This is a genomic window from Staphylococcus sp. SUC_1.2, assembly GCF_026222585.1.
In genome coordinates this window covers 1-42917 of record NZ_JANJPM010000023.1, presented here as the reverse complement: position 1 = coordinate 42917, position 42917 = coordinate 1, and the positions used below count along the sequence as shown (strand labels likewise).

Below are 42917 nucleotides of genomic sequence, written 5' to 3'. Positions count from 1 at the left end.
TTTTTGATTTATGAAAATTATGAAGATAATCCTGATGAAGCACTACTACTTTGTTGTTCTTTTAATTTTTCTGGATTAAGTATAGTATCTTCTACAGATTTTTTAATATCGCTATCTTTATAATCTACGTTGTATTCTTTCAATAAGTCTTTATAAGCATTTGTCAATAGTTTTGGATTTTTTTGAACTTTTTGTTCAATAATTTTTGTTTTTAATTGAGATTTTTGTTTATTAAAGTCATCTTCTTTATCAGCTTTGATAATGTGATAGCCGTATTCTGTTTTAACAATGTCAGAAATTTGACCTTCTTTTAGTTTAAATAAAGCTTTATCAAATTTATCGACCATTTGTCCTTTAATAACATAACCTAATGACCCGCCTTTTTTAGCTGAAGCAGAATCCATTGATTCTTTTTTGGCAATGTCATCAAATTTATTTGGATTTTTTTCAACTTCTTTTTGAATTTTTTCAGCTTTTGCTTTTGCTTTTTTATCTGATAAACCTTCTTTATCACTATCAGATTTAACTTTAATTAAAATGTGTGATGCTTTCTTAGTATCATCTTTTATTTCTTTGTCAGACACTTTAACTTTATCATTAAGTAATTGTTTTTGGTAAGCAGATAGTCTTTTCTGTTCTTTGTAATCATCAAGGGTCATACCCTGTTGTTTTAGCATACTTTCAAATTGATCTTTACCACCATATTGTTTTTCTTCTTTTTTAATATCATCATCGATACGCTTAGTATCTACTTTGTCTTTATATTTATCAGCTAATATTTTATTTAACTCAATACTAAATGATGTGCTAGCAATTTGATCTTTACCAATTTTATCCATAACATCTTTAACGGTTACATTACCAGCTTTTGAAGAAATTAATGTATTATCTTTAGAATCTGTAGAATCAGAACTACATCCTCCAAGTAATAAAACACCTGCTGTAACAGGGACAATGAGTTTATTCATAATTTTCATAGTTGATAGCTCCTTTGTGTATGTTAACAAAGTTACTATAACATAATATAATTATTCCACCAATTAATAAAAGATGATTTACAACTAAAGTATTAGATGAAAAATAATTTAAAAAAAGTCTACAATATCATTCAATATCATAGACTTTTTAATATATTCAAAATAACCACTAGACTGTATTTTAATTTTGATTGAATACGTTTATAATTACCATCTTTATATCTTAGATATTTGAATGGAAGGGCACTTTTGTCAGTAAATTAATACCTGTTTGGTGTTCTTCAACAAATTGTCCTTCTTTTGAAAAAAGAATAATTTTTAAATATAAAAAATCCATAACTGATAAACCAAGATTTAAGGCAAGTAAGAACATAAAATAATGTCCATAACTTGGAAAATGATAAGTTAGGAAAATTAAAATGCTTGTAATTATTAAAAATGGCAAAATAAGATTAATGCAAAAATAAAACTTGCGGACAGGCGTATTCACATACGTATTAAAATAAGGAAGCCATTTTTTCTTATTTAAGTTGTGCCATCTAAACGCATGAATATAAGGTAAAAAGAAGAATAAATGTATTGTTTTGTGAATAGGGTACATAAGAATGATAAATAATATTAGAAGTAAAAAGTATTTATCTGATAAAGGCGTTTTTACAAAATAATACATAATCTCATAACTAACTAAAAACGCAATAATAGTTGTTACAATACTTAAAAACGCAATTCTTGGAACACCAAATCGCGCATGGATATCTATATGACGTTTACATAAAAACATAACTCCACCTCGAAAATAGGTCGTTTAATATACGATAGGTATTATCTAACTAACTTGAGTTATCGTCAAGACAATTTTTAATAGTTATTGTAATATAGAGCAATGTTTTTATATTAGATTGTATATTTATAAAAAAAGCCATAAAGAAATCTATTAATATAAATTTCTTCATAGCCAAATTGAGCTCAATGTTAGAGTTCTATTTGTTATTATTCTTATCTTCTGAGAATGTATTACTAATTTCTTCGCCACGATTTTGAAGATTTTCAATATGAGATTTTAATTTTTCAATATTAGGATTGATATCAGATTTAAAATCTCCGATTAAAGTCTTAAATTCGTTAGCAATGTCGCTACCTTGTTGTACACCGTCATTTTTCACTTGCTTACTATAATCAATAATATTATAGAAACTACGTTTAATTGTTTCGATTTCTCGTTCTAATTCTGAGCGAGCACCAGTAGGAACTTTTTGTCCAGAGGCATTAGCATTATATCTTTGTTGATCACGATTCATCCATGATACAGCAATACCAGAAGCAAGTCCCACACCGATACCAAATAATACACGTGTAACTTTCATTTTTTATTCTCCTCACTATTATGTCGATTATAGAATAAATCATATCATTTTATGAAGTAAGTAACGATTGACTTAAGCTACTTACTATAATTATTACATTGACATATTGATTTCATTTTATATTACCCATAAATGATATTCAATATGCAGAATTATTCAAATTGAGCTTTAATTTGTTCAGCAATATCTTTTTTCTGTTCATCGCTAATTTCATTTTCATGAGTGTCCCATTGATAACCAAAACCATCGATATCATTTTTATATCGAGGTAGGAAATGGAAATGCAAATGAAATACTGACTGATCAGCATATTCACCATTATTTTGAATAATGTTTAATCCATCAGGTTGAAATGCTTTTTTAATGGCATTTGCTACTTTTGGAATAGCAGCTCCAATGTGTTTCATTGTTTCTTCATCAGTTTCAAAAATATTAGGAGAAGCTTTCTTCGGAATTAAAAGTGTGTGTCCTTTAGTAACTTGAGAAATATCTAAAAATGCATAAACATAATCGTTCTCATAAACCTTATAGCTTGGAATTTCACCAGTAAGAATTTTACCAAAAACAGTTTCTGACATAATTAAATGCACTCCTTTAACCTATTTTTACTCATTATTATAACATTGTTATTTTAAAAATTCGCTAATGAGTTATAGCAAACCTTAGTAGTTATATAATGATTTTGGTACAATATAACTCATGGAGGTGCCTTATGACAGTTAAAGTTGAACATTTAACAGGAGGATATGGTAAACGTCCTGTTATTGAAAATATAAATTTTGAATTAAAAAAAGGTGAAATAGTAGGATTAATTGGTCTCAATGGCGCTGGAAAAAGTACGACCATTAAGCACATGCTTGGATTATTAACGCCAATGGAAGGAACACTTTCTATTTCAGATACCAATATTAATGATGATATCGAAATCTACCGTCGTAAACTATCATATATTCCTGAATCACCAGTCATTTATGAAGAATTAACATTAGAAGAACATATAGCCATGACTGCTATGGCTTATCAAATAAGTAAGGAAGAAGCAATGAAACGTGCGCGTCCTCTACTAAAAACATTTAGACTTGAAAATGAACTTAATGTTTTTCCTAGCCATTTTTCAAAAGGAATGAAACAAAAAGTAATGATTATATGCGCATTTATTGTCGATCCTGAACTTTATATTATTGATGAACCATTTCTTGGTTTGGATCCATTAGGTATACAATCCATGCTTGATTTGATGGTTGAAAAGAAAAATGAAGGGCGTACAGTACTAATGAGTACCCATATTCTTGCAACTGCTGAAAGATATTGTGATCGATTCATTATTTTAGATAAAGGAAAAGTGGTTGCTTTTGGAAATTTAGAGGAACTACGAGAACAAACGGGTCTTAAAGATCAAACTCTTGATGATATTTATATCCATGTTACGCAAGGTGGTCAAACGACATGAATAATGAAGCCATAGCATTATTTAAACAACGTTATGACGCAATAAAAAAAGAAAAACATTATTATAATAAATTTATTTTTAATGGTCACTTTACTGTATTCTTAGTTATTTTATTAGGAGCCTTCATATTAGGTTATGGTCAATGGTTACAACATATTCCTAAAAATATAGATTATGCACTCTTAGCAAGTATTGTAATTGCTTTAACTTCAATCTTTCCATTTCGAACATTTTTAAAAGATGCTGACAAGTTATTTTTGCTTCCTTTTGAGAAGAATATGGAAGATTATATAAAATTAGGCCTAAGATATAGTTATTTTAACCGTATAATATTACAAATAGTGTTATTAATTGTATTATTTCCATTGTTTTATAAGCTTAATCAACAATTAGTTGTATCTTATATCGTGATGAGTGTATTAGCGCTTATTCATCCTATTTTAGGACTACGCTTAAAATGGCAATGGTATCGTGCGAGATTGTCTCAATGGATATTAAATGTCTTAATATTTTCACTTAATTTTATAACGTATTATCTAATTTTAGGGAAACAATTATATTTTGCCATTTTATTAACAATAATTTTCTTTGGCATGGCGTACCTTATACCTAAATTTAAGAGTCTTACGTTATTTCCATGGGAACAGTTGATTTCAGTAGAAGAAAGACATCATACAAATTATTATAAATTTGTAAATATGTTTACAGATGTTAAGCATTTAAAAGAAAATGCAGCAAGACGCAAATATTTAGATTTTCTTTTACCCACACCCAAAGGACGTCGTTTTAATTCGCACAATATGTATCTTTATTTATTTGTGAGAAGTTTTGTAAGAGGAAAAGATGCATTAAGTATTATTCTTCGACTTGTTGTCATTGCACTTGTACTTATGATTTGGCTGTCTCATCCACTTGTTTCTATTATTATTGGTAGTTTATTTATGTATATTATTTTATTGCAAATGTCTCAGTTTTATACGCAGCAAGCGTATGGACTATGGCCTCAGGTTTGGCCTGTATCAGATAGTGAAGTGATCAAAGGATATGAAAAATTCTTATATCGCCTTATGATTATGATAGGTATTATTTTCGCAATCATTTTTATCATCTTTTATATAAAATACTTCTTTTTTGCAATTGTATTCTTTATTGTAGGATGGTTAACGATTAGAAGTACGATTAAAAAATTGCAATATCAGGAAACTTTATTAAGAGATTAAAAAAAGAGGGAACTTAAGATGTATTAAACACATACTTAAGCTTCCTCTTTTTATGTTAATCATTAATAGGATATAAATATCTTTCAAAATAACTTGAATGTTGACTGCTTGAGCCAAAATAATGTCTTAATGCTTCTTTAGAAAAATAATCATTAAACATATCAGATGATTTAAAATCTTCGTATGTTTGACGATTAGCGAAGCCAAAGTAAATTTTATAAGTAGTACCTTCTTCAGGTCGTAAGAAACGATAGCTTTTAAAACCAGCAAATTGACTGAAATCTAAATTCAAATTCGAAAGACGTTTTTCTAGTTGATTGACATGATCTTCTGAACTTGGAATGAAGATAGCTGAATAGAAATGTTGATGATTAAGCTCATTGATTTCATTAACAACTTCATAAGTAGTAGGGTGTTTAAGTATAGATTTATCTTCGGATTCTTCAATAATGACTGAAGAATCATTAGTTGAATAAATAAACAGATGATTTTCAGGATGATTTAAACGAATTTGATTTAAATAGTCATAAGTTCCATAAGTTGTATATATTTTCATAAGCCATACCTCCTTTATTTATGTATATTATACGATTAAATGATAAGACTAGCTATTATAAATAATTTAAATAAGAAAATAAATTGTGAATAATTTATTTAAATCAATTCACTTATAATTACAAATTTAAAATTAAAGAATAGATAGACGTGCTTTGTCATTTTTATGACATTTAATATTTAAGAAACGCGAAATCTTTTATGTTGTGATATTATGAATAAGAATGATTTTAATTTAGGAGGATAAAATGGTGCATAAAAAAAATAATACAATTTTACAAACAATTAAAGGGGAATCAACCTCACACACACCTGTGTGGTTTATGCGCCAAGCTGGCAGATCACAACCAGAATATCGCAAATTAAAAGAAAAGTATTCACTTTTTGATATTACACATCAACCAGAACTTTGTGCATATGTAACACATCTACCTGTTGATAATTACAATACTGATGCAGCTGTGTTATATAAAGATATTATGACACCACTTAAACCTATCGGAGTAGATGTTGAAATTCAATCTGGTATAGGTCCTGTAATCCACAATCCCATTAAATCTATGAAAGATGTGGAAAAATTAACTCAAATTGATCCTAAAAGAGATGTGCCTTATGTGTTAGAAACAATTAAAATTCTAACTGAAGAAAAGTTAAATGTACCTTTAATTGGATTTACGGGTGCTCCCTTTACATTAGCATCTTATATGATTGAAGGTGGACCTTCTAAAAACTACACATTTACTAAGGCAATGATGTATGGCGATGAAGAGACTTGGTTTGCTTTAATGAATCATCTTGTAGACGTTTCAATTAAATATGTAACAGCTCAAGTTGAAGCAGGTGCAGAATTGATTCAAATTTTTGATTCATGGGTAGGCGCACTTAATGTACAGGATTATCGATATTATATAAAACCATCTATGGATCGTTTAGTCCGTGGAATTAAAGAACATCATAATATTCCTGTTATATTATTTGGTGTAGGGGCTAGTCATCTCATTAATGAATGGAATGATTTGCCAATTGATGTTTTAGGTTTAGACTGGCGTACATCTATTTTGAAAGCGGATCAATTAGGTGTAAATAAAACATTACAAGGTAATTTAGATCCTTCATTACTACTAGCACCATGGGATGTATTAGAAAAAAGAGTTAAAGCAATACTTGATGAAGGAATGCAAAGAGGTAAACATATATTTAACTTAGGTCATGGCGTTTTCCCAGAAGTTCAACCAGATACACTTAAAAAAGTAACACAACTGGTTCATGACTATACGCAAAAATAAAATTAGAATCATAAAAATTTATTTTTAAAAGGGAAGGTTTTAAGAATGACTAAAACAGTAGGTTTATTAGTAATGGCATATGGTACGCCATATAAAGAAAGTGATATTGAACCATATTACACAGATATACGACATGGTAAAAGACCAACAGAAGAAGAACTTCAAGATTTAAAAAATCGTTATGAATTTATAGGTGGGCTTTCTCCACTTGCAGGCACGACAGATCGTCAAGCTAAAGCACTTACAGATGCACTTAATAAAACATATGATGATGTAGAATTTAAATTATATTTAGGATTGAAACATATTTCTCCTTATATTGAAGAAGCAGTTGAAAAAATGCATAATGATGGTATTACAGAGGCTGTTACAGTCGTATTAGCTCCCCATTATTCAAGTTTTTCAGTAGGTTCATATAATAAACGTGCTAAAGAAGAAGCGGATAAATATGGTATACAACTACATCATGTTGAACGTTATTATCAACAATCTAAATTTATTGAATACTGGACAAATAAAGTAAATGAAACATTAGCTGAAATTCCAGAAGAAGAACATGATGAAACAATTTTAATCGTGTCTGCGCACAGTTTACCTAAAGGATTAATAGAACGTAATAATGATCCTTATCCTAATGAAATTAAAGATACTATGGATCGTTTAGAAGCTTCTACAAATATTAAACATGTAGCGCAAGGTTGGCAGTCAGAGGGTAATACAGGTACGCCTTGGTTAGGACCTGATGTACAAGATTTAACAAGGGAATTATACAATGAACATCATTATAAAAACTTTATTTATACACCAGTTGGATTTGTTTGTGAACATCTTGAAGTACTTTACGATAATGATTATGAGTGTAAAGTTGTTTGCGATGACATTGGTGCTAATTACTATCGACCAGAAATGCCTAATACAAATCCGTTATTTATAGGTGCGATTGTCGACGAAATTAAAACAGTTTTTTAAAAAGGAAGGGACATGTTGTGAGTAAAAAAGTTGCAATTATAGGTGCTGGCATTACAGGTCTAGCCAGTGCATATTATTTTAAACATTACAATGAAGACATAGATGTAACTATTTTTGAAGCAACTTCAAGACCTGGAGGTAAAATTCAAACTTATCGACGCGATGGTTATACTATTGAACTTGGTCCAGAATCCTACTTAGGTCGAAAAACGATCATGACAGATTTAGCAAAAGATATAGGTCTTGAAGATGATTTAATTACGAATCAAACAGGACAATCCTACATTTTTGCTAAGAACCAATTGTATCCTATTCCAGGCGGATCAATTATGGGAATTCCAACAGATATTAAACCTTTCTTAAAAACACGTTTAATTTCCCCTTTAGGAAAATTAAGAGCAGGATTAGATTTAGTTATTCCGCCTATTAAAATAGAAAATGATATTTCGGTTGGTGAATTCTTCAGAAAACGTTTAGGAAACGAAATGCTGGAAAATTTGATTGAGCCCCTTATGGGAGGAATTTATGGAACAGATATTGATCAATTAAGTTTGATGAGTACATTTCCTAATTTCAAGTATAAAGAAGAATCATATGGTAGTTTAATTAAAGGAATGAAAGATGAAAAACGCGAACGTACAAGAAAACGTCAGCTTTATCCAGGTGCTCCTAAAGGACAATTCAAACAATTTAGACATGGGCTAAGTTCATTTATTGAAGCACTAGCTAAAAATGTTGAACAAAAAGGTGTACACTTCAAATATAATACACCAGTAGAAGATATTCATATTCATAATGATAATTATGAGATTGTTACACATAATAGTCGGGAGACGTTTGATGGTTTACTTGTTACGACACCGCATCAAACGTTTATGAAATGGTTTAATCATGATTCAGCATTTAAATACTTTAATACTATGGATTCTACTACAGTTGCAACGGTTGTATTTGCATTTGATGAGAAAAATATCGAAAATACCTATAATGGTACTGGATTTGTCATTGCAAGAACCAGTCATACTGATATTACTGCATGTACTTGGACGACTAAAAAGTGGCCGTTTACTACACCAAAAGGTAAAGTATTATTACGTGCGTATGTAGGAAAACCTGGCGATACGGTTGTAGATGACCATACTGATGAAGAAATTGTAAATATCGCACGTCGAGATTTAAGTAAAATGATGACGTTTAAAGGTGATCCAGATTTTACCATAGTGAATCGATTACCAAAAAGTATGCCACAGTATCATATCGGTCATATGACTCAAATTCGAAATATACAAAATCATGTAAAACGTCAATATAACGGGTTACGCATTACCGGTGCACCTTTTGAAGCGGTAGGTTTACCTGATTGTATTCAACAAGGCAAAAATGCTGTTGAAGAATTAATAGACGAGTTATAAATAAAGCATAGTAAATAGGCACTTTTTAGAGGTTACATTTGTCTCTTTAAAGTGCTTTATTTTAAAATAAATAGTCATTATTAAGAAGAAAAGGAGAATAAAAAATGACAGATGTAATTATTGTTCATTCACAAATAGGAAATGCACAAAATCATTGGTATCAATGGTTAAAACATAACTTAGCACTCGAAGGATATAATGTACAATTGTTTAATTTAGATAAAGCGGATAATAAAAAATTAGATATGTGGCTAAAGGCTATGAAACAACAAATTAAAATCAATCATCCCGATACGTATGTTGTAACACATGGCTATGGTTCAATCGCTGCTTTGAAATTTATTGAACAATTAGATTTAAAACGTCCAATAGAAGGCTTTTTTAGTATTGCTGGATTTAAAGAAGATGCTCAAGACATCGATGAATCTGTTAATTTAGATCATATTACCATTGATTATGATGAAGTTAAGAAAAAGGTGAAACACTTTCACGGTCTCGCTTCAAAAGATGATGAACATGTATCTTATAAAGAAACTGAAAAGTTATTACAAGCTTTAGGAGGATCAATTCGAATTGTTGAAGAAGGAGGGCACTTCCTAGAAGAAGAAGGCTTTGTTTCTTTCAGTGAATTACAAGAAAAAATGCAAAAATATATGACACAATAATGTTAGAGCGGGAAAGTATCAAATAGTAATATAAAGAGTAATAATAATTATGAGATTTTATACCCAAATTATCCCATAAAATAAAATTTTTTAAGTGTAGCGTTTTTTTACACAAATTAATTTATAATTTTTATTGACTATATAGGTGTTAATATATATACTAATAAAGTATTGAAAAAAGCACTAATTAAAAAATAATTATCTCATAATTATTTAAATTTATAATTAACGTATTGTAAAAATTATTTTAAAAAAGTGTTGACATTACAGTGGCTTAAATGATATATTAATTAAGTACTCATTTGAAGTGCTAATAATATTGGCGCGGGATGGAGCAGTTCGGTAGCTCGTCGGGCTCATAACCCGAAGGTCGGTGGTTCAAATCCGCCTCCCGCAATACATAATTTTATAGGTCTCGTAGTGTAGCGGTTAACACGCCTGCCTGTCACGCAGGAGATCGCGGGTTCGATTCCCGTCGAGACCGCCATTACTTTTGACTTATGATTAAGGTTCAGTAGCTCAGTTGGTAGAGCAATGGATTGAAGCTCCATGTGTCGGCAGTTCGACTCTGTCCTGAACCATTTACACTTTGGTGGTTGTGGCGAAGTGGTTAACGCATCGGATTGTGGTTCCGACACTCGTGGGTTCGATTCCCATCAACCGCCCCATAATCGTTATTAAGCGGGTGTAGTTTAATGGCAAAACCTCAGCCTTCCAAGCTGATGTTGTGGGTTCGATTCCCATCACCCGCTCCATAATTTAATTATTCCGCAGTAGCTCAGTGGTAGAGCTATCGGCTGTTAACCGATCGGTCGTAGGTTCGAATCCTACCTGCGGAGCCATGGCTCCTTGGTCAAGCGGTTAAGACACCGCCCTTTCACGGCGGTAACACGGGTTCGAGTCCCGTAGGAGTCATATAAACAGAAGTGAAACATCGCTTCTGTTTTTTTATTTAATTGAATAGAGGAGAGTTGTCCGAGTCTGGCTGAAGGAGCACGCCTGGAAAGTGTGTAGGCGCTTTATCGCGTCTCAAGGGTTCGAATCCCTTACTCTCCGTACAGTAGCTCAGAATGGTTATTTTCCATTCTGAGTTTTTTATAGATATGATATATCAAGTATTCAACTATATTTATCTTAAAATGGATAATATCTTTTTAAAAATAAAACAATCACAAAATAAATTCAAACATGAGTCCTGTTAAGTAATTTAAAAATCGTTATAATATAGAGTGTATAACTATTGGAGGAATGAATTTTGGAATTTTGGTTAAAAGAGCAAAGTATAAAAAACAAAAACAAAATCGCGGTTATAGATGGTCAGTATACATTAACATATAATCAATTATATTCTACAGCGTATCAGCTTTCAAAAAAATTATTATCTTTAAATGAAAGTAGGGTAGGACTATATATTGGAAACGACATTGATTCTGTTATTTTAGTGCACGCATGTTGGTTAGCGCAAATTGAAATTGCAATGATCAATACACGATTAACAACAACTGAAATGACTAATCAAATGAACTCAGTGAATGTTCAACTTATTTTAACTACAAAAGAGTTCGATTTATCTTCACATCAAGTTCTCTCATTTAATCAACTCAATGATTATCCTGATACGCCTAATCATAAACAATTTGATATTCATCGTATTGCATCTATTATGTTTACATCAGGGACGACAGGACCCCAAAAAGCAGTACCTCAAACATTTAAAAATCACTATGCAAGTGCATTAGGTTGTAAAGAAAGTCTAGGATTTGATCAACAAACGACATGGTTATCGGTTCTTCCAATTTATCATATTTCAGGACTTAGCGTGATTTTACGTGCTGTGATTGAAGGATTTACTGTACGTTTATTAAATAAATATAATACTGAAGATATGTTGACTATTATTAAAAACGAATATCCTACACATGTGTCACTTGTGCCACAAACGTTAAAGTGGCTAATGGATGCTGGTTTAAATAAACCATACTCAATTGAAAAAATATTACTTGGGGGTGCTAAATTATCATCCACGCTCATACAACAGGCATTGAGTTATCAATTACCTATTTATAATTCTTTTGGAATGACAGAAACATGTTCGCAGTTCCTAACCGCTTCGCCAGATATGTTAGCTAAACGATATGATACAGTAGGTAAACCAAGTGATAATGTTGAAGTATGTATTAAACAACCTAATGAAGAGGGACATGGTGAATTACTTATCAAAGGCGACAGTGTAATGAACGGATATTTGTATCCTAAAGATTTGGATAACACATTTGAAGATGGTTTCTTTAAAACAGGAGATATTGCAGAAATAGACAGTGATGGTTTTGTAATGGTTTATGATCGACGTAAAGACCTTATTATTAGTGGTGGAGAAAATATCTATCCTTATGAAATTGAAACAGTAGCTAAAACATTCAATGGAATTATAGATGCAGTATGTGTACCTAAAGAAGATGAGACTTGGGGTCAGATTCCAGCGCTTTACTATGTCTCAAGTGAAACAATTGAGGTTAATGATCTTATAAATTTTTTACAAGAACATTTAGCAAAATATAAAGTTCCTAAGATATATCAACACGTCAATGCATTACCTTATACTTCTACTGGAAAATTACAACGTAATAAAGTTGGAACTGAGGATCATTAAATGAAAATTATTGATATACAATTTTATTACTATAAAGCGCCGTTTCATTCTCCGATTACGACGCCTAAAGTCGAAATGACACATCGTAAAGCACTCATAGTACGATTTATTTCTGATGAAGGGAAAAATTATTTTGGTGAATGTAATGCATTTGAAACGGATTGGTATGATACTGAAACAATTGAGACAGTAAAAATACGAATACAACAATGGTCAAAAAAGATTTTAAATCAATCATTCAATACATTTAGTGACTGGTTACCTTATCTTGATGTATTAGATAGTTATCCAGCTACTAGATGTACTGTTGTGATGGCGGTTTATCAGATGTTTTATTCGCAACCGTGCTTTAACGTTGAATATGGGGCAACAGTAAGTGGTTTATCTTCTTCACAATTACAAACACTTAAAGACACAAAGCCAGCACGTATTAAATTAAAATGGAGTTCTCATCTCATTAACGATATAAAAAAGCTACGCAATGAACTTCCATTTGAATTTAGTCTTGCACTCGATGCAAATGAATCACTGGATATGTCACAATTTCAATTATTAAAAGAGATTGATCAACACAACCTTCTATACGTTGAAGAACCATTTAAAGATTTAAATGATTTAAGCTATATAGATGTTACTCATTATCCTGCTATTGCTATTGATGAAAAAACAACGGATGTACAATCAATTTTGAAAATTATTCATCAATATCCTATAACTGCGGTTGTGGTTAAACCATTTAGACTGGGAGGAATAGATAGAGCGCTAGAACTCATTCACTTATTAAAAGAGAAAGATATTAAAGTGATCGTTGGTGGGATGTATGAATATGGACTTAGTCGATATTTTACTGCTTTATTAGCAAAAGAAGGGTCTTATCCAGGAGATATTACTCCAGATGGATATTATTTTGAAACAGACTTTACACAAGGCATAGGCAAATTAAAAGAAGGATTGATATATTTCAATCCCCCTAAAGTTAATATAAATGCATTATCTGTTTATGAATGATGATGTGTATGTTTGTCTTTTTTTAAAGGTACGGGATCAAATCCACCTTCATGAAATGGATGGCATTTTAAAATACGTTTTACTCCCATATAGCCACCTTTAAATGCTCCATATACTTCTATAGCTTCTTTAGTATATTCAGAACAAGTAGGATAGAATCGACATGTTGGTGGTGTCATAGGGGAGATGAAATGCTGATAAATACGAATGATGCTTAGAAATAATTTTTTAAGCATAAATAAACCTCCTATAGACATTTGATTATTAAATAATTCTACCATATTTAAGAGGGGGATGAGTGATATGGAGTTTATCGATCAAGATGATAGACGAGTCACGATGCAATATAAAACTGATAACGATATACCGAATGGAAACCACGTTTTAGCTATTCCGATATTTCAAAATCAATTATTATTCACTAAACACTCTAAAAGAGGTATCGAGTTCCCTGGAGGTAAAGTTGAAATTAATGAAACTAGTCAACAAGCGATTGCTAGAGAACTTTATGAAGAAACAGGTGGAAAGGTAGAAGCCTTATATTATATCGCGCAATATCAAGTTCATACCTTTGATAAGTCACTTTTTAAAAAAGATGTGTACGTGATTAAAGTGAAATCAATTGAACATAAACATGATTATTTGGAAACAGAGGGTCCTATATTATTTCATCTAGTTAATGAGATTCCTGAGCACCAAAAAAGTTATTTAATTAAAGATGAAGCAATTTTAAAATGTTTAGAAAGGGTGAAAGATCTTGGGTATTACAAATATTAGAACAATGCCTGTTGAATCCAACACTCATCGATTTGAGGAAATAACTTATACAGTAGACGAATTAAATGTAAAAGCGTTACAGATGATCCCAGCGTATCATAATGTTAAACGAATTGTAGTGTATTTACGTGGTGGAAAAGGACAAGTTGGTAGAGTAAGAGCTTCAAGACTCATGCAATTTTCTGATCCGTATACATTAGTTATAGGTCCCTATTATAGAGGAAGTAATGGTAGTGAAGGAAAAGATGAATTTTGTAATGCTGATTTACATGATGTAACAGTACTTATTCGACTATTAAAAAATAAGTATCCCCAAGCTTTCGTCCATATGATTGGATTTTCAAGAGGTGGAATTCAAGGTTTATTATCATTTCAGGATGATCCAGTTGATAGTTATATTATTTGGGGTGGCGTTTCAGATGTTCATTTAATGTATGAAGAACGTGTGGATTTAAGGGGAATGCTAAGACGTATGGTAGGTCATCCGAAAAAAGATAAAAAGGCATATGAACAAAGAAATGCGATACGTACGTTGAATCAAAACAGTCCACCTATTTTAATTGTACATGGTGGTAAAGATTGGCAAGTGGGTATACATCAAGCGTATTTTCTTCAAGAACAACTAGAACGTAAAGGGGTCAAACATGATACATTTTATCAACTTGACGAAGGCCATGTCCCAAGACCGAAAGCATTGAAAGAAGTTTTAGATTATATACATCAATGGATGAATAATATAGAACAAGACTTACAAAGATGACTATAACAGTCATCATGTAAGTCTTTTGTTTAGATATATTATTAATGACTAAATCCACCATCTTTAGCAATATCTTTTACTTCATCTCCAAATGTTTTGAAGTTTTCTTCAAAACGTTTTTTTAAGTCATTAGCTTGATGACGATAAGCCTCAGGATCATTCCAAGCATGGATTGGATTTAAAATAGTCTTAGGCACATCTTCCATTTCAGTTGGTATACTTAAACCAAATATTTCATCTTTAGTAAATGTAGCTTGTTTTAGCTTGCCAGAAATAGCTTGATCTACCATATAACGTGTATAATGTAAGCTGATACGACGTCCAACACCATATTTTCCACCAGTCCATCCTGTATTTACTAGATATACATCAACATCATGGTCATCAATTAACTTACCAAGTAAATTCGCATATTTAGTAGGATGCAAAGGTAAAAATGGAGCGCCAAAGCATGTTGAAAATGATGGTTCAGGTTCTGTCACGCCACGTTCTGTGCCAGCTAATTTTGACGTAAAACCACTTAAGAAATGATACATTGCCTGAGATTTAGATAATTTAGAAATAGGTGGAAGTACACCAAATGCATCTGCAGTTAAGAAGATAATTGTATTAGGGTGTGCAGCTTTAGAAGGTAATACGATATTATCGATATGATGAATTGGATAAGCAGCACGTGTGTTTTCTGTGTTCGTATTATCATCAAAATCAACATGGCCACGTTCATTAACAATTGTATTTTCAAGAATAGTACCATATTGAATGGCATTATAAATTTGAGGTTCTTTTTCTTTAGATAAGTGGATAGCTTTTGCATAGCAACCACCTTCAATGTTAAAAATACCATTTTTATTCCAGCCATGTTCATCATCGCCAATTAATTTGCGAGTTGGCGTCGCTGATAATGTTGTTTTTCCTGTACCAGATAATCCAAAGAATAGAGCAACATCACCTTTTTCTCCAACATTGGCAGAACAATGCATACTCATAATATCTTGCATAGGTAATAAGTAGTTCATCACTGAAAAGATACCTTTTTTCATTTCTCCAGCGTATTCAGTACCACCAATTAAAATCACTTTATGTTTAAATGAAACAATAATAAATGTTTCAGAATGAGTACCGTCAACATCTGGATTGGCTTTAAAATGAGGGGCAGAAACGATAGTGAAATTTGGCTTAATATGACTTGCTTCCTCAATAGATTCAGGTCGGATAAACATGTTTTGTGCAAATAAATTATGCCATGCAAGCTCATTGATAATTTTTAATTTTAATTGTGAGTCTTTATCACTTCCGGCATAACCGTTAAAAACGTATAATTCATCTTTTTGATCTAAATAATCTAATACTTTGTTGTATAATTTTAAAAACACGTCTTCATCTATAGGTTGATTAATGTCTCCCCAATCAATATTGTCTCGATATGAAGGTTCGTTAACGATAAATTTATCTTTTGGTGAACGACCAGTATATTTACCTGTACTCATATTAATTGCGCCAAGTTCAGTAAGTTCACCTTCATTATTATTTAAAATCTTGTAATAAAGCTGAGTAGTAGAAAGTTGAAATAAAGTCGTTTCCTTCTCTAATAAGTGTTTGATTTTAGGTGTTTCACTGTATGTATCTATTGACATACAACATCCCTCCAAATATCTATTCATTTATATGTGTAAGCCCTTACATTAAAAAGTATAACATAATAATTTAATTATTCCATTGTAAATAAAAGAACATTTAAAAATCAAAATTGACAATTTTAAAGTATTTATGTAGTATAGGTCTTAACGGATTCTCTTATCCTGAGTGGTGGAGGGACATGGACCCAATGAAACCCAGCAACCTCTTTTTTTAAAAGAAAGGTGCCAAACCGTTTGCAGACGCAATATTTGTCTGAACGATAAGAGCGAATGGACGTTTAAGAGCCTTCTCTCTATCTAGATAGTTGAGAAGGCTCTTTTATTTTAAGCTCATTGTCAAAAGAGAATTTTCGTAAATATAGTTAAAAAAAGGAGCAAATCATGACTTATAATAAACGTTTATTTACATCAGAGTCAGTGACAGAAGGGCATCCAGATAAAATCGCCGATCAAGTATCTGATGCGATTTTAGATGAAATTTTAAAAGATGATCCTAATGCACGTGTCGCTTGTGAAACAACAGTAACAACAGGTATGGCTTTAATTTCTGGTGAAATTTCAACGTCTACATATGTAGATATTCCTAAAGTAGTACGAGAAACAATCAAAAATATTGGTTATACAAGAGCTAAATATGGTTACGATTATCAAACAATGGCTGTTTTAACAGCTATTGATGAACAATCACCTGATATTGCCCAAGGTGTAGATAAAGCACTTGAGTATCGCAATGATATATCTGAAGAAGAAATTGAAGCAACAGGTGCCGGAGACCAAGGATTAATGTTTGGTTATGCAACAAATGAAACCGAAACATATATGCCGCTTCCAATCTTTTTATCACATCAACTAGCGAAACGCTTATCAGATGTGCGTAAAGACGGTACCTTAGGTTATTTACGTCCAGATGGTAAAGTTCAAGTAACAGTAGAATACGATGAAAATGATAAACCTAAACGTATTGACACGATTGTGGTATCTTCTCAACATGCTGAAGACATTGAATTAGAACAAATCCAAAAAGATATTAAAGAGCATGTCATTTATCCGACTGTGCCTGAAGGTTTAATTGATGATGAAACTAAATTCTTTATTAATCCAACTGGTCGATTTGTTATTGGGGGTCCTCAAGGAGATGCTGGTTTAACTGGAAGAAAAATTATTGTAGATACATATGGTGGTTATGCTCGTCATGGAGGTGGCTGTTTCAGTGGTAAAGATCCTACAAAAGTAGATCGCTCTGCGGCATATGCAGCGAGATATGTTGCAAAAAATATTGTAGCAGCTGGATTAGCTGAGCAATGTGAAGTGCAATTAGCTTATGCAATTGGTGTAGCAGAACCTGTATCTATTGCTATTGATACATTTAAAACAGGTAAAGTTTCTGAAGGACAATTAGTTGAAGCGGTAAGAAAACATTTTGATTTAAGACCAGCAGGTATCATTAAAATGCTTGACTTAAAACATCCTATTTACAAACAAACAGCTGCATACGGACATTTTGGTCGTACTGATGTATTGTTACCATGGGAAAAATTAGATAAAGTGAATGTCCTAAAAGATGCCGTTCAAAAATAACATAGGATATATAGCAGTTAATTAGGTTAAACCTCGAAATTATCGTCTATTTCTATTATAATAGATAGATATTGACAGTTTAAAAGGAGCGTTATCTAATGAATTCATTTGGACCGGTTGAGATTGGTTTAATTGCAGCGATAATCATAGCGATTATATGTTTTATTCTATTTTTAGTTGCTTTGAAAAGTAAAAATAATATGAAACACAAAGCGAATGAAGAGTACAATCTCAAGGAGCAACAACTCAAATCTTCACATGAGGAAGCACTTGAAAAAGAACGTATTGAAAATAAAAAACAAGTAACGAAACAAAAAGAAGAATTTGAAGTTACAGTTAATGGAAAAGAACGTGAAATTGATGCTTTGAAATTATTTTCTAAAAATAAAAGTGAATACGTGACTGATTTGAGACTCATTGGTATTAGAGACCGTTTAGTTAAAGAAAAACGTATTAGACGTGAAGATATGCATATAATGGCTAATATTTTTTTACCAAGTAATGAGTTTAATAATATTCAACGTATTAGCCATCTTGTGCTTACTAGAACTGGTTTATATATCATTGATTCACAATTATTAAAAGGTCATGTTTATAATGGAATTAGTGGCGCACAATTTCAAGAATTACCAATGCTGAAGCAAGTATTTGATACACTTGATTTAAATACACAAGCGCCTCAAACGTTAGTTCTTGATCAACATGAAGATAATCATTCGAAACTATCATTTATTAATTATTCTGATCAACTTTCTGCAATTGAGAAGTTGGCTACAGATTTACAAACAGAATTAGGACTTAAATATACGCCAACATCAATTTTATATTTTAATCCTAAACATGATAAAGACGTAACGATTTCAAACTATGCACAAAGTTCAAGTGTTAAGGTTTTAGTTGGTCCTGAACAACTTGACGAATTCTTTAACAAATTTGTATTCCATGGACGTATTCAATATAATGTCGATGAATTACAAAATATTATGGATAAAATTGAATCATTTAACTAAAAGAGGCTACCATCAAAATTTTAAATTTTGATGGTACTTTTTTATTATAAGCGATGTTCATAAATATACTTTTAGGGTATATACAGAATAGTTATTTTTAAAGGAGGAAGTAAGATGGACTATATTGAATTCTATAATGGAAATCAAATGCCAATGTTAGGACTTGGAACATTTCGAGTAGAAAATGACGATACTTGTAAAGAAGCAGTTAAACATGCTATTGAATCTGGGTATCGTAGCATAGATACAGCTAAAGTATATGGAAATGAAGAACAAGTAGGCCAAGGTATCAAAGAAGGATTAGAATCAACAGGTTTAAATAGAGAAGATATTTTCGTAACATCAAAATTATTTTTCGAAGATTTCGGACGTAAAAATGTGGCTCAAGCCTACGAAACTAGTATCCAAAAACTTGGGTTAGATTACTTAGATTTATACTTAGTACATTGGCCAGGGACAAATGAAGCCATAATGATTGATACATGGAAAGGTATGGAAGATTTATATAAAGATAATAAAGTTAAAAACATTGGAGTTAGTAATTTTAATCCAGATCATTTTGAAGCATTATTAGCACAAGTGTCAATTAAACCAGTCATTAACCAAGTAGAATTTCATCCATACTTTACTCAAGAAAAACTTAGAAAATATTTAGAAGCTCAAAATATTTATATGGAATCTTGGTCACCATTTATGAATGCTCAAATTTTAAACGATGAAACGTTAAATGAAATTGGTAAAGAAGTTAATAAATCAGCAGCACAAGTTATTATTAAATGGAATATGCAACATAACGTCGTCGTTATTCCTAAATCAGTTACATCAAGCAGAATTGAAGAAAATATAGATGTATTTGATTTTGAATTATCAGCAGAGCAAATGAAACGAATTGATGATTTAAATAAAGATCAACGTATAGGACCTGATCCAGATACGTTTGAAGGTCAATAAATTTAATTAAAAAAGAGTGAACTTGTAGGTTAATTTACTACACAGTTCACTCTTTTGTTATATTATAAAACCAATCCAACAAGCAATAAATCCTATAACAAATTGCAATAGAGAATACATCATAAATTTAAAAAGTTTAAAAGACGGTGTTAGACATTGCGCAAGCTCATAAGACATGGTTGAAAATGTCGTTAAACCTCCTAAAAATCCAGTAATAAAAAACATATGTATCCAGTTTAAGTGAATAGAGAGGCCAGTTGTTAAACCAATGAGAAAACTTCCAATCCAGTTGACGATTAAAGTAGCAATAGGTATTGAAGTAGACCATTTGGATTTAGTGACATCAGTTAGCCATGCTCTAACGACAGCGCCTAAACCACCGCCAATCATAATTAAAAGAGCTTGTATCAAGATGTAAGACCTCCTAATGTCATACCTATCCAGCACAAGATAACACCAAAGCAATAACTTATAAATGCATAAACCAAAGCTAAGATAATATGATGGTTGTAAAGTAATGTGACTAACTCAAATTGAAATGTTGAAAATGTTGTTAAAGCGCCTAAAAAACCAGTTGTAATACCTTTTTTAATTTTAGGGTGATCTTTAAATAATTTAATCATTACTACAGATAGATAACCCATAAGAAAAGCACCTGACAGGTTAGCTATCAATGTGCCAATTGGAAAGGTGTTACTTTGATTCATAAAGGAAAACAAAAATCTTAATAAAGCGCCCAACATACCACCTATAAACACGGTTATATATTGCATAACATACTCACCTTTATATATTATTTTATGCGTATTTGATTATGAAAAAATGCCAAACGTTGTAATAGAAGCAAAAATATGGAACAAAATTACCACCAATATGAGATAAGGTAATATTTTAGAAGCGGTCTTAATCCAATCTTTATTTTTATAATTTAAATGTTTAATTGCTTTATCAGAAAATATAATTGAAGCCATAAGGATGACAACATTTACAATACTACATGCAATTAATAAATTTTTTATTGATTTAAATTGAATGCTTAATAAAGGATTAAATGTATTAAAATAAAAGCTAATAATTAAAAGAATAACTGATATATAAAAATATTTTTTTGATTTAGACATAATATACCTCCGATTTATACCATTAAATAATATTACCATATTTAATTTCATTTTTAATAGTACCTTTATCATATGGTTTTAATTTTCAGAAAATTAAAAGCAAAACATTCGCATACACAAAAAAAGCATGATATAAATAACATAACGAAATAGTAAAACATCCTGTACATAAAAAAATAATCATACATATGGTGTCTTTTCATAAAGCAAGCTATATTCGTAATATAAATGAGAAGGGAAGATTTTATGACTCAATTAAATGTAGACGTATTTGCTGATGGTGCAGATATCGAACAAATGAAAGCTGCATACAAAAATAAAGAAGTAGATGGTTTTACAACAAATCCTAGCTTAATGGCAAAAGCAGGTGTAACAGATTATAAAGCTTTTGCAGAAGAAGCAGTACGTGAAATTCCTGATGCTTCTATATCATTTGAAGTATTCTCAGATGATTTAGACACAATGGAGAAAGAAGCAGAAATTTTAAAGCAATATGGAGACAATGTGTTTGTTAAAATTCCAATTGTGAACTCAAAAGGTGAGTCTACAATCGAATTAATTAAAAAGTTATCAGCTGATCATGTTCGTTTAAATGTAACTGCTGTTTATACAATTGAACAAGTTAAAGCTATTACAGAAGCAGTGACTGAAGGTGTACCTACATATATCTCTGTCTTTGCGGGACGTATTGCTGATACGGGTGTAGATCCACTTCCTTTAATGAAAGAATCTGTAAAAGTCGCACATAGTAAAAATGGTGTTAAATTATTATGGGCAAGTTGCCGTGAAGTGTTCAATGTTATCCAAGCTAATGAAATTGGCGCCGATATTATCACTTGTCCAGCAGATGTTGTCAAGAAAGTTAACAATAATCTTGGACGCGATATTAATGAATTGCCAGTGGATACAGTTCAAGGATTTGCAAAAGATATTAAAAGTTCTGGATTATCAATATTATAAAATCACTATATCTAATTATGATCAACCGAGTCTAAGACTACAAACATGTCTTAGACTCGGTTTTAGTGTTATATGAATATCAAAGAGAAGGAGTAATAAAGTATCTTGAGTTGTATCTTTCTTTTTTATTGAGTTTGTTTTAAAATCGGTGTTCAGTTAAAATTTATAAATATAATTAAATAGAAAGGAATTAAGTTATGGAAGAAACTGCTTTTAGAGAAAAAGTAAGAAAACAATTGTGGTTTTTAAATAAAAAAGAAAAGCAATTATTAGAACATACTTTTGAACAAAATAATGCTTCATTTAATAATGCAGAACAGAAATTTATGAAACCTACTCGTTTTGCTAATCAATTTTTACAGGTTCATATTTTTCGAAATAAACATTTTTCAAATGGATATTTTTTCTTATTAATTATATTATTTGTTCTCACCTATATCCTATTACTAGGATGGTTTTTAGCTGGATTTATCGCAAGTTTAGCAGTAGTCAATCAGTTTATAAATCCTAAAGCAGAATTAAGTCTAATCTATCTTGTATTAATCTTAGTTTTTGCCATTATTAGTTTGGTTGTCAGTTTGTATCTCATAAGATTTGTGACTGCTTTGTTTACTAAAAGATTACTTGAATATAAGTTTAATGAAAAGAAGTCGTCTTATTAATTAAATAGGCTAATAGAATACTTTCTTGCCATTTTTTATAAACTAAAATGTAAGGCTCATCCACTACGCATTGAGCTGAATTATCAAAGGTAATAATGGTTTTATTTTGAGAAGACGTTAATCCAATAATACGTTGCGCATTAAAATATATTTGTATGGGTGCACGTTGATGTTTGATTGGAAATAAAATGACGTCTTTAGAAATATAAATAGGAACTAGTTTATTGATAGATAATAAGCGTTTAGCTAATTTAAGTTGTTGTGTATATGATTTATTAAATTGTTCTAGATAGTATATGACAATCTTTTTAATATGAAAGGGTAGAATCATATCATATGTTTTAAAACAACATTTAGTCTGAATTGTGGAACCTTCTAAAGTTTGAATGTATAACAAATCGAAAGTATTATGAGGTAACATGCCAATCACCTTCTAAATAATATTGCTGAAGTTTGATACGGGCAAAAGATTTATATTTTTTAATTGTAGTGTCTGAGACATTCATCTTTTTAGCGATTTCATATTGTTTGTATCCACGAAGATAATATATCAGCCATTGATATTCATTTGAATTTAAAATATATTTGAAATCATTAAAAAAAGATTCATCTTTCAATGTATAAGTTAAAGAATGATTTAACGCTGCAATATCTAAGCAGTCAATCTTCAATTGCTCCTTTCTAAAAAGATCAATAAGATAAAACTTTAATCGCTGATAAATAAAAGAGGATAAAGATACAGAAGAAGATGGGTTATAAATTTTGGAGATTTCCCACAATTTTATTAATAATAATTGATAAAATTCATCATAATTATAAGTGATACGGTATTGTCTTAACAAATGATGAATCATTTTATGATATTTTATGTGTAATGAACTAAAATCTGAAATAGTTATTCTTTCTCCTTAGTTATGTACATAAACAATATTTCCGGATGTATAAATTCTACATGAGGTATCGTGAATTTTCATTTGCTTAATTTAATAAATAGGTGTTAAATAGTAAACATAGAATCGTTGGATTGGATGATATATGGCTTTAACAAGTTTGTAAGATTAATATTCGACATTTGTACAATAAAATATAGGAGGTATGAAGTTGGATTACGCACATTTAAATCTTGAGCACTTTTTTGCAAGACATGATGATTTAGACGTCATTAGAGATCGTTCTGAATTTGTAATGATAAATAATTTTACAAATGAAATGATGTATCGTGATGGTGATATTGAAGGGACAATTGATTTAAATCAATATTATTATAAGAATAGATCGCAAGCTGTCAGTTTTATTATGATGGATTATAAAAGAAATAACGAATAATTAAATATGTTAACCTTACTACAAATAACTATATTTATTTAATAGATAAAAATCATTGAGTAATGAAATGTTGAGTATTTCATTACTTTTTATTTTTTATTAAATTTCAATTTTGTTACTTTTATTTTATGAATATGTAACATTATAATTATAAAATTGTTTATGAGAATTAAAAATGTTAGAATTTATTATCATAGATGACTTTTCTATAAATGAAATTACAACATTAACCTAAGAGGTGTGAATATGACAAAGCACAGAAAAGGTTCTATTATAGGCCTAATAGGGTTACTTATTATTTTAGTAGCAGCTGGCTTCATTTTTTTCTCAATGATTTCTGATCAGATATTTTTCAAAAAAGTAAATGAAGTAGAGAAAGTTCAACATGTGAACGTCACGCTTGATAAAGCTGCTGCAAAACAAATAGATAACTATACAAGTCAACAAGTATCGAATAAAAACAATAATGCATGGAGAGATGCATCAGCAAGTGAAATTAAAGGTGCAATGGATAGTAGTAAATTTATCGATGATGATAAACAAAAATATCAATTTTTAGATTTATCTAAATATCAAGGTATTGATAAAAATCGTATCAAACGTATGTTGTTCGATCGACCTACATTATTGAAACATACTGATGCTTTTGTAAATGCTGCAAAAGAAAAACATGTTAATGAAGTCTATTTAATTTCTCATGCATTATTAGAAACAGGTTCAGTAAAAAGTGAACTTGCGAATGGTGTAAATATTGATGGTAAAAAATATTATAATTTTTATGGCGTTGGAGCTTTAGATGAAGATCCAATCAAAACAGGTGCTGAATATGCGAAAAAACATGGTTGGGATACACCAGAGAAAGCAATTAAAGGTGGCGCAGACTTTATTCATAAACACTTCCTATCTCACGATGATCAAAATACATTATATAGCATGAGATGGAATCCTATGAATCCTGGTGAACATCAATATGCGACTGATATTAAATGGGCTGAAAGTAATGCGGAAATTATTGCTGATTTCTATAAAGAAATGAAAACAGAAGGTAAATACTTCAAGCTATATGTTTATAAAGATGATCAAAAACATCAATAATCAAAATAAAAACCAACATTATCTTTAATTAGATGATGTTGGTTTTTTTATTTATTCAGCTTTGTTTTTTCTTGAAGCCCAAGTAAATCCAATGATAAAAACAATTAATGTTTTTAATAAAAATTTCATTGTTTAGTCACCTCAATATCTAAATTTTAACATAGTTACACATGATTATTTATGTTTTGAAATGGATCATCGTGTTAATAGTGAAACATTTTGAAGTCGAGAATCGTATTGGTATAATATGATAATATTCAACATAATACAAATATATAAAAGGATGATGTTAAATATGCGAGTAGCAATTATAGGCATGGGTACAGCAGGTGTAAGTGTACTTAGACAACTCGTTAAACATAAAGACTTTAAGCAATTAAAAGTCGATGTCTACGATAATGAATTTAATATGGGACAGGGTGTTCCTTTTCAAAATGATAGTAGTCAATTATTAATTAACTTACCCACTAAAAAGATGAGTTTAAATTTAGATGATGATGAAGAGTTTTGGAAATGGTATCAAACACAATCTGATTTTACGTTTAAAAATCCAAAGTATTTACCAAGATTTGTTTTTGGCCATTATATGAAATCATACTTATCAAATTATGAGACATTATATGATAACCTTACAGTCATTAAACAACCAGTACAAGAAGTCTTCATTAATTCAAATATAGATGAAACCACATTGAAATATTATGTCTGTACGTCTAAAGATATGAAGCATTGTCAAGTATATGATTACATATTTTTAACTATAGGTACTTTATCATATCACGATCCTTATTATTTAAAAGGTATAAAAGGTTATATTCAAACTCCTTACCCTACATATAATACTTTAGATGATGTACAAGAATCTGATGATATTGCTATTATTGGAACAGGATTAGCTAGTTTAGATGTAGTGCGTTATGTAGCGTTTCATCATCCTAAACTACCTATCACAATGACGAGTCGTTCTGCTCAATTGCCTAGCGTAAGAGGAAACATGAAAAAAATTGAGTTTCAATGTTTAACAAAATCTAAATTTAATGATATTAAAAATAAGTACTTTGGAAATGTGCCATTAGAGAAAGCATTCGATTTATTTAAAGAAGAGTGTGATTTAAATGGTATTGATTTACAGAAATTGGTTCACCGCCGAACAGGAGATACGATTAAAGATTTAAATTATGATTTAGAACATCCAGATGAGATAGGTATATTCCAAACATTAATAGAGAATGTCAAAGAAAATTTAAATTGGATTTGGAATAGTTTTAGTCGTCAAGATCAAATTGAATTCGATAAACGTTTCACTAAAATTATTCAACTTAACTCAAACCCTATGCCTCCAAGAACTGCAAAACTCATCAAGCAATTAATAAAAGATGGTTCATTAGTGATTAGAAAGGATTTAGAAAATGTGGTACATAAAAATGGATTATTTAATTTAAAATTTAAAAATGATGAACAATGGTATCCACATCATATTATTATTAATGCAACAGGTTCTAAAACACATTTAAAAGATTTAGATGAAGATGATCAATTTATCTTAAATCTTCAAAATCGACAAATTGTTCAAGCCCATCCTATGGGTGGAATACAAATTATCCCAGAAACAAATCAGGTGATTAGTCCAAGATATGGTACTTTAAATAATATGATTGCTATTGGACAAATCACTAATGGAGTAAATAAATTGCGGAATGGAGTAAAAATGATTGTTAATCAAGCGGTAAGTGCAGTGGATTATTTATATGAAATTCGAAAAGAATTTGATCATACAGTATAATGCTTTACACAATAATGAATAAATATCTCTTTAAGAGTTAAATTTAAAAATCAAATTGAAATTCTTTATTTGTAATTTTCCAAAAATAAATGTAAGATGATATATGTAGTACTAAACTACGATGACTCAAATTTAATCACAATTTCATACGTATTCTTTCGGGGCAGGGTGTAATTCCCAACCGGCAGTAATTAAGCCTGCGACCCACTTAATCTTAATTTATTAAGTGGCTGATCTAGTGAGACTCTAGAGCCGACAGTAAAAGTCTGGATGGGAGAAAGAATCAATCACATCATTACTGAATGATGTATAAGCATGCACAATATAAAAATTGTAGTACGCTTATTTAAGTATATACATGCCCTATGCCTGTGAAACAGGTATGGGGTTTTTTTAGAGGTGATAAATTGAGTGAATTTATGAAATATGCAATTCAATTAGCACAAATGGTGAAGGGACAAACTGGAGTTAATCCTCCTGTTGGCTCAGTTGTTGTGAAGGATGGGCGTATTGTGGGATTAGGTGCACATTTAAAGCAAGGAGAGAAACATGCGGAAGTTCAGGCTTTAGATATGGCACAAGATAAAGCAAAAGGCGGCACCATTTATATTTCTCTTGAACCCTGTACACATTATGGGTCAACACCACCTTGTGTGAATAAAATTATTGAACATGGGCTTAGTAAAGTGATTTATGCTGTAAAAGATACGACGTTATCTTCTGAGGGAGATATCATTCTTGAAAAGGCAGGTATTGAAGTTGAATATCAATATTCAGAAGAAGCTTTTGCTTTGTATGAAGATTTCTTCAAAGCAAAACAACATAAAATCCCTGAAATTACAGTAAAAGTCTCGACTTCGTTAGATGGTAAACAAGCGACTGATAGTGGACAAAGTCAGTGGATTACGAATAAAGCTGTAAAACAAGATGTATATCGTTTAAGACATACTCATGATGCAGTATTAACTGGTAATGGAACGCTTGAAGCGGATAATCCACAATATACAACACGTATTCAAGATGGTAAACATCCAATAAGAATCATACTATCTAAGCGAGGTCAAATTGATTATTCAAAACAGATATTTCACGATCAATTAAGTGAAATTTGGATTTATACTGAAAATCATGAACTAAAAAGTCCAAGTCATCATATAAAAATAATATATTTAGAAACATGTAATTTAAAATCTATTTTAACTGATATATATCAAAGAGGTGTTGGCAGATTATTAGTAGAAGCTGGACCTCATATAACTTCAGAATTTCTCCAATCTAATTATTTAGACCATCTTATTATTTATTATGCCCCGAAAATAATAGGCGGTATTGGAAAAAATCAATTTTATCAAACTGATAATGTCATTGATTTAGCTAATGCGGCACAATTTGAAGTGATTTCTACCGAGTCTATTCAACAAAATATTAAAATGACATTGCGAAAGAAGTGAAGATAAATGTTTACAGGTATCGTTGAAGAAATAGGTACTGTAAAGCGTATTCGCACTCAACAATCCGTAAGGACATTAGATATTTCATGTCAAAAAATTATAGAAGATATGCATATTGGTGATTCTATAAGCGTAAATGGTGCGTGTTTAACAGTCATTGATTTTAAACAAAATCAATTTTCTGTCCAAGTGATTAAAGGTACTGAAAATAAAACCTATTTAGCTAATATTAAAGAAAATGATGAAGTCAATCTTGAACGTGCAATGTCAGGTAGTGGACGTTTCGGAGGACATTTTGTATTAGGTCATGTAGATGCAAAAGGAACAATTATAAATATCAGAGAAACGCCTAATTCACGCATTGTATCTATTAAGGCATCGGACTCGGTCATCAACCAAATGGTTAAGCAAGGTTCTATTACTGTTGATGGCGTAAGTTTAACAATTTTTGACTTGCATCAACATAGTTTTGATATCCATCTTATTCCTGAAACAAGACGTTCAACGATTCTTTCTAATAAAAAAATGGGCGATGAAGTTCATCTTGAAACAGATGTATTATTTAAATATGTTGAAAGTATAGTTGGTAAAAATAAATCTGATTTATCAGTTGATAAATTAAAAGCATATGGTTTTTAGGAGGGGCTTAAATGAAATTCGATAGCATTGAAGAAGCGTTAGAAGCATTAAGAAATGGCGATAGTATTATTGTAGTAGATGATGAAGATCGTGAAAATGAAGGTGACTTAATTGCAGTCACTCAATGGATGAAAGATGATACCATTAATTATATGGCCAAAGAAGCGCGTGGATTAATTTGTGCTCCTATAAGTTCACAGATTGCTGAACGTCTAAATCTTAAAACTATGGTTGATGGTAATACAGATGAATACGGTACAAATTTCACTGTAAGTATCGATCATATCTCTACTACTACAGGAATTAGTGCATTTGATCGTACAGCAACAGCGAAAGCGTTAATTAATCCTGATTCTAAACCAGAAAGTTTCCATAAACCAGGACATTTATTTCCTTTAGTGTCTAAAGAAAAAGGTGTATTAGTTAGACCAGGACATACGGAGGCTGCTGTAGATTTAGCTAAATTAACTGGTGCTGCACCTGCTGGAGTTATATGTGAGATAATGAATGACGATGGTACGATGGCAAAAGGTAATGAATTACAACAATTTAAAGAGCGTCATCAATTAAAAATGATTACAATTGAAAGTTTAATTAATTATCGTCGCAAACAAGAAAGCGAAGGTATTGAACTTAAAGCAACTGTAAAAATGCCAACGGATATTGGTGATTTTAAAATGTATGGTTTTCAATCTCAATATACACATGAAGATATTGTTGTACTTGGCAAAGGAGAACCACGTACAACTGAAAATGTAAGACTACATTCTGCTTGTTTAACAGGTGATATTTTCCACAGTCAACGATGTGATTGTGGCGCTCAATTAGAAGCATCAATGAAATATATAAATGATCATGGTGGATTAATTATTTATTTACCACAAGAGGGTAGAGGCATTGGTTTAATGAATAAACTAAAAGCTTATGAATTAATTGAGCAAGGACATGATACGGTTACTGCAAACTTAGCATTAGGTTTTGATGAAGACTTAAGAGATTATCATATAGCTGCTCAAATTCTTAAATATTTTAATGTTCAACAAGTTAATTTATTAAGTAATAATCCTAAGAAATTTGAAGGCTTGGAAGATTATGGTATAAAAGTTGCAGATCGTACAGAAATTATTGTGCCAGAAACGGAACATAATCATCATTATATGGAAACAAAAAAATTGAAAATGGGACATCTTATTTAGGAGGAATTTAGAATGAATTTTGAAGGTAAATTAGTCGGTACAAATTTAAAAGTTGCAATAGTAGTGAGTAGATTTAATGATTTTATTACCAATCGTTTATTAGATGGAGCGAAAGATACATTAGTAAGACATGGTGTAGATGAAGATAACATTGATGTTGCGTATGTACCAGGTGCATTTGAAATTCCACTTGTTGCTAAAAAATTAGCGCAAAAAAATGATTATGATGCAGTGATTACTTTAGGTTGTGTCATTAGAGGTGCAACATCTCATTATGACTATGTTTGTAATGAAGTTGCTAAAGGCGTATCAAAAGCAAATGATGTTACGAATACACCAGTTATTTTCGGTGTTTTAACAACTGAAAGTATTGAACAAGCAGTTGAAAGAGCGGGTACGAAAGCAGGTAATAAAGGTGCAGAAGCGGCAGTAAGTGCAATTGAAATGGCAAACTTACTTAAACAGTTTTAATTAATGTAGAGCGTCTCGATAATTTTAAGGATTATCGAGACGCTCTGTATTTCAACGTTTTAGTAATTTCACAATACTAGATACTAATGTAAGTGTTCCTAAAGCTAGTCCACTAACTAAGCCAATTTTTTTTAGTGCTTCTGTTGAAATAAATTCTTGATAGGCAAGGGAAAGATTTTGAGGTCTCTCAGCCAGGCGACGCATGAAATAAGCAAACCAGTCATTGCCATATGGAACATAAACGGTAAAGTGATATCCTTGTCTAGCAATCTCTTCTGCTAATTCATTACGAAAACCATACAACATTTGAAATTCAAAAGTGCTTTTTTCAATATGATGATCTTTGACAAATTGTTTAACATGGTTAATGATTTTATCATCATGTGTTGCAATTGACGTAAAGTTTTTGGCATTAAGTAAACGTTTTTCAATAATATTTATATAATTTTTATCTATATCTTTTTTACTTTGATAAGCAATCGTATCCTTTTCTTTATAAGCGCCTTTGACCAGTCTTAATCGTAATTCTGGGTACTTATCAATTAATTTCTCTGCATCATAAAGGTATCCTTGAATAACTGTACCGACATTTCTAAATTCTCCTTTTAACCTGTCTAAAATCTGTAATGTTTGTGATAAGCTGTTATATTTTTCCATATCAATATTAATATGCATATTATCATAGGTATTAGCCTTTAATAAAATGTCTCTTAAATTTTGATAGGCTAACTCAGTATCAAATTCACCGCCTAATGAACTCACTTTCACCGACATATGTGCACTCACTTGATATTTATTAATAGCTTCCATTATCTCAAGAATTTCATTTTTAGCTTGAGTCGCTGCTGCTTTAGTATTAACAAATTCTCCAAGATTATCTACAGTAACATCAATATGTTTAGCGTTTAAACGTTCAATCGTATCAATGAGTTGTTCTATAGTATTACCCGCAACAACTCTATTAGCCCCCATGGTAGGTCCGATTTTTTTAGCCATTTCATTTAAATATGTAATATTTGATAATGTTATGAAAAAATCTCTGAATAAAGACATATCTATTCCTCCATCCCACTCGTATCTATCTCTATAACAAGTTTAGCATGAATACATCGTTTAAGAAAGCGTTTACATTTAGGAGGTAAAATACGTTTAAATTCATTAGTCATAAATTAAGAGAATCTATATACTGTTTAACAACAATTAAAGGTATAATTTGATATAATACATTTGATAAACATTCAATTAGAGAGGATTCAAAAATATGTGGAAGTGGGAAACAGAACATGACGCTAAAGGCGTAATCATCATAGTACATAATATGTTAGAACATACTGGTAGATATGCGTATGTGATTACGATGTTGAGACGTAATGGTTATCACGTAATTATGGGTGATTTACCTGGACAAGGTCAAACTTCACGAGCTAACAGAGGTCAACTACAACGTTTTGAAATTTACCATGAACAGTTAGTTGAATGGATAAAAATTGCAAACGAATATAAATTACCAACATTTGTTATGGGTGTTGGATTAGGTGGTTTAATTATTCTCAATTTACTTGAAAAGACTGAACTACCTATTGAGGGCATATTACTACTCTCTCCAATGCTTGAATTTAAGAAAAATTATAAAACACGAAAAAATATGTTTATATCTAATATTGGAAAGAGCTCAAAAGGTACACAATTTAAATTAGGAATAGATTATGAAGATTTAACTCGTAATTCAGAAGTGATTAATGAGACAAATCATGACGGATTGATGTTAAAGAAAGTATCTTACAAATGGTTTAACATTATTAATGAAACGATGAAAGACACATCACAACATATTAAAGATATCAAACCGTTACCCACTTTATTAATGTATGGTACCGAAGATAAAATTTTAGAAACATCTTCAATAGATATTTTAAAACAACAATTTCTTGCAGATGAATTTTATTTTAAAGCGTGGAAAGGGTTTTATCATGAGATTCACAATGAACCTGAACGAGATCAAGTCATGAGATATATATTAACTTTCTTGAATAATAGCGTAAATACAATGGGATTTATTGTACAAGAAGAAGATATTGAGGAAGTATAAGATAATCTTTAAAAATCTATAAAGAATAGCTCGTAGAAGACAGATATCTACGAGCCTATTCTATATCAAAATTATGGTTATAATATTATAAATGAGCTAAAATTACAATATAAGTAGAATTATAACTATCAATTACTTTTTATAAATTGTATGAATTTAGTATTAGAATTATAATATAAATATTGATTTAAAAAATATAGTTGATATATTATTAAAAAATACCAAATCGTATAAACTTAATAATAAATTGAATTATAGTTATTATACATAATATGAGAGATCAAGGGGAATGAATTATGAAATTACAAAAAAAAGAAACGGTATCTATGGTATTGAAATTAGAGAAATTATTGAAGGATATAGATTCTATATTTAGAATTATTTATGAGAAGTATCATTTAAATAAAGAAGAAGTACTTATTTTATTAACGTTATGGGAAAAGGGGCCTATGACATTAAAAGAGATGGATCAATACGTTAATATCAAGTCATATAAACGAACAAGAACGTATAATAATTTAGTTCAATCTGATTGGGTTTACAAAGAGCGTCCAATTGACGACGAACGTACGGTTATTATCCATTTTAATGAAGAAAAAAATAAATATAGAAATGAATTATTAGATTTTATTACTACTATTATTAAAAGAAAATATGAATCTTTAGAAAATAGTTTGAATTCATTGATGAGCGTTTAATATAAAAAAACCCGTAAATTAAAACTACGATTTGATGTTTTAATTTATGGGTTTTAAAATTTAACGTTTTTCAATCGCACATATAAAAGGTGCATGATTAACTTGATTGATAAATTGATATTTTAATATGTGTGCTTTACTTTGATCAAAGTTTTCAAGATATTTTAATAATTCATCTCTTTCGATTTGTCCTTCCTCATGTCCATGATAAATCACTAGTACAATAATACCTTCTGTACTTAATAGTTTAAAAATACTTTCAATAGCTTGAATAGTGGTTTCAGGTTTAGTAACAATGGATTTATCACCTTTAGGCAGATATCCCAAATTGAAAATAGCTGCATCCACGTTTCCGATGATATCACTTGGTATATCATTTAAGATATTTTCATGTCCATCATGTATCAATGTAACATGTTTAAAAGGTGCTATTTTTTCTTTTGTATGTTCAATAGCTTCTTTTTGTATATCGAAACCAAACACTTTGCCATTTGGAACCTGTTCAGCTAAAAATAGGGTATCATGGCCGTTACCACAGGTAGCATCAATAACAATACTATCTTCTTGAATATGTTGCTTAATAAGTGTTTTAGCAAAAGGAAGAATGCGTTCTAATTTCATGAATTCACCTTAGTATTAGATGTGTAAAACTTACCTTGATAAGATTCACGACGTGCTAATTCATCATCTATTTCATTGAGAACTTCCCACTTGTTAACACTCCACATTGGTCCTACCATTAAATCAATCGGTCCATCTCCAGTAATACGATGAATAATCATGTCTGACGGAAGGATTTCAAGTTGATCACACACTAAGTTTGTATAATCTTCTTGCGTCATAAATTCAAGCATACCTTTTTCGTATTGTTTAACCATTGGTGTACCTTTAAGTAAATGTAATAAATGGATTTTAATACCTTGAACATCCATTTGTGCCACTTCTCGTGCTGTTTCCATCATCATATGATAATCTTCACCTGGTAAGCCATTAATGATGTGTGTACATACGTTAATATTATGTTTACGCAATTTAGCTACACCTTCGTAATACGTTTGCATATCGTGAGCACGATTAATTAAATCAGAGGTCTTTTGATGAACTGTTTGAAGACCAAGTTCCACCCATAAATAAGTACGTTGATTTAGTTCAGCTAAGTATTCAACCACATCATCTGGCAGACAATCTGGACGTGTAGCGATAGATAAACCAATAACTCCTTCTTCTTTTAACACAGGTTCATATTTTTCTTTTAAAACTTCTACAGGTGCATGGGTATTAGTAAATGCTTGGAAGTAAGCAATATATTTACCTTCACTCCATTTTTCATGCATTCGTTCTTTAATTTGTTGGAATTGTACTTCAATTGGATCGGCTCTATTTCCTGCAAAGTCACCACTACCAGCTGCTGAACAAAATGTACAACCGCCATGTGCGACAGTACCATCTCTATTTGGACAGTCAAATCCGCCATCTAGAGCAACTTTAAAAATTTTCTGTCCGAATTTATTTTTTAAATGGTAATTCCATGTATGATATCGTTTATTTTCAAAGGCATACGGGAAATACTTACCCATAACACATTATCCTTTCTATCTAACTTAGTTCTAAGTAAAGATTTTAACATATTTTAATGTTATAGTGTTTATTATAGTTCGATAAAAATATAAAGAGAGGACTTAAAAATTATGAATATACCTAGATCAGTATGGTGGCTAGTTATAGGAATGGCATTAAATATAACTGGCTCTAGCTTTTTATGGCCTTTAAATACGATTTATATGAAAGAAGAATTAGGAAAAAGCTTGACAGTTTCTGGGATTGTTCTAATGATTAATTCTTTTGGAATGGTAGTTGGTAACTTACTAGGTGGAACGTTGTTCGATAAGTTAGGTGGTTATAGAACAATCATGATAGGTACTATTACTTGTTTGCTTAGTACAACATTACTTAATTTCTTTCATGGATGGCCGTGGTATGCAGTTTGGTTAGTGCTACTTGGTTTTGGTGGGGGAATGATTGTTCCAGCAATCTATGCAATGGCTGGTGCCGTTTGGCCTAATGGTGGCAGAACAACTTTTAATGCTATTTACTTAGCTCAAAACATAGGTGTTGCTACCGGAGCTGCAATGGGAGGATTCGTTGCTGAATTTAGCTTTAATTTTATCTTCTTAGCTAATTTAATCATGTACGTATTATTTGGAATTGTAGCCTTTACGCAATTTAATTTAGAATACCATGCTAAAGTGAAATCACCAGATAGTCTAGATATCCAAAGTAAAGAAAATAAAAAACGTTTTATAGCTTTAATACTATTATGTGCCATGTTTAGTATTTGTTGGATTGGATACATTCAATGGGAAACAACAATAGCTTCATTTACGCAACAAATTAATATTTCAATGTCTCAATATAGTGTATTATGGACAGTAAATGGAATTATGATTTTAGTTGCACAACCATTAATTAGACCAGTCATTCGTTTGTTAAAAGGAAACTTAAAATATCAAATGTTTGTTGGTATTTTAATTTTTATGTTGTCATTCTTTGTTACAAGTTTTGCAGAACAATTTACTGTTTTCTTAATAGGAATGATTATTCTTACTTTTGGTGAAATGTTTGTATGGCCTGCAGTACCAACGATTGCCAATTATTTAGCACCGCAAGGTAAGCAAGGTCAATATCAGGGTGTAGTAAATTCTGCATCAACTGTAGGGAAAGCATTTGGTCCTCTAATCGGGGGTATATTGGTAGATACATTCAATATGAGTGCAATGTTCATAGGAATGATCATTCTTTTATTAATTGGAATGTTTTTCTTATCTATTTTTGATAAGGGTCTACCAAAACATTCACAACATGAAAATCGTTGAAAGACAACTTGAAATTAAACATATAAAATATGCTGAACCACTTGCAATTAGGTTACGAATCTCATAATATTAAACTGTATTGGAGTAGTAACTTAAATACTTTTCTAAAGAGAGCTAGTGGTGGTGCAAACTAGCGTTAAGAATTAAGTGAACTTACCGTTAATTAATCGAATTTAAAACATCTCTTACTATTATAAAGTGCACATGTAAAATGTGAATGAGGGTGGTACCGCGGCTAAAGAAAGTCGTCCCTGTCAAAAGTAATAGTTTGAGGTGTTTTATTTTTATTAGGAGGAAAATACTTTGGGTTATAATCACAAAGAGATTGAACAGAAATGGCAAAATTATTGGGCTGAGAATAAAACATTCAAAGCAAGCGATAATTTAGGCCAAAAAAAATTCTATGCATTAGATATGTTTCCATATCCATCTGGTGCGGGATTACACGTAGGACATCCAGAAGGATATACTGCAACGGATATTATTTCTCGTTATAAACGTATGCAAGGATATAATGTATTACATCCAATGGGGTGGGATGCCTTTGGATTACCCGCTGAGCAGTACGCGTTAGATACAGGAAATGATCCTAGAGAATTTACTAAAAAGAATGTTCAAACATTTAAACGTCAAATTCAAGAACTAGGTTTTAGTTATGACTGGGATCGAGAAGTTAATACTACAGATCCTGAATATTATAAATGGACGCAATGGATTTTTATTCAGCTTTATAATAAAGGACTCGCATATGTAGATGAGGTTGCAGTAAACTGGTGTCCAGCACTTGGTACAGTGTTATCAAATGAAGAGGTTGTAGATGGTGTATCAGAACGTGGAGGTCATCCTGTATATAGACGTCCGATGAAACAATGGGTATTAAAAATTACAGAATATGCCGATCGTTTATTAGAAGATTTAGATGAATTAGATTGGCCTGAATCAATTAAAGATATGCAAAGAAACTGGATTGGTCGTTCTGAAGGTGCACGTGTGTCATTTAATGTTGAAAATACTAATGACACTATTGATGTGTTTACAACACGTCCAGATACTATCTACGGTACAACATTCTTAGTACTTAGTCCTGAACATGCGTTAGTGAATGAAATGACTACTGATGACAAAAAAGAAGTGGTTAAACAGTATCAAGAAGAAGCATCAAAAAAATCAGACTTAGAGCGTACTGATTTAGCAAAAGATAAATCAGGTGTGTTTACTGGGGCGTATGCTATTAACCCATTATCAGGTAAAAAACTTCCAATTTGGATTGCTGATTATGTATTATCGACTTATGGTACGGGTGCAGTTATGGCAGTACCAGGACATGATGAGCGCGACCATGAATTTGCTAAGAAATTTGATTTACCTATCATTGAAGTCATCGAGGGCGGAAATGTTCAAGAAGAAGCATATAACGGAGAAGGAGCACATATCAATTCTGGCGAACTAGATGGGCTAGATAATAAAGAAGCAATTTCTAAAGCAATTACTTTACTCGAAGCCAAAGGTGCTGGCGAGAAAAAAGTGAATTACAAATTACGTGACTGGTTATTTAGTAGACAACGTTATTGGGGAGAACCAATTCCAGTGATTCATTGGGAAGATGGTACGATGACAACTGTGCCTGAAGAAGAACTTCCATTATTACTTCCTGAAACTGACCAAATCAAACCATCTGGTACGGGTGAATCACCATTAGCCAATATTGATGACTTTGTAAATGTTGTTGATGAAAAAACAGGCATGAAAGGTCGTCGCGAAACAAATACTATGCCACAATGGGCTGGTAGTTGTTGGTATTATTTACGATATATTGATCCACATAATGAGAATATGTTAGCAGATCCAGAGAAATTAAAACATTGGTTGCCGGTAGACTTATATATTGGTGGAGTAGAACATGCGGTACTTCACTTACTGTATTCAAGATTCTGGCATAAAGTATTATATGATTTAGGTGTAGTTCCTACGAAAGAACCATTCCAAAAATTATTCAACCAAGGTATGATTCTCGGTGAAGGCAACGAAAAAATGAGTAAATCTAAAGGTAATGTTGTTAATCCTGATGATATCGTAGCATCACATGGTGCAGATACATTACGCCTATATGAAATGTTTATGGGACCATTAGATGCAGCTATAGCATGGAGTGAAAATGGGTTAGATGGCTCTAGACGTTTCTTAGATCGTGTATGGAGATTATTCATTAATGAAGATGGGTCATTATCTAATAAAATTGTTGAAAATAACGATAATTCATTAGATAAAGTTTATAATCAAACGGTTAAAAAAGTGACTGAAGACTTTGATACTCTTAACTTTAATACGGCAATTAGTCAATTAATGGTATTTATCAATGATTGTTATAAAGCGAATCACATTTACAAACCTTATGTAGAAGGATTTGTTAAAATGTTAGCACCAATTGCCCCTCACATTAGTGAAGAGTTATGGCAACGTTTAGGCAATCAAGAAACTATTACGTATCAACCTTGGCCTACGTATAATGAATCATTACTTGTAGATGATGAGATTGAAATTGTAGTGCAAGTTAATGGTAAAGTAAGAGCGAAAATCAATATTCCTAAAGACTTATCTAAAGAAGATATGCAAGAGTTAGCATTACAAAATGAAAATGTTAAACTATCTATAGAAGGTAAAGAGATTAAAAAAGTTATCGCTGTACCTCAAAAATTAGTGAATATCGTTGCAAAATAATGGAAGAGGAGTTTTAAAATGGAAACAATTACAGTAGATCAATTAAAAGAGAAAATACTAGGATCTAATCCAGTAAATATTATCGATGTGCGAACAGATGAAGAAACTGCAATGGGGACAATTCCTGGTGCTAAAACTATTCCAATGGATCAAATTGCTGATAACTTAAATCAATTTAATAAAAATGAAACGTACTACATCGTTTGTGCTGCAGGTGTTCGTAGTGAAAAAGTAGCGAACTACCTTGAAAATGAAGGTATTCATGCAGTTAATGTTGAAGGTGGCATGCAAGCATGGGGTGATGAAGGTATTGAAATAGACAGTATATAATGATTTATAGATATTTAAACAATAATACAGAAAAACAGCGAAGTTATGATTCTTCGCTGTTTTTTATAATTTAACTTATTTTTAATATTTTTATATTATTTAGTTGTAGTACTTTTAATTTTATTATGATATTATATTTAAGTGTGAATATAATATTATGTAAGTGAGAGTAACAACTATAGCATACATAAAACATTTTCATTATAACAATTGACATCAAGAGAGAACATCAAGGAGGAAACATAATGAATCTTTTTAAAAAACAGACATTTAGTATTCGTAAATTTAGTGTGGGGACATTTTCAACGCTAATTGCTACATTAGTGTTTTTATCACATCCTGGTCATGCAGCAACTCATGATGCAGAAACAAATACAAGTGCGCCACAAACGAATGAAAGTGCGACGATTAATAAACAAAATACTAATATTGAACAACCACATAATGAAACAACGTCAGCAAATACATCTAATTCAAATGAAAATAATCGAAATAATGAAAGTAATACTTCAAGTGATTATTCAATTAACCGTGAACGTGAAGAAGGTACAGTGAATAATGTAATTAATAGCACTGAAAATAATACAAATCATAATGAGAAAGTAACAACTAATGACGTAGTTAGTAATGAAAATAATCATGAAACTACAAACGTTAATCAACCACATAGAAGAGGGAAACGTTCAGTAGATAACACTCCTAGTACTACAAATACAGATCCGATGGCTGTAAATGAACAAAATACTGGTCAAATCATTAATGGGACATTTACAGATAATTCACAGGGTGCGACGATACCGACTAAGAATTTAGAGTCTGCAATGAATGAAGCAAATACTGTACCGGGTTGGCATGTAAATAGTAATGATCAAACCATCATTCCATTAATTTGGGGTCCTAAATCGTTGCCCGCATACAATCCTTATATATTCGATAAAACCAATAATAAAATTGGTGTAGTACTATCAAAATATAATGGTAACTTTAATCAAGTTCCAGGTATAGCTGATCCTACAGTAGGATCAATTTACCAAGATGTTGATGTTACTCCTGGATCAGAAATCCAATTACATTATATTTCTAGTAGTATGAATAATATATGGGGGGTTAATGGTGCAAGAGTGTATATTTACGATGCGAATAATCCTTCTACACTTTTATATAAAGGAACTCCGGATATATTACAGAACCCAATTGGTAACTTTGTAGGTGTATTTCAAGTGCCAGAAACAGTCTCACGATTAAGATTAAGATTTGAATCGGCATTAAATCGTAGTACTGATTCTACTAATGGACATAGACTCCTTACTGGTCCTAATAACTTTGGAGGCGGAGTGTTAGCTGATGTTACCATTAATAGTGGCGCATATTTAACTGCGACAGTAAATAATACACACTACTTTGCACAATCTGGATCCATAAATGCTGATCGAGTTTATCAAGAAATAGGGTTTAGAATTGAAAATAGAGGACATTCTAGTTCAAATAAAACAGAATATACGATTGTTTTACCAGAAGATGTGACATATGTATCTACAAAAAATGCTACTGGAAAATTTAATGCAGCAACTAAAGAGTTAACAGTTAAAATAGATCGACTTGAAGCAGGAGCAAGTAAAAATATTTCTATAGGATTATCCTTACCAACTGATCGACCAATTGAAAAAGAATTCTTAGGACATTTGACTTATGTTACAGATGGTATAAATATGAATAGGTTAAGTGATTCTAAAGATTTTGGACGTAATAATGGCGATCATTATACAAGATACGGTGTGCATAATGAATTTGTAAGTGTTGATTCTGCTATGCGACAAGGAGATATTGTATTAGATAAACAAACTATTACAGTTAAAATGTATAAGCAACATTTGAGAGACAAAGTAACAGAAATTGAGGATGATTTAGCCAATCTTGATCAAAACGATAATTCACCAGAAGTATGGGAAGCAATGCAAGTGGTACTTAGAAAAGCTAAAGAAGTATTAGCTGAAACAGATGAGATGCCTATAAGTGAATTGAAAGATCAAGCAACGATTAATAGTATCGATTTAAATTTAGATAAAGCACATGCTAAATTATCATTAGACAAAGTTGCAAGAACTAAAAGAGCGCTCTTTATGGGTAACGATACAGCTACAATTGAAGAAAAAAATGCTGTGATTGAGCAAGTGAATCAAGCACTACAATCTAGTTATACAACTGTTGATCAATCAATGACTTCAAATGATGTAGCAACAAATAAAGACACTGGAATTAATGAAATTACAATGATTGATCTTACTCCAACAGTAAAGCAAGCAGCAATTGATGAATTAACTGAAAGAGCAAATGCTAAAAAAGTAGAGTTTGATAATAATCCTGATGCAACAGTAGAAGAAAAAGAAGCTGCAAAAGCAACGATTGATAATTTAGTGTCAGAGGCTACAACAAATATTATGAATGAAACTACAAATAATGGTGTAGCTCAACAAAAAACAAGTAGCATAGATAGTGTGAATGCTGCTACTATAACCCCAACTGTTCGAAGTAACGCTAGAACTGCAATAGATAATATAGCATCTGCAAGAAAAGTTGAAATAGATAAGGATAATAATGCAACTTTAGAAGAAAAAAATGCAGCCAAAACTGAGATAGACAATTTGGTAGCTAGAGCAAAAGCAGATATTAACAGTCTAAATCACAATAATGAAATTGAAATATTAAAAGAAAACAAAGTAAACGAGATATCACAAGTAGAAGCGCATCCAGTAAAGAAAAATGCTGCTGCACAAGCAATTGATCAAGCCGCTATAGCTAAAAAACAAGAAATTGATTTAATAGAAGATGCGACTATAGAAGAAAAAGAAGTCGCAAAGGTAAAAGTAGATAAAATAGTAACCGAAGCTAAAAATAACATTAATCAAGCAACTACTAATTCAAGTGTAGATGATGCACAAAATGAAGGAATAACTGCAATTAATGCAGTTATTCCAGAAGTGGTTAAAAAATCAGATGCAAGAGATACAATCGATGAGGTAGCCCGAATTAAAAAAGCAGCAATTGATCAAACACCTGATGCAACAGTAGAAGAAAAAGAGGCAGCAATAGCGAAAATAGATCAAGAGGTTACTAAGGCTAAGGAACAAATTCATCAAGCACTAAAAAATGAAAATGTAGATACTGCTAAAACAAATGGTACGAATTTTATTAATGCAATCCAACCAGAAATTACGAAAAAAATAAAAGCAAGAGAG

Annotated in this window: 43 protein-coding genes, 8 tRNA genes, 2 riboswitches and 1 other annotated feature; of the genes, 36 read left to right on the top strand and 15 right to left on the bottom strand. The window is 31.1% G+C overall.

What is annotated here, in order from left to right:
- Nucleotides 1-17: 17 nt before the first annotated feature.
- From NR218_RS08945 to NR218_RS08930, 4 genes are all read right to left on the bottom strand, one after another.
- Nucleotides 18-977 carry a foldase protein PrsA gene (locus tag NR218_RS08945; protein ID WP_017176388.1) on the bottom strand — a complete coding sequence of 320 codons (960 nt, stop codon included), beginning with the start codon at nt 975-977 and terminating at the stop codon, nt 18-20.
- Nucleotides 978-1200: 223 nt separating this feature from the next.
- Nucleotides 1201-1758 carry a DUF3267 domain-containing protein gene (locus NR218_RS08940; protein WP_265883331.1) on the bottom strand — a complete coding sequence of 186 codons (558 nt, stop codon included), beginning with the start codon at nt 1756-1758 and terminating at the stop codon, nt 1201-1203.
- A 199-nt stretch (nt 1759-1957) separates the two neighbouring features.
- Nucleotides 1958-2341, bottom strand: a complete 384-nt coding sequence (locus NR218_RS08935) for a YtxH domain-containing protein (protein WP_002449632.1) — start codon at nt 2339-2341, stop codon at nt 1958-1960.
- Nucleotides 2342-2493: 152 nt separating this feature from the next.
- Entirely contained in the window at nt 2494-2919 is a 426-nt protein-coding gene (locus NR218_RS08930) for an HIT family protein (RefSeq protein WP_070859925.1), read from the bottom strand.
- A gap of 134 nt (nt 2920-3053) precedes the next feature.
- On the opposite strand from NR218_RS08930, the gene ecsA reads away from it, so the two are divergent.
- Nucleotides 3054-3791 carry an ABC transporter ATP-binding protein EcsA gene (ecsA, locus tag NR218_RS08925; protein WP_048761762.1) on the top strand — a complete coding sequence of 246 codons (738 nt, stop codon included), beginning with the start codon at nt 3054-3056 and terminating at the stop codon, nt 3789-3791.
- Nucleotides 3788-5011, top strand: coding sequence for an ABC transporter permease EcsB (ecsB, locus tag NR218_RS08920; RefSeq protein ID WP_265883330.1), 1224 nt, complete (start codon nt 3788-3790; stop codon nt 5009-5011). The genes ecsA and ecsB overlap by 4 nt, the downstream gene beginning before the upstream one ends.
- 55 nt (nt 5012-5066) lie before the next feature.
- Here ecsB and NR218_RS08915 read toward each other — a convergent pair whose 3' ends face one another.
- Nucleotides 5067-5567 (bottom strand): antibiotic biosynthesis monooxygenase, encoded by a 501-nt coding sequence (locus tag NR218_RS08915; RefSeq protein WP_017176383.1) that lies wholly within the window; start codon nt 5565-5567, stop codon nt 5067-5069.
- Nucleotides 5568-5814: 247 nt separating this feature from the next.
- Here NR218_RS08915 and hemE point away from each other — a divergent pair, with 247 nt between their 5' ends.
- The 14 genes from hemE (at nt 5815) to menC (ending at nt 13556) form a co-directional block, all read left to right on the top strand.
- Nucleotides 5815-6852 (top strand): uroporphyrinogen decarboxylase, encoded by a 1038-nt coding sequence (gene hemE / locus NR218_RS08910; RefSeq protein WP_017176382.1) that lies wholly within the window; start codon nt 5815-5817, stop codon nt 6850-6852.
- 45 nt (nt 6853-6897) lie between these two features.
- Nucleotides 6898-7821 (top strand): ferrochelatase, encoded by a 924-nt coding sequence (gene hemH, locus NR218_RS08905; RefSeq protein ID WP_019835694.1) that lies wholly within the window; start codon nt 6898-6900, stop codon nt 7819-7821.
- Nucleotides 7822-7838: 17 nt separating this feature from the next.
- A complete protein-coding gene (hemY, locus tag NR218_RS08900) occupies nt 7839-9233 on the top strand; it encodes a protoporphyrinogen oxidase (RefSeq protein WP_048682829.1) in 1395 nt (464 codons plus the stop codon).
- A 104-nt stretch (nt 9234-9337) separates the two neighbouring features.
- Nucleotides 9338-9898, top strand: a complete 561-nt coding sequence (locus NR218_RS08895; RefSeq protein ID WP_019835695.1) for an RBBP9/YdeN family alpha/beta hydrolase — start codon at nt 9338-9340, stop codon at nt 9896-9898.
- A gap of 323 nt (nt 9899-10221) precedes the next feature.
- A tRNA-Met gene (locus NR218_RS08890) sits at nt 10222-10295 on the top strand.
- 14 nt (nt 10296-10309) lie between these two features.
- Nucleotides 10310-10385: transfer RNA gene (locus NR218_RS08885), tRNA-Asp, on the top strand.
- A gap of 21 nt (nt 10386-10406) precedes the next feature.
- Nucleotides 10407-10479: transfer RNA gene (locus NR218_RS08880), tRNA-Phe, on the top strand.
- Between the two features lie 11 nt (nt 10480-10490).
- Nucleotides 10491-10566 (top strand) — tRNA-His (locus NR218_RS08875).
- 13 nt (nt 10567-10579) lie between these two features.
- A tRNA-Gly gene (locus NR218_RS08870) sits at nt 10580-10653 on the top strand.
- A 12-nt stretch (nt 10654-10665) separates the two neighbouring features.
- Nucleotides 10666-10740 (top strand) — tRNA-Asn (locus tag NR218_RS08865).
- Between the two features lies 1 nt (nt 10741).
- Nucleotides 10742-10813: transfer RNA gene (locus tag NR218_RS08860), tRNA-Glu, on the top strand.
- 50 nt (nt 10814-10863) lie between these two features.
- Nucleotides 10864-10954, top strand: a tRNA-Ser gene (locus tag NR218_RS08855).
- 199 nt (nt 10955-11153) lie between these two features.
- Nucleotides 11154-12548: an o-succinylbenzoate--CoA ligase gene (gene menE / locus NR218_RS08850; RefSeq protein ID WP_265883327.1), complete on the top strand. Its 1395-nt coding sequence runs from the start codon at nt 11154-11156 to the stop codon at nt 12546-12548.
- A complete protein-coding gene (gene menC / locus NR218_RS08845) occupies nt 12549-13556 on the top strand; it encodes an o-succinylbenzoate synthase (protein ID WP_070663334.1) in 1008 nt (335 codons plus the stop codon).
- Here menC and yidD read toward each other — a convergent pair.
- Nucleotides 13547-13792, bottom strand: coding sequence for a membrane protein insertion efficiency factor YidD (yidD, locus tag NR218_RS08840; RefSeq protein ID WP_017176376.1), 246 nt, complete (start codon nt 13790-13792; stop codon nt 13547-13549). The genes menC and yidD overlap by 10 nt on opposite strands.
- Nucleotides 13793-13859: 67 nt before the next feature.
- Here yidD and ytkD point away from each other — a divergent pair, with 67 nt between their 5' ends.
- Nucleotides 13860-14333 (top strand): RNA deprotection pyrophosphohydrolase, encoded by a 474-nt coding sequence (gene ytkD, locus NR218_RS08835; RefSeq protein WP_017176375.1) that lies wholly within the window; start codon nt 13860-13862, stop codon nt 14331-14333.
- Entirely contained in the window at nt 14314-15093 is a 780-nt protein-coding gene (locus tag NR218_RS08830) for an alpha/beta hydrolase family protein (protein WP_017176374.1), read from the top strand. The genes ytkD and NR218_RS08830 overlap by 20 nt, the downstream gene beginning before the upstream one ends.
- A gap of 41 nt (nt 15094-15134) precedes the next feature.
- Here NR218_RS08830 and pckA read toward each other — a convergent pair whose 3' ends face one another.
- A complete protein-coding gene (gene pckA, locus NR218_RS08825; RefSeq protein WP_048761772.1) occupies nt 15135-16727 on the bottom strand; it encodes a phosphoenolpyruvate carboxykinase (ATP) in 1593 nt (530 codons plus the stop codon).
- Between the two features lie 157 nt (nt 16728-16884).
- Nucleotides 16885-16997, top strand: a riboswitch (SAM riboswitch).
- A 114-nt stretch (nt 16998-17111) separates the two neighbouring features.
- On the opposite strand from pckA, the gene metK reads away from it, so the two are divergent.
- From metK to NR218_RS08810, 3 genes are all read left to right on the top strand, one after another.
- The gene (gene metK, locus NR218_RS08820; RefSeq protein ID WP_017176372.1) at nt 17112-18308 is read left to right on the top strand and encodes a methionine adenosyltransferase; all 1197 of its coding nucleotides are present in this window, start codon (nt 17112-17114) and stop codon (nt 18306-18308) included.
- A 98-nt stretch (nt 18309-18406) separates the two neighbouring features.
- On the top strand, nt 18407-19318 hold the full coding sequence (locus NR218_RS08815; RefSeq protein ID WP_265883326.1) for an NERD domain-containing protein: 912 nt from the start codon (nt 18407-18409) through the stop codon (nt 19316-19318).
- Between the two features lie 114 nt (nt 19319-19432).
- A complete protein-coding gene (locus tag NR218_RS08810; protein ID WP_017176370.1) occupies nt 19433-20269 on the top strand; it encodes an aldo/keto reductase in 837 nt (278 codons plus the stop codon).
- 57 nt (nt 20270-20326) lie between these two features.
- On the opposite strand, the gene NR218_RS08805 is transcribed toward NR218_RS08810, so the two are convergent.
- Genes NR218_RS08805 through NR218_RS08795 form a run of 3 tightly spaced genes read right to left on the bottom strand, consistent with a single transcriptional unit; the run spans nt 20327 to nt 21390 of the window.
- Nucleotides 20327-20680 carry a fluoride efflux transporter FluC gene (locus NR218_RS08805; protein WP_017176369.1) on the bottom strand — a complete coding sequence of 118 codons (354 nt, stop codon included), beginning with the start codon at nt 20678-20680 and terminating at the stop codon, nt 20327-20329.
- Nucleotides 20677-21042, bottom strand: a complete 366-nt coding sequence (crcB, locus tag NR218_RS08800) for a fluoride efflux transporter CrcB (protein ID WP_049382126.1) — start codon at nt 21040-21042, stop codon at nt 20677-20679. The genes NR218_RS08805 and crcB overlap by 4 nt, the downstream gene beginning before the upstream one ends.
- A 39-nt stretch (nt 21043-21081) precedes the next feature.
- Nucleotides 21082-21390: a hypothetical protein gene (locus NR218_RS08795; protein ID WP_049379367.1), complete on the bottom strand. Its 309-nt coding sequence runs from the start codon at nt 21388-21390 to the stop codon at nt 21082-21084.
- Between the two features lie 246 nt (nt 21391-21636).
- Here NR218_RS08795 and NR218_RS08790 point away from each other — a divergent pair, with 246 nt between their 5' ends.
- Entirely contained in the window at nt 21637-22350 is a 714-nt protein-coding gene (locus tag NR218_RS08790; protein ID WP_017176366.1) for a transaldolase, read from the top strand.
- Between the two features lie 197 nt (nt 22351-22547).
- A complete protein-coding gene (locus tag NR218_RS08785; RefSeq protein WP_017176365.1) occupies nt 22548-23012 on the top strand; it encodes a membrane protein in 465 nt (154 codons plus the stop codon).
- On the opposite strand, the gene NR218_RS08780 is transcribed toward NR218_RS08785, so the two are convergent.
- The gene (locus tag NR218_RS08780) at nt 22987-23433 is read right to left on the bottom strand and encodes a competence protein ComK (protein ID WP_017176364.1); all 447 of its coding nucleotides are present in this window, start codon (nt 23431-23433) and stop codon (nt 22987-22989) included. The genes NR218_RS08785 and NR218_RS08780 overlap by 26 nt on opposite strands.
- Complete coding sequence (locus NR218_RS08775; protein WP_265883332.1) at nt 23420-23905, bottom strand: sigma-70 family RNA polymerase sigma factor; 486 nt, start codon at nt 23903-23905, stop codon at nt 23420-23422. Before NR218_RS08775 ends, NR218_RS08780 begins: the two co-directional genes overlap by 14 nt.
- 208 nt (nt 23906-24113) lie before the next feature.
- Here NR218_RS08775 and NR218_RS08770 point away from each other — a divergent pair, with 208 nt between their 5' ends.
- The 7 genes from NR218_RS08770 (at nt 24114) to ribE (NR218_RS08740) (ending at nt 30973) form a co-directional block, all read left to right on the top strand.
- Entirely contained in the window at nt 24114-24338 is a 225-nt protein-coding gene (locus NR218_RS08770) for a hypothetical protein (RefSeq protein ID WP_002449634.1), read from the top strand.
- A gap of 246 nt (nt 24339-24584) precedes the next feature.
- Nucleotides 24585-25433: an N-acetylglucosaminidase gene (locus NR218_RS08765; RefSeq protein ID WP_037541107.1), complete on the top strand. Its 849-nt coding sequence runs from the start codon at nt 24585-24587 to the stop codon at nt 25431-25433.
- 295 nt (nt 25434-25728) lie between these two features.
- Nucleotides 25729-27216: an FAD/NAD(P)-binding protein gene (locus NR218_RS08760; protein ID WP_049379364.1), complete on the top strand. Its 1488-nt coding sequence runs from the start codon at nt 25729-25731 to the stop codon at nt 27214-27216.
- A gap of 150 nt (nt 27217-27366) precedes the next feature.
- Nucleotides 27367-27502: riboswitch (FMN riboswitch) on the top strand.
- Between the two features lie 121 nt (nt 27503-27623).
- Nucleotides 27624-28667, top strand: a complete 1044-nt coding sequence (ribD, locus tag NR218_RS08755; protein ID WP_049379363.1) for a bifunctional diaminohydroxyphosphoribosylaminopyrimidine deaminase/5-amino-6-(5-phosphoribosylamino)uracil reductase RibD — start codon at nt 27624-27626, stop codon at nt 28665-28667.
- Between the two features lie 6 nt (nt 28668-28673).
- Complete coding sequence (gene ribE / locus NR218_RS08750) at nt 28674-29306, top strand: riboflavin synthase (protein WP_049379362.1); 633 nt, start codon at nt 28674-28676, stop codon at nt 29304-29306.
- Nucleotides 29307-29317: 11 nt separating this feature from the next.
- A complete protein-coding gene (locus NR218_RS08745; protein WP_017176358.1) occupies nt 29318-30502 on the top strand; it encodes a bifunctional 3,4-dihydroxy-2-butanone-4-phosphate synthase/GTP cyclohydrolase II in 1185 nt (394 codons plus the stop codon).
- Nucleotides 30503-30514: 12 nt separating this feature from the next.
- Nucleotides 30515-30973, top strand: a complete 459-nt coding sequence (gene ribE / locus NR218_RS08740) for a 6,7-dimethyl-8-ribityllumazine synthase (protein WP_002455177.1) — start codon at nt 30515-30517, stop codon at nt 30971-30973.
- Nucleotides 30974-31024: 51 nt separating this feature from the next.
- Here ribE (NR218_RS08740) and NR218_RS08735 read toward each other — a convergent pair whose 3' ends face one another.
- Nucleotides 31025-32026 carry a proline dehydrogenase family protein gene (locus tag NR218_RS08735; RefSeq protein WP_048761780.1) on the bottom strand — a complete coding sequence of 334 codons (1002 nt, stop codon included), beginning with the start codon at nt 32024-32026 and terminating at the stop codon, nt 31025-31027.
- Nucleotides 32027-32234: 208 nt separating this feature from the next.
- Between NR218_RS08735 and NR218_RS08730 the strand changes: the two genes are divergently transcribed.
- Together NR218_RS08730 and NR218_RS08725 are read left to right on the top strand one after the other, a co-directional pair.
- The gene (locus tag NR218_RS08730; protein ID WP_017176356.1) at nt 32235-33062 is read left to right on the top strand and encodes an alpha/beta fold hydrolase; all 828 of its coding nucleotides are present in this window, start codon (nt 32235-32237) and stop codon (nt 33060-33062) included.
- 296 nt (nt 33063-33358) lie between these two features.
- The gene (locus NR218_RS08725) at nt 33359-33760 is read left to right on the top strand and encodes a transcriptional regulator, SarA/Rot family (protein ID WP_002449620.1); all 402 of its coding nucleotides are present in this window, start codon (nt 33359-33361) and stop codon (nt 33758-33760) included.
- A 60-nt stretch (nt 33761-33820) separates the two neighbouring features.
- On the opposite strand, the gene NR218_RS08720 is transcribed toward NR218_RS08725, so the two are convergent.
- Both NR218_RS08720 and NR218_RS08715 read right to left on the bottom strand, forming a co-directional pair.
- Nucleotides 33821-34381, bottom strand: a complete 561-nt coding sequence (locus NR218_RS08720) for a class I SAM-dependent methyltransferase (RefSeq protein WP_048680716.1) — start codon at nt 34379-34381, stop codon at nt 33821-33823.
- On the bottom strand, nt 34378-35337 hold the full coding sequence (locus NR218_RS08715) for a TIGR01212 family radical SAM protein (RefSeq protein WP_070718063.1): 960 nt from the start codon (nt 35335-35337) through the stop codon (nt 34378-34380). The genes NR218_RS08720 and NR218_RS08715 overlap by 4 nt, the downstream gene beginning before the upstream one ends.
- A 111-nt stretch (nt 35338-35448) precedes the next feature.
- Here NR218_RS08715 and NR218_RS08710 point away from each other — a divergent pair, with 111 nt between their 5' ends.
- The 4 genes from NR218_RS08710 to NR218_RS08695 all read left to right on the top strand — a co-directional run.
- Nucleotides 35449-36633 carry an MDR family MFS transporter gene (locus tag NR218_RS08710; protein WP_025987199.1) on the top strand — a complete coding sequence of 395 codons (1185 nt, stop codon included), beginning with the start codon at nt 35449-35451 and terminating at the stop codon, nt 36631-36633.
- Between the two features lie 65 nt (nt 36634-36698).
- Nucleotides 36699-36889: a binding site (T-box leader), on the top strand.
- A 47-nt stretch (nt 36890-36936) separates the two neighbouring features.
- Complete coding sequence (gene leuS / locus NR218_RS08705) at nt 36937-39351, top strand: leucine--tRNA ligase (protein ID WP_265883325.1); 2415 nt, start codon at nt 36937-36939, stop codon at nt 39349-39351.
- A gap of 18 nt (nt 39352-39369) precedes the next feature.
- Nucleotides 39370-39681: a rhodanese-like domain-containing protein gene (locus NR218_RS08700; RefSeq protein WP_017176351.1), complete on the top strand. Its 312-nt coding sequence runs from the start codon at nt 39370-39372 to the stop codon at nt 39679-39681.
- 245 nt (nt 39682-39926) lie between these two features.
- Nucleotides 39927-42917 (top strand): SasC/FmtB family protein (locus NR218_RS08695; RefSeq protein ID WP_265883324.1); only part of this gene is annotated, 2991 nt, incomplete at its 3' end.

Coding starts and splice junctions, on each gene's coding strand:
- NR218_RS08945 (WP_017176388.1), bottom strand. CDS start 977: ATGAAAATTATGAATAAACTCATTGTCCCTGTTACAGCAGGTGTTTTA.
- NR218_RS08940 (WP_265883331.1), bottom strand. CDS start 1,758: ATGTTTTTATGTAAACGTCATATAGATATCCATGCGCGATTTGGTGTT.
- NR218_RS08935 (WP_002449632.1), bottom strand. CDS start 2,341: ATGAAAGTTACACGTGTATTATTTGGTATCGGTGTGGGACTTGCTTCT.
- NR218_RS08930 (WP_070859925.1), bottom strand. CDS start 2,919: ATGTCAGAAACTGTTTTTGGTAAAATTCTTACTGGTGAAATTCCAAGC.
- ecsA (WP_048761762.1), top strand. CDS start 3,054: ATGACAGTTAAAGTTGAACATTTAACAGGAGGATATGGTAAACGTCCT.
- ecsB (WP_265883330.1), top strand. CDS start 3,788: ATGAATAATGAAGCCATAGCATTATTTAAACAACGTTATGACGCAATA.
- NR218_RS08915 (WP_017176383.1), bottom strand. CDS start 5,567: ATGAAAATATATACAACTTATGGAACTTATGACTATTTAAATCAAATT.
- hemE (WP_017176382.1), top strand. CDS start 5,815: ATGGTGCATAAAAAAAATAATACAATTTTACAAACAATTAAAGGGGAA.
- hemH (WP_019835694.1), top strand. CDS start 6,898: ATGACTAAAACAGTAGGTTTATTAGTAATGGCATATGGTACGCCATAT.
- NR218_RS08895 (WP_019835695.1), top strand. CDS start 9,338: ATGACAGATGTAATTATTGTTCATTCACAAATAGGAAATGCACAAAAT.
- menC (WP_070663334.1), top strand. CDS start 12,549: ATGAAAATTATTGATATACAATTTTATTACTATAAAGCGCCGTTTCAT.
- yidD (WP_017176376.1), bottom strand. CDS start 13,792: ATGCTTAAAAAATTATTTCTAAGCATCATTCGTATTTATCAGCATTTC.
- ytkD (WP_017176375.1), top strand. CDS start 13,860: ATGGAGTTTATCGATCAAGATGATAGACGAGTCACGATGCAATATAAA.
- pckA (WP_048761772.1), bottom strand. CDS start 16,727: ATGTCAATAGATACATACAGTGAAACACCTAAAATCAAACACTTATTA.
- metK (WP_017176372.1), top strand. CDS start 17,112: ATGACTTATAATAAACGTTTATTTACATCAGAGTCAGTGACAGAAGGG.
- NR218_RS08815 (WP_265883326.1), top strand. CDS start 18,407: ATGAATTCATTTGGACCGGTTGAGATTGGTTTAATTGCAGCGATAATC.
- NR218_RS08810 (WP_017176370.1), top strand. CDS start 19,433: ATGGACTATATTGAATTCTATAATGGAAATCAAATGCCAATGTTAGGA.
- crcB (WP_049382126.1), bottom strand. CDS start 21,042: ATGCAATATATAACCGTGTTTATAGGTGGTATGTTGGGCGCTTTATTA.
- NR218_RS08795 (WP_049379367.1), bottom strand. CDS start 21,390: ATGTCTAAATCAAAAAAATATTTTTATATATCAGTTATTCTTTTAATT.
- NR218_RS08790 (WP_017176366.1), top strand. CDS start 21,637: ATGACTCAATTAAATGTAGACGTATTTGCTGATGGTGCAGATATCGAA.
- NR218_RS08785 (WP_017176365.1), top strand. CDS start 22,548: ATGGAAGAAACTGCTTTTAGAGAAAAAGTAAGAAAACAATTGTGGTTT.
- NR218_RS08780 (WP_017176364.1), bottom strand. CDS start 23,433: ATGTTACCTCATAATACTTTCGATTTGTTATACATTCAAACTTTAGAA.
- NR218_RS08765 (WP_037541107.1), top strand. CDS start 24,585: ATGACAAAGCACAGAAAAGGTTCTATTATAGGCCTAATAGGGTTACTT.
- NR218_RS08760 (WP_049379364.1), top strand. CDS start 25,729: ATGCGAGTAGCAATTATAGGCATGGGTACAGCAGGTGTAAGTGTACTT.
- ribE (WP_049379362.1), top strand. CDS start 28,674: ATGTTTACAGGTATCGTTGAAGAAATAGGTACTGTAAAGCGTATTCGC.
- NR218_RS08745 (WP_017176358.1), top strand. CDS start 29,318: ATGAAATTCGATAGCATTGAAGAAGCGTTAGAAGCATTAAGAAATGGC.
- ribE (WP_002455177.1), top strand. CDS start 30,515: ATGAATTTTGAAGGTAAATTAGTCGGTACAAATTTAAAAGTTGCAATA.
- NR218_RS08735 (WP_048761780.1), bottom strand. CDS start 32,026: ATGTCTTTATTCAGAGATTTTTTCATAACATTATCAAATATTACATAT.
- NR218_RS08730 (WP_017176356.1), top strand. CDS start 32,235: ATGTGGAAGTGGGAAACAGAACATGACGCTAAAGGCGTAATCATCATA.
- NR218_RS08725 (WP_002449620.1), top strand. CDS start 33,359: ATGAAATTACAAAAAAAAGAAACGGTATCTATGGTATTGAAATTAGAG.
- NR218_RS08720 (WP_048680716.1), bottom strand. CDS start 34,381: ATGAAATTAGAACGCATTCTTCCTTTTGCTAAAACACTTATTAAGCAA.
- NR218_RS08715 (WP_070718063.1), bottom strand. CDS start 35,337: ATGGGTAAGTATTTCCCGTATGCCTTTGAAAATAAACGATATCATACA.
- NR218_RS08710 (WP_025987199.1), top strand. CDS start 35,449: ATGAATATACCTAGATCAGTATGGTGGCTAGTTATAGGAATGGCATTA.
- NR218_RS08700 (WP_017176351.1), top strand. CDS start 39,370: ATGGAAACAATTACAGTAGATCAATTAAAAGAGAAAATACTAGGATCT.